We start from the raw sequence: 57,671 nt of genomic DNA on the forward strand, positions 1-57,671 counted from the left end.
AGCTCCAAGGCACGCCTTCGAACGGCGAAGCGGGACTCCAGCGTCTCGAGCTTGGTCCGTTGAGCCTCGTCCAACCCGAGCCCGTCGTGGAGCAAGCTGTGAAGCTCCACGCCCGGGCTCGGTGGCGATGGGAACATCTCGCGTCCAGCCCACACGCCTGCGACCGCCGCCACGAACGCGATCAGCATCGTTCGCCGGGCGCCGCTCGTCACTGGAACGCAAGCAAGGTCGAAGGCGCCAACGGCGTGGCAGGCCCGAAGGGTGTTAGCGTCGGCACCTGCGCAGTCGCCGCTGCGGACGACAATCCGCCGCCCATTACTCCCAAGGCGACCGCGCCTACCGCCGCCAGCATGCCGGACCGCAGCGTCACCCCGCCGCCCGCGCGCTGCTCCGCCGCGATCAACCGCATGACATCGCCTTCCAGTTCAGCGAGCCGGGGATGAAGCGGCTGCTCGGCAAGGCGGCGCAACGCGCTGTCTAAATCCATATCCATGTTCATTCCTCCGTCGTGCTCACATCCAATACGCACGGTCGGCGAACACCCCTCGAATCCGACGTGAACGAATGTCACGAAGCGGCCCCTCCCCCCGGGCGCGGCGGCGCACTCTTCCATTGCGTCCAATCGTTCACAGCTCGCACGCAGGCCGGCAATCCACGCGTCCCGCTGTTTCAAAATTCCCTGTTTCACCTTTGTTGGCAGGCAGAGCGCAGCTACGGCGGCAACCATGGTGTTCGCCAGGTCATGGCGAGGCGGCTACTATTATGTTATGTGCGTGGCGGCTGCGGGCAACGGCATGGCCGTGCATATGTCGATATTTGTCGCGACCAGATAGCGCGATTGGCAACAAGCCGTCGATATTGCTCGTGAGCCGGGCAGCGGCACATGACCATTCCGCTGTCCGCAGGAGTTGGGCGACGGCCAGCGGAATGGTCCAAGAACGGGTAGCGGCTCAGTAGATGGACCGACATTATCGGCTTCTGGAGGAAATGGAGGGGCCATGTCTGTGTATGCTCCCACCGAGGAGGCGGTTTAGCGCATGCTGAACCACTGTGGTGAAAGCATCCAGCACCATCGGGAAAAGCCCTTGTCTAAAAGCTCATTCTAATCGTCGCTCGCGCCGTCGTCGGCGCCCCGGGCATGATGTTGTTGTCGTTGTAAGCGGACGAGAAATAGTTGCTGTCGAGAAGGTTCTCGACGTTGATTTGCGCCTCGATGTTGGGGGTGAGCTTGAAGAACGCGGCGGCATCGACGCGGGTGAACGCAGGCAGGACGGCGGTATTGCTGATGGAGGTGAAGCTTTTTGACTGGTGGTAGACGCCGACCCCGGCCCCGAAGCGAGGGGTGAAGTCGTAGCGGGTCCAGAGCGAGGCCTGCTGCTTAGGAACCAGCGGAACCTCGCGCCCGGCAGGAGCCGCACTCGTCGACTTGCGAATCTTCGCGTCCTGCAGCGCATAGCCCGCGCTGACCTGCCATTGGGGTGTGATCGCGCCGCTGAGGCCGATCTCAAGCCCTTTGCTACGCTGCGCGCCCGTAAGCACCGTGCGCGTGGCGTCGTTGGGGTCGGTCGCGCGGGTGTTGGTGCGGTCGAGCCGGTAGACGGCAGCGGTCAGGTTAAGCGTTGGAAGAATATCCCATTTGAGGCCAAGTTCGTAATTGTCGAATTTCTCTGGCTCTAGCGCGGCGCTTGTTATGTCGAGCGATGAAAACTGATCACCGGACTGGGGCAGGAAGGACCGGCTATAGCTGGCGTAGATCGATACGGGTTGCGCCGGCTTCAGCACCACGCCTAGACGGGGAGACCAGAGCGTGTCCGTCCGGCTATAGCTCTGCCCGGCGACCAGGTCGTCGACTCTGAGCTTGAAGCGGTCGCGGCGAACGCCGCCGATAACATCGACATGTTCGCCGATCGAGATTTGGTCCTGCACATAGAAGGCAGTGGCGTCGGTATTTGCCCGGATCGACCGGTAGCCGGTATTGGCAGTGGTGCGCAGCGTGACCGGCGGCACCGTGATCCGGTCGGCTAATCCCACAAAGACGCGCCGGCCCCCGTTCACGATATCGCCGCTTTCGAAAAAGCCATTGATCCGCTGGTTGCGCGTGCGCTGATCGCCGAACTCGAAGCCGGCGAGCAGCACATGGCGAACGGGTCCGGTCGTAACCGTCCAGACGAGATCGTTCTGGTTGAGCAGGTTTTTGCGCGTCGTGGGATCGCTATAGGCTTCAAGGCCGACGCTCTGGACGCCCCCGCGCAGGGTGACCGGGGTTACCGCGAAGGCATTTCGATAGAGCTTGTCATAGTCGCCATACAGGACCCGACTTGTCAGAATCAGGTTGTCGCCGAACCGATGCTCGATGCGCCCGCTCAGAACCTTGGCCTCGAAATCGCTGACGTTGAACCCCGGCACACCGAAGAAGGTGTCGCGGAAGCCGGTGAGGGGGCGGGAGGGGCTCGTCAGAGAGCCTTGCGTAGCTGAGGGGACGCCCCGATCGATCGTGCGCTTGTCATTATTGTATTCGAAGCCCAGGTCTATCCGGGTGGTGGCGCCAAGTGAGAGCGCGACGGTGGGATTGATCGCAAACCGGCGTCCGTCGTAGAAGTCGCGGTTGCTGCTGAACTCCTCGTAAACGGCGTTCAGCCGAGCGGAGGCGGACCCACTGATCGGCTGATTGATGTCGGTATCGACATACCATGCGCCATATGTGTCCGCCGAGCCGCTGCTGCTGATGAAGGCGTTGGCACCCGGGCGCTTGGTGACGCGGTTGACGATCCCGCCCCCACCGCCGCGCCCGAAGATCATCGCGTTGGGGCCTTTCAGAACCTCGATCCGCTCTGCGTTGTAGAGGCCGCGGTAATATTGCACGTCGTCACGCAGGCCATCGACGAAGAAATCCGCGGTGCTGTTGTTACCGCGCAGGATGATCTGATCGCGGTGGCCTTCGCCTTGAGAGATCACCGCGCCGGGTACATAGCGAAGCACGTCGGCGATCGAGCGCATCGCCTGATCGTCAATCTGCGCTTCCGTGATAACGGAGACTGATTGGGGGACGTCGTTGAGCTCCGTCGGCGTGCGGGTGGCGGTGCTGGTCGTATCAGCCTGGTAGCCGTCCCGAACGCCGGTCACGATGATCGTCTGCGAGGGACTTCCCTGCGCCAAGGCAAGCTGATCCTGAGCCTGAGCCGCTGCTGGGACGGCAATCACCCCAAAGCTGAACATAGCTGCAAAACCAGATTTTTTCACCACACCGCCCCTTTGCGAACTATTCTCAACTGAGTAGAGAAGTTGGTAATGCATCGCAATAGACAATCCGGGAGGCATTGCGTCGATTTCGAGTAATCTCCCGCGAACGGTCGTTCGCGCGAGAGCCGCGCCGATCGCGGCCGAGGTCGCTAAAACGGCCCTTCCCGCCTCTTGAAACCGTCCCTTGTTTCTATCTCCGAAATGCGACTAGGTTGTGTCGAGTTCTCGGAGAAAGTCCTTGCTCGTCGGTTACGCCCGCGTGTCCACCCGCGATCAGTCCCCTGCCCTACAGATCGAGGCGCTCCGGCACGCCGGATGCGAGCGAGTGTTCATGGAGAAGGCGTCGGGTGCGCAGCGCGATCGACCGGAGCTGAAAGCCGCGCTTGATTATCTCCGCGCCGGCGACACGTTGGCGGTGTGGAAGCTCGACCGGTTGGCGCGCTCCGTCCGGCAGCTCGTCGAGACGGCCGAAGATCTCGCCAAGCGCGAGATCGGCCTTCGCGTGCTCACCCAGGCGATCGACACCACCAGTTCGGGCGGGCGGCTCGTCTTCCACGTCTTCGCGGCCGTCGCCGAGTTCGAGCGCGAGCTGACCTTGGAGCGCACCCACGCCGGGCTTGCCCAGGCCAAGGCTCTAGGTCGGCGTGGCGGGCGCAAGCCGGCGATGGGACCGGCCGAGATCAAACGCGCCAAGGCGATGCTCACCGATCGGACCATTACGGTCGAGGAGGTCGCGCAGCAGTTCGGTGTGCAGCCATCGACGCTCTATCGGCACATACCGGGCGGGCGCAGCTCGTTGAGCCAGCCAACTTAGCAGGAGGCCGTCGATCGACGGCCGCGTCTTTGTCCCACCCACCCAACCCTGTGGCCGGCCTACGGCCCGGCAGGTTCAGGCGAACAGGTCGCCGATTGCGCGCACCCTAAAGGCATTGAGCCACCGGCGCCGACGATGCTCGGGGGCGTCATGGACCATATGGCAACGCTGGCAGAGCGCGGCCAGGTTACGCGGCCGGTTGTCGCCGGGATCATGGTTCAAGTGTGCGCTGGCAAGGACCACGCGCGTGATGCGCAGATGGGCGGGCGGGTCGATGCCCGCGAGGCCGGGTTGCGCGCGCGCCAGATCGTCTGGCGTAGGCAGGCGGCGAACCCCCCTGCCCTGCCCGTCGCGCCAGCGTGTCGCATCTTCGTCCCACCAGATGCCATCGCCGAGGTGCAGCACATCGCGGCCGTGCGGGCGACGGCAATGCTCGCAACGTCCGTTGGCGCGGCGAAACCGGATGAGGTTAGACAGCTCGCGCCAGTCGATCGGATAGAGCCAACGATGTTCGTGCGCGATCGGCATGACGATTCTATGAGTCAGCCGAGGGTAGAACGAAAGCGGAAACTTCGCTTAGGGTATACGCGTATACAAGGTTTCTGCGGCCATGCGATGCCCGCTCACGCCGCACGCACTTCCAGCGTCACGCCGGATGCGCGTTGCAGCGTGCTGATAACCGAAAACAGGTTGTCGGCGGCCGGATTGCCTGCCGGGCTGAACATCCGCATCAGGCTCTTGGACGGCCGCCCGGTCCGTTCTGCCAGTTCCTCGAATCCGACCGTCGCCTTGATGTAATCGCGCAGGACCGCCTTGCCGGTGGCGATATCGTCAGTGAGGAAGGCATTCACGGCTTCGGTGAGGAGCGCCGAGCGAAACGCCGGGTCCGCCTGGACGCGAGCGCGCACGGTGTCCTTGAAGTTGCGGGTGAGAGCCATCACGATTTTCCTTTCTTCCGCGCCTTGTAGTCCGTCCACAGCGACTTGGCGGTGTCGATGTCGCGTTGCTGACGTTTCTTCGTCCCGCCGATCAGGAGAATGACGAGGGCTTGGCCGTCCATCCCGAAATAGATGCGGTAGCCAGGCCCGAAGTCGATCTTGTATTCCGAGACGCCCTCCCCGACCGGCTTGACGTTGGAGATCGCGCCGCGTTCGACCTTGTTCAGTGCCACCGCCACCTTCGCGGCCGCGACCGCATCCAGTGAGGCGAACCAGAGTCCGAAGAGGCTTCGCCCGTCTTCGTCCTCATACTCCTTCAGCACCATTGGTTTCGTATATGTTACCATGTGGCGGTTCGTCAAGGCATCGAGCACGCCCGTACGGGCCGCGCTCTATCTCCGCTGCGCTCCGATCGAGCCGCCGTGCCGGCGTCTCGCCCCATGCGGGTGACATGGGGTAACAGCGACCGCCCGCCTGACGCATGATCGTCATGGTGGCGCGCCGCCACTCTCAGTGACGGAGGACACCCCTATGACGAGCTATGTCGGTTTCGACGTCTCATTGGCGGAGACGAGCGTGTGCGTGCTGGACGCCGGTGGCGAGGTCCGGTTCGAGGGTAAGGTGAAGAGCCGGCCCGGAGATTTGATCGCTTGTGTCCGCGAGCACGCGGGCGACGCGGAGCGGATCGGGCTGGAGACGGGCCAGACCGCGGCGCTGCTCTTTCGCGCGATGGAGGTAGCCGAGCTGCCCGTAGTCTGCATCGAGACCCGTCATGCGCACAAGCTGCTCTCCGCCAGGTCGAACAAGACCGACCGCAACGACGCGCGCGGCCTGGCCGAGCTCGTCCGCGTCGGCTGGTATCGGGAAGCCTGGGTCCGGGGCGCATCGGCGCACGCGACCCGGAGCCTGCTGCTCGGCCGCCGGATGCTGCTGGCGACCAAGCGCACACTCGAGAACACGCTGAGAGGCGCTGTGAAGCGCTTCGGCTTGATCATCACCAAGACGGCCGGGCGCACGTTTACGCACCGGGCCGCGGCGGCAGTCGATCGCGACCCGGCCTATGCCGCTTTCGCGATGCCGATCCTTGCCGTGCTCCGCACCGTGCTCGATCAGATCAGGTCGTATGACCGCCAGCTTCGCGCTATTGCGCGCGGGAACGAGACCGTCAGCCGGCTGATGACGGTGCCCGGCATTGGCCACCTCACCGCACTCGCGTTCTACTCCACCATCGAGGATCCGGCACGGTTCAAGCGCTCGGAGGACGTCGGCGCATATCTGGGGCTTACACCGCGCGTGCATCAGTCAGGCAAGATGGACAGGACCGGCCGCATAACCAAGACCGGCGACGGCATGACGCGCAGCTACCTGTTCGAGGCGGCCAACGTCATCCTCACCCGCGTGACCAAGCCGACGCCGCTGCGGTCGTGGGGCTTGCGGCTGACCGAGCGCACCGGACCCAAGAAGGCCCAGGTGGCGGTAGCGCGCAAGCTCGCGGTCATGATGCACGCCATCTGGTCCGACGGGACCGAGTTCGAGTGGAGGGCGGCCGCATAACCGCGTTCCTCTTCACGCCCAGACTCCCCTCGGGGAGGCGTCCTTGCCGAGACGCGAGCCGGCGCCGACCTCGGAGCGATCGTAGCGGCATCGACCCGCGCGGCTGTGACATTGAGGCGGCACCAGCCACGGACACCCATCGTGAGGCGGCTCGGCCGACCTCGGAACGAACCTTGTGCCCGGCAGCGACACCGCCAACCCAGAGCGGAAAGCGATCAGGAGAGGCAGAATAGGGCTTGACCAAAGGCGCTGTTAACGAACGATCGCTCGCGCGGGCGGAGCGCGCCCCGCCCAGGAGGACGCCGGCGATGCCGGCGGAGATCCTTTGTCAGAAGGGGAAAGGGAGCGCCGCCCCCTCTCCCCAGCAACGGCAATCAGCCGGGCCGTGGCTCGCTGCGCTGCGCCCGCACCTCCCCGGCAGATTCCCATTGCCCCCCTCTCCCCCGCTGTTCGCCACGAGGCAGGGCCGATGGCCGAGGCCATCGCCCCGAAGGCGATTTGAAAGGAGAAGATCATGGAGCAGGACAATCGCGAGAGCTGGCTGAACCGGGTGGCGGTGGGCATGGCCCCGCTGTTCGAGGCGCTGGACACCCCCCTGCCCGACCGCGTGCGGGTCGCGATCGGCTTCACCAGCGCCGGGCGCAAGGGCAAGGCAATCGGCGAGTGCTGGGATAACCGTCGCAGCGCAGACGGCCATTTTGAAATCTTCATCCGCCCGGACCTCGCGCACGAACTCGTCCACGCCGCAGTCGGCATCGCGGCCGGACACGGGAAGCCGTTTAAACGTATTGCGCTGGGCTTGGGGCTGGTCGAGCCGATGCGCGCGACGACCCCCGGCGATGCGTTCCTTGGCGCAGTCACGCCGATCCTTGCCGCCGCAGGCCCCCTTCCCCACGCCCGGCTCGATACCGGCGGACAGACCACCGCGCCGAAGAAGCAGGCAGCGCGGATGCTCAAATGCGAGTGCGAGGTGTGCGGCTATACGGTGAGGACCACGCGCAAGTGGCTAGAAACGGCGGGCGCGCCGCTATGCCCGATCGAGGGGCATGGACCGATGCACCATGACCCGCTGGAAAGTGACGGCGACGATTCAGAGCCGTGATGCTCCCCTTCTCGCGCAGTGTATATTAGTATACAAGTATAAAGCCGTACCCGTAGGAGTGAAGCATGAAGGTTCTCGCCATCCTGTCGCAGAAAGGCGGCGTCGGCAAAACGACGCTGGCAACGTGCCTTGCCGTAGCGGCCGAGCAGGCAGGCAAGGAAACCGCGATCATCGACCTGGACCCGCAGGCCACGGCCTCGTTCTGGAAAGACGTGCGCCAGCTCGACACGCCCGCCGTCGCGTCGATCCAGCCGGTGCGGCTCGCGGCGATGCTCAAAGCCTGTGCCGACGCCGGCACGGACCTTGTGGTGATCGACGGCGCGGCCGTCGCGCGTGATGTTGCCTATGAGGCGGCGCGGCACGCCGACTTCATTCTCGTGCCGACCAAGACAGCGGTGTTCGACACAATGAGCATGACGCACACGCTGGACGTGGTGCGGCAGCTCGATCGCGCTTTCGCTGTCGTGCTGACATTCGTTCCGCCCCAAGGACAGGAGACGGGCGATGCGATGAAGGCGGTCGAGGAGCTGGGCGCGGCGGTCTGTCCGGTGACGATCGGCAACCGCAAGGCGTTCTTCCGCGCGCAGGCCGCAGGCCAGGCAGTGCAGGAGTTTGAGCCGAACGGCCCGGCCGCAGCGGAAATCAATCGTCTATACGAGTATACAGCTATACGCCTATACGACAAGATGGAGGCGGCGTAATGGCGAAGGGCAACACGCTTCAGGCGATGCTCGACCGTGCCAAAGTCGGCGGTGACACACCGGCAACGCCTGCCCCGATCGTTACGCCACCTGTTGCGAAGCCCGCGCAGGCCGGGCGGCAGGGGACCAAGCTGATCGGCGGACATTTCGCCCCCGAAGTCAGCACGCAGCTCCGCATCCTTGCGGCCGAGGAAGGGACGACGGTGCAGAACCTGTTGGGTGAGGCACTGGACGACCTGTTCGTGAAGAAGGGCAGGGGACGCGTTACACGTGGCGGATAGGAGTATACAAATATACTGCTATACTAGAATCTGCTAAAAGTGTGTAGGGCGGTGACAAACCCGGCCACGGGAGCGCCGGCATAGGTGCCGGTGCGGCGGAGAGAAATCCTGCCAGTGGTAAGCTGCTCGTTTTGGGGCGGCGGGGATGTTTGCCTTGGAGAGTTACGCGGCCGTTCGGCGTTTTGTGTTCGTGGAAGGTCACAGCCGCCGGGAGGCGGCGAAGGCGTTCGGTCTGAGCCGGGACACGGTGGCGAAGATGTGCGCGTTCTCGCTGCCGCCGGGCTACCGGCGCACGAAGCCGCCGGAGAAGCCGAAGCTAGGTCCGCTGTTGCCGGTCATCGACGCTATCCTGCGCGAGGATCGCCTGTCGCCGGCCAAGCAGCAGCACACCGCCAAGCGGATCTTCGAGCGGCTGCGCGACGAGCATGGCTATGGCGGCGGCTACACGGTGGTGAAGGACTATGTCCGGCAGAGCCGCGCACGCAGCCGCGAGACGTTCGTGCCGCTGGCACACCCGCCGGGCCATGCCCAGGTCGACTTCGGCGAGGCGTGGGCAGAGATCGGCGGCATGCGGCAGAAGGTCCATTATTTCTGCATGGACCTGCCGCACTCAGATGCGTGTTTCGTGAAGGCCTATCCGCGCGAGACGACCGAGGCGTTCCTCGACGGTCATGTTTCGGCCTTCGCCTTTTTCGGCGGCGTGCCGCTGTCCATCCTCTACGACAATCTGAAGATCGCGGTGGCGAGGATCTGCGGCGACGGCAAGCGCGAGCGCACGCGGGCCTTCACCGAGCTGGTCAGCCACTATTTGTTTGCCGACCGCTTCGGTCGTCCCGGCAAGGGCAACGACAAGGGGAAGGTCGAAGCGCTGGTGAAGCACGCCCGCGCGATGTTCATGGTGCCCATTCCGGTAGCGCGCAGCTTCGACGAGTTGAACGAGCGCCTGGCGAAGGATTGCCTGGCTCGACAGAACGGGCATGCCGGGCGCCATGCCGACACCATCGCCGAGCGCCTCGTCGCCGACCGGCAGGCCTTCCGGGCCTTGCCGGCGGTGCCGTTGGAGCCGTGCGAGAAGCGGTCGGCGCGCGTATCGTCGACCGCGCTGGTGCGCTATCGGACCAACGACTATTCGGTGCCAACCGTCTATGGCTTCCGCGACGTCCTGGTGAAGGGGTTCGTCGACGAGGTGGTCATCAGCATCGCCGGCGAGGAGATCGCCCGGCATCCGCGCAGCTATGGCGAGGGCGCATTCGTCGCCAACCCGCTGCATTATCTCGCGCTCATCGAGCAGAAGCCCGGCGCGCTCGACCAGGCGGCCGCCTTGCAGGGCTGGGATCTGCCCGAGATCTTCCAGCATCTGCGCCACCTTCTGGAAGCTCGTATGGGCACCAAGGGGAAGCGCGAGTTCATCCAGGTGCTGCGGCTGCTCGAAGCCCTGCCGCTCGCCGTCGTCACCGACGCGGTGACGCAGGCCGTGCAGCTCGGCGCCATCGGCTTCGACGCGGTGAAGCTCATCGCGCTGGCGCGTATCGAACGGCGACCGCCCCGTCTCGATCTGGCCGCCTATCCGCACCTGCCCCGGACGGACGTGAAGACGACACGGGCGGCGGACTATGGGGTGCTGGCGGCATGACCGGCGACAAGATGCCGACCGGCACGACCGGCGGGACACCCCAGGTGCTGCTCGCCCACCACCTCAAGCAGCTCAAGCTGCCGACCGTGCTGCGCGAATATGAGAAGGTCGCGCGCGAATGCGCTCGCGACGGTGTCGACCACCCACGCTACCTGCTGCGCCTCATCGAGCTTGAGCTCATCGACAGGGAGCGGCGCACGGTCGAGCGGCGGATCCGCGCCGCCCGCTTCCCGGCGGTGAAGAGTCTCGACACCTTCGACTTCACAGCCATCCCCAGCCTCAACAAGATGCTGGTGCTCGAGCTCGCTCGCTCGGAGTATATCCTTCGGCGGGAGAACGTCATTGCGCTGGGCAACAGCGGCACGGGCAAGACGCACGTCGCTCTCGCGCTCGGCCTGGCTGCTTGCCAGAAGGGATTCACCGTCGCCTTCGCGACCGCCGCTTCGCTGGTCAACCAGCTGATGGAGGCGCGCGACGAGCGGCGCCTGCTCAAGCTCCAGCGGGAACTGGCGGCCGTGAAGCTGCTCATCGTCGACGAGCTCGGCTATGTGCCGCTGTCGGCGACTGGCGCCGAACTTCTCTTCGAGGTGCTGTCGCAGCGCTACGAGCGCGGCTCGACCATCATCACGTCGAACTTGCCGTTCGAGGACTGGACCCAGGTCCTCGCCTCAGAACGGCTTACCGGCGCGCTGCTCGACCGGCTCACCCACCACGTCTCCATCCTCACCATGAACGGCGACAGCTACCGCCTCAAACAGTCCGCCGGCCGGCGATCAGCCAGAAGGGCGGAGCAAAACCAGGCCACCGTGTCGGCCGACCCGAACACCGGCGAGATCCCGTCGCCATAGCCGGGAGAAAACGGTCGCGACGATATGGAAAGGGCCCCGATCGGGGCCCTTTCCATATCGTCATCACGCCTCGACCGCTGGCCTGCTTTTACTCCGCCCCGCTGGCCGGGTTTTGCTCCGCCGTTGACACTCCCGTCATCATCATCGCGTTTTGGCAGCAAGCACGCGCTGACCGTAATCCCGGAGTTCCCCGTTGGGACCGACATAGCGGTAGAGAGTGACGCGCTCGATCCCGAGTTCCTTGCAGAGGTCGGAAACGGACGTGTCGCGTTGGGCCATAGCAGCCTGAGCGAGCCGCACCTGGGCCTTGGAGAGGGCGAACTTGCGGCCACCCTTGCGTCCCCGCGCGCGGGCAGCGGCCAGGCCAGCCATGGTGCGCTCGCGGATCATATCCCGCTCAAACTCCGCCAGTGTGGCAAAAATGCCGAACACCATCCGGCCCGATGGCGTCGTGGTGTCGATCTGCGCGCCCTTGCCGGTGAGCACCCGCAGACCGATACCGCGATCCGACAGATTCTGCACCGTGCTGACCAGGTGGGTGAGCGTTCGGCCGAGCCGGTCGAGCTTCCAAACGATGAGGACATCGCCGTCGCGCAACGATTTCAGGCAGGCGGCAAGACCGGGGCGATCATCACGGCTACCGGATGCACGATCATCATAGATATTGCCTGGCTCGACACCGGCAGCGCGAAGGGCATCGTGCTGCAGGTCGAGCGACTGCGAGCCGTCGGCTTTGGACACGCGGGCGTAGCCGATCAGCATGGATCACAAACGAAGGTTTGAGGCGGTGACGAACATGAGCACATAAGATTGGGCTATTGTGTATCTTAACCAGCATCTCAATCAAGCTATCTCAAACCGTAGCTCGGAAAGAATAAGGAGCATGTATGCCGCGTCGCGTGACCCTGACCGATCGACAGCGCGAGGCGCTGCTTCACTTGCCGGTCGATCAAGGTGAGCTGCTGCGGCACTATACCCTCAGCGATGAGGATCTCGGGCATATCCGCCAGCGCCGGCGCGCCCACAATCGTTTTGGCTTCGCGCTGCAACTGTGCGTCCTGCGCTACCCGGGCCGGGTGCTCGCTCCTGGCGAGTTGATCCCGGCGCAGGTATCGGATTTCATCGCGGCCCAGCTCGGCCTGACCAGCGACGATCTACTCCTCTATGCCGCGCGCGAGGAGACCCGGCACGAGCATCTGGCGGACCTTCGCCGAATCTACGGCTATCGCTCCTTTTCGGGGCGGGGCGCACGGGATTTGCGCGAATGGATCGCTCGGGAAGCCGAGGCGGCGACATCGAATGAGGATCTTGCCCGTCGCTTCGTTGCGGAGTGTCGCCGCACCCGCACGATCCTTCCCGGCTCCTCGACGATCGAGCGCCTTTGCGCCGATGCGCTGGTTGAGGCCGAGCGCCGGATCGAGGATCTTATCGCCCATCGCATCACGCCAACCCTGAGCGAGAATTTGGCTCACCTGTTGGAGGATACGGTGGATGGTCGCGTCACGCGCTTCGTATGGCTGCGACAGTTCGAGGTTGGCGCAAATTCAGCAGCCGCTAACCGGCTGATGGATCGACTGGAATATCTTCAAAGGTTCGATCTTCCGGCGGATTTGCTGGACGGCGTGCCGGCGCATCGTGTGACCCGGCTTCGCCGGCAGGGCGAGCGCTATTACGCCGACGGCATGCGTGATCTGCCCGAAGACAGGCGGCTTGCGATCCTCGCTGTCTGCACCCTGGAATGGCGGTCATCGCTGGCCGATGTCATCGTGGAGACCCACGATCGCATCGTAGGCCGTCTCTATCGGGCCTCCGAACGCCTTTGCAACACCAGGATCGCCGACGAAAAGGCGGCCGTTCGGGACACGCTGAAGTCCTTTGCCGAAATCGGTGGTGCTTTGCTTGGAGCGCAGGACGATGGCACGGCCCTGGACGGGATAATCGCCACCGGGCCTGGCTGGGAACGGTTCAGAACCCTTGTCGCCACGGCCTCCGCGCTGACCAACGTGCTCGCGGCCGACCCGCTCAGCCGTGTGCTGGACGGCTATCACCGTTTCCGCCTCTACGCGCCCAGGATGCTGCGCCTGCTCGACATGCAGGCGGCGCCGATCGCCACGCCTCTTCTGGCGGCCGTTGCGATGCTGCGTAACGGGATCAAGGTCGATCCGCCGGTGGATTTTCTACGTCCCAACTCGAAATGGCATCGTCATCTTCGCGCTGAGCCCAGCGGCGACCACCGGCTTTGGGAAATCGCGGTGCTGTTCCACATCCGCGACGCCTTCCGGTCCGGTGACATATGGTTGGCGGGATCGCGCCGCTATGGCGACCTCAAGCAGCTTCTGGTCCCGCCACAGGCGATAGAGCAGACCGCGCGGCTCGCCGTGCCGCTGCGACCCGGCGAATGGCTGGCCGAGCGCAGGGCTCGACTGGATACACGGCTGAAGGAGTTTGGCCGCGCGGCGCGAACCGGCACGATCCCAGGCGGCATCATCGAGAACGGCAAGCTGCACATCGACAAGCTGAGGGCCGACACGCCCGAAGGGGCCGAGGATCTCGTGCTCGATCTCTATCAACAGCTCCCGCCCGCGAGGATCACCGATCTGTTGCTGGAAGTCGATGAGCGAACCGGATTTTCCGAGGCGTTCACGCATCTGCGCACCGGCGCGCCCTGCAGCGACCGGATCGGCCTGATGAACGTGTTGCTGGCGGAAGGCGTCAATCTCGGTTTGCGCAAGATGGCGGCGGCGACCAACACGCACAGCTTCTGGGAATTGCTGCGGATCGCGCGCTGGCATGTCGAAGGCAGCGCCTATGATCGGGCGCTCGCCATGATCGTGGAGGCCCACGCCGCCCTGCCCATGGCCGCCTTCTGGGGACAAGGGCAATCGGCATCCAGCGACGGGCAGTTCTTCCTTGCTACCGAGCAGGGCGAGGCGATGAATCTGATCAACGCGAAATATGGCAACGTCCCGGGCCTCAAGGGATACAGCCATGTGTCCGATCAATATGCGCCGTTCGCAACCCAGGTGATCCCGGCAACGGTCAGCGAGGCTCCCTATATCCTGGACGGGCTGCTCATGAATGACGCGGGCCGCCGCGTTCGCCAGCATTTTGCCGACACGGGCGGCTTCACCGATCATGTGTTCGCCGCCTGCGCCTTGCTCGGCTACAGGTTCGCCCCCCGTATCCGCGATCTCCCTCAGAAAAGACTCTATGCCTTCACGCCCAACGCGACGCCGGCCAATGTGCGAGCGCTGGTCGGAGGTAAGATCAATGAACCGCTCATCGAGCGCAACTGGCCCGACATCCTGCGCATCATGGCGACGATCGCAGCGGGGATCGTCGCCCCCAGCCAGATTCTTCGCAAGCTCGCCTCTTACCCGCGCCAGAATGAGCTGGCCCTCGCATTGCGAGAGGTGGGCCGCATCGAGCGAACCCTGTTCATGATCGACTGGATTCTTGATGCCGGCCTCCAGCGCCAGGCTCAGATCGGCCTCAACAAGGGTGAGGCCCACCACGCCCTAAAGCGCGCCATCAGCTTCCACCGCCGAGGTGAAATCCGGGATCGATCCGGCGAAGGCCAGCACTATCGCATCGCCGGAATGAACCTGCTCGCCGCCATCATCATATTCTGGAACACCATGAAGCTCGGCGAGGTCGTCAATACCCGGGCCGCCAGCGGTACCCATATCGCGCCTGATCTACTCGCCCACGTCTCGCCGTTGGGATGGGAACACATCAATCTAACCGGGGAATATCGCTGGCCCAAATCCTTAGACCCAATGACCGTCATTCGCCTCGCGCTTCGAGGCAGGTGGGGCGTAAGCTCAGCTTGTCAGGAAGGAGAAGGACAATGTCGATCAGCAAGTTTGTCGGTCTCGATGTCCATAAAGAGACGATTGCAGTTGCGCTCGCCGATGACGGTCGGACTGGAGAAATCCGGTTCTACGGGACCATACCCAACACGCAGGATTCGATCCGGCGTCTGGTGGCCCGACTGAGCAGCCCGGATGTCGCGCTGCATTTCTGTTATGAAGCAGGCGGCTGTGGCTACGGAATTCATCGTCAGTTAGTCGATCTGGGGGCGGAATGTAGCGTGATTGCGCCATCGGTCATGCCGCGCAAACCTGCGGACCGGATAAAGACCGACCGACGTGACGCGATGACGCTCGCCCGATTGCTACGGTCTGGTGAATTGACGGCGATCTGGGTCCCGGACGAGGCACACGAGGCTATCCGTGATCTGATTCGTGGGCGACGCCAGGCGAAACACGATTTGGTTGCTGGCCGGCAGATGTTGTTGAGCTTCCTTCTGCGCCATGGGCGCAAGTTCGCCGGTCGATCCAATTGGACCAAGGCGCACTGGCGCTGGCTCGGTGAGCAGGCGTTTGATGCACCTCACCAGCAATTCGTATTCGGCGAGAGCATCCGCCGGATCGAGGAAGCACAGCAGCGCTGCGACCGACTGGATGCAATGCTGGTGGAGGCATTGCCCTATTGGTCGCTGGCGCCGTTGGTTCAGGCTCTGCAGGCCTTGCGGGGTGTCGGCTTGATTGTCGCCGCCACCTTAGTTGCAGAAATAGGCGACCTTGGTCGGTTCGATACCCCAAAACAGCTCATGGGTTGGCTGGGGCTGGTCCCGTCTGAAGCGTCGAGTGGTGCCCGGACGCGCCGAGGCGCAATAACGAAGACCGGCAACCGCGAAGCGCGAGCAATGTTGGTGGAGGCGGCCTGGTCCTATCGACTGCCAGCGCGGGAAGAACGCCGCTATCGAGCCCGGGTCGAGGGACTGCCGGATGAAGTCAAAGCCATCGCCTGGAAAGCACAAGTCCGACTGTGCCAGCGCTACCGGATGTTGGCTGCGTCCGGGAAGCCCTTGCCGAAGGTCATCACGGCGATCGCTCGCGAATTGGTGGGATTTGTCTGGGACATCGGGCGACGTATGCAGCCCGCATGACGACGGCATCTCAAGTTATTGGACCTGATGGGCGTGCCGCGAAGACCAGGCAAGATGGGTAACCCTCGGCGTACGTTGGGGCAGGTTTCGACCGATGCCCGTGCTTAGAGAGAGGAAGGCCCACGACGGAAATGGGAAATGCGGTAGTCAATCCGCGGATGAGAGCATGATCAATCGTCGTCGATCGGCTCGCGGCACACCCATCAGGTGCATCATCAGTTTCAATTACACCGGACCTCAGTTTTGGTGTAGGTTCTGTGCGGCTCCGCTTCCAAAATGACGGTCATGAGAGCGTAGGATTCCGCCCCCTCCCGCAAACGCCCCCTACGATTGAGAAGCGCGGCGGAATCTCTTAGATTGATCGCTGGAGGCTTTGTTCGCGGAGACGCGCACATTGCCTTCTTTTCGTTTTAGGAAGCGCTGCCCTAAGCGACAGAAGCCAGAGCTTTGACAATGCGGCATTCCGCGATGGAGCCGACCATGTATCTTGATCCTATCGGTGCAGACACGCGATGATGGCGGTCACGACGGCGGTGGTTTCCGCGACGTCGCGCACCCTCACTGTGTCGAGGCCGATTTCAGCAGCGGGATAGTCATTCCCACCGGGGAATATCGCATCCCCAATGAACAGCATCCCGTCGAGCGGGACACCGCTCTCGGCACTCAGGCGCTTCAGGCCATAGCCCTTGTCGATCCCTGCTCTGGTCACGTCGATCGATGTCGTGCCACCGAGATTGATCGAGAGCTCCGGCAGCTTCGCGCGCAACGTGGCCTGCAACGCGGTCCTCTTCTTTCGGTCAGGATCCCACGCTTCCTTTTCCTTCAGCGGCGCTGCCTGCCCCAGGCCCGAAAAGGTGATCTGGCTGCCCCGGTCCTCGATCCGTTCGCCCCAGATACGTTCGTCGGCGAGACCGGCATCGGTCAGCGCCTGATCGAAGGCCGTGCGGATCTTCGCCTTCTCCGCGTCGTCGAACAGTTCGGCATAGACCGCGCGCCAAGCGCCATTGATGAACCGATAGAGTTTCGTGCCTGTGGTCGGCATCAACCAGAGACGGTCGAGCGCGACGCCGGCAGGAAGGCGCGAGGCGATCTGCTTTTCGAACTGCGGCCAGTCCCCGCCCGAGATCACCGCCACATCCGTGATGGCGAGCAATCGGGCGAGGATTGCGGCCATATCCTCCGATAACGGCCGCTTGCTCTCGGCAAGCGTGCCGTCGAGGTCGAAGGCGATCAGCCACTTCATGCCGCCTTCCCTGCCGGATCGCGGTAGGCGAGCAGCCTGAGCGCATTGATGACGACGAGCAGCGTCGATCCCTCATGAACCGCCACCGCTGGCCCAATGCCGAGGCCGAGGATGGTAGCAGGCACCAGGAAGGCGACGACACCCAGGCTGACGAAGACGTTCTGCCGGATGATTCCACGGGTATGGCGGCTAAGACCGACTGCGAATGGCAGGTGCGCCAGATCGTCGGCCATCAGCGCCACGTCGGCTGTCTCCAGCGCAACGTCCGACCCCGCCGCGCCCATCGCGATGCCGACCGTGGCGCTTGCCATCGCCGGCGCATCGTTCACGCCGTCGCCCACCATCGCGACCTTGTCTTCGCCGGCGAGCTTCTTGATCGCGGCAACCTTGTCTTCGGGCATGAGGTCGCCCCACGCTTCGTCGATCCCGACTTCGTCGGCGATCGCTTCGGCGACTTTCTGGTGATCGCCGGAGATCATTATCATCCGCGACACGCCCATCTCGTGCAGCCGACGCAACGCGGTCTTGGCAGCTTCGCGAGGCGTGTCCATCAGGCCGATCGCGCCCAGGTCGCGGTCCCCCTTGCGGACCACCATTGTCGTGCGGCCGTTCTCGCGCAGCTTCGCGATTGCGTCCTGCGCGCCCTGCCCCAGCGCCGGAATGCCCTCACTTCCGAACATCTCGGCCTTGCCGATCCACACCGTCTCGCCATCCACGCTCGCGGTGACGCCCCGACCGGTCAGGCTCTTGAGGTCGCCGGCAGTCGGCACGGCACGATCGTTCAGACGTTCGCGGCCGTCCTTGACGATCGCTTGGGCCAGGGGATGGTCGCTCAACGCTTCGACGGCGACAGCCAGCGCCAGCAACTCGCCTTCATCGGCGCCATCGACGGGCACGACATCAGTGATGCGCGGACGACCTTCGGTCAGCGTGCCCGTCTTGTCGAAAGCGATCGCTTTGAGCGACCCGAGGTTTTCGAGCGGTGCACCGCCCTTCACGAGCACGCCGCCCCGCGCTGCACGGGCAACGCCCGACAGGACCGCGCTCGGCGTTGCGATCGCGAGCGCGCACGGGCTTGCCGCCACCAGCACCGCCATCGCGCGATAGAAGCTGTCGCGGAACGGCTCGTCGACGACCACCCATGCGAACAGCAGGAGCACTGACAGGACCAGGACGGCGGGCACGAAGATCCGTTCGAACCGGTCGGTGAAGCGCTGCGTCGGCGACTTCTGCGTCTCCGCTTCGCTCACCATCTTCACGACCTTGGCAAGCGCGCTTTCATTGGAACGCCGTGTCACCTCGATCTCGATCGCGCCGCCGCCGTTGATCGTACCAGCAAAAACCCGGCTTTCCGCGTCGACTGCATCGGGCTTGGCGCGTGCCGCTGCGGCATCTGCGACCGGCACCTTGTCGACCGGGATGCTTTCACCCGTGACCGGGGCCTGGTTGATCGCGCTGGTGCCCTTGATGACGAAGCCGTCGGCAGGCAGGCGCTCGTTCGGGCGGACGATGGCAATGTCCCCGACGACCATCTGCTCGACCGGGATTTCGCTGGTCTGCCCGCCGCGTCGCACGGTCGCGGTTTCGGGCGCGAGCTTCGCCAGCGCCTCGATCGCCTTCTTGGCGCGGCCCATTGCATAATGCTCAAGCGCATGGCCGAGGCTGAACAGGAACAGCAGCAGCGCACCTTCGGCCCATGCGCCCAGCGCAGCGGCGCCGGCCGCAGCGACCAACATCAGCGTGTCGATCTCGAACTTCTTCATCCGGAGGTTGTCGATCGCCTCGCGCAGCGTGAAGAATCCGCCGAAGAAATAGGCTGCGATATAGCAGGCGGTCGGCAGCCATTCGGGCGCGCCAGCGACCAGCCTCTCGATCGCGTAGCCGATCCCCAGCAGCGCGCCACAGGCGAGCGCGAAGATCAGCTCGGTATTGGGGCCGAGAAATTCGGCGTGGCTATGGTCGTGGCCATCGCCGGGGCCGTGCTTCTCTTCGCCCGCGCCGTGGCCCCCGGGGCCGTGGTCGTGGCCGGCATGTTCATCGGCAGCGACCCGCTTGCCCACCCTCACCTTCAGCTTGCGAAGCGCAGCGCGCACCTCCTCTTCGGTGGTTTCGCGGCGATCATATTCGACCCGGACAGACCCGCTGGTGCTGGCGCTTGCCTGGACCACGCCGGGCAAGGCGCACAGCGCATCGCTGACCGTGCGCGCCCGACGTTCGTGGTTGATCCCCGTCACCTGCCAGATCGCATGGCCGTAGCGCTCGGTGATTTCGGCACCTGCGGCGCGCACCATTTCGCGCAACCGTGGCAGCGGCAGCTTGGCGGCATCGAAATGGATGCACAGCGCCGCTGGCGTGTTGCCGTCGAGACAGATCACATGCGCCCGCTCGACACCTTCGCGCTTTGACAGGGTTGATACGAGACGGTCCAGGCAGGCATCGGCCGCGTCAGGAAGGTCCGGCAACAACACTGGAATGTCGAGTTCGAGCTTGTCGTTCATGACGACCTCCTTTCGCTTTTCTTGGTTTCGGCGCGCGCGTCGCGCAGGATTTCGACACCGCCCTTGATGGCGATGATGGCGGTGGCGAAGCCGACCAGCAGGTCCGGCCAATTGGTACCCAACCACAGCACCAGCACGCCGGCGATCAGGATGCCGCCGTTGGAAATGAAGTCGTTGAAGCTGAAGGTGGTTGCGGCCCGGAGATTGACGTCCGGATCCTTGAGGCGCTGGAGCAGCCGCAGGCAGAGGTAATTCACGACGCCGGCGATCGCGGACATGACCATCATGGTAGGTCCGATGGGCTCGCTGCCCTGCACGTAGCGCCGTCCGACATCGATCAAGATGCCGCCCGCGAAGATCAGCAGCATGACGCCCGAAGCGACCGCGGCGCGTGTCTTCCATGTCTGGCCCCGGGTGAGCGCCACAAGGCTCAGCGCATACACAGCCGTATCGGACAGGTTGTCGACGCCGTTGGCGATCAGCGCGCTCGAGTCCGCGAAGAAGCCGGAAACGAAGAAGCCCGCAGCGATCGCCGCGTTCAGCAGCAGGACGATCCACAGTGTGCGGCGCTCCTGCCCGCCATTGTTGTCGTTGCCCGGGATCATCCCATCATCTCCTCAAGTGTCAGCAGGGCCAGGAAGCCGACGAAAAACATCGAGCTGATGAGCGGGGTGTCGGGTTTCTCGTGCGCCTCGACCAGCAACTCCTCCGTGACGAGGTAGAGCAGCGCCATCAGCCCGAAGCTGAGGAAGCCGGCGATCATCACCGGCGACAGCGCGGCGACCGGCACGGCAGCGAGCGCGCCGATCGGCAGCAGCAGGGCCAATGCCGAGACGATCACGATGATGCGCAAGCGCGAGCGATAGGTTTCCGCCAGCTCGTCGGTCAGCGTCAGTCCCAGAAATAACACTTCCAGAGTGAGCGCGATCGTCAGCAGGAGACCTGCCTTCTCGCCCGCCACGAAAGCGAGGCCGAGCACCAGGCCGTCGACCAGAATGTCGATGCCGATCGCGGCGAGTAGCGCCATCGGCCCCTTGAAGCGGGCCTCAAGAGCCTTGAGCCCCAGCATGGTCGCGACGCCCGCCGCCCCGCCGATCAACGTCGCGCTGGGCGATGCCTCATGCTTGACCTGCGGCAGGATTTCGGTCGCTGCCGCCGCGAACACGACGCCGGCAGCGAGATGCTGTAGGCCCGCCACGAGGCCAGGTTTCAACTTGGTGCGGCTCGCGACAATCGCGCCGAGCACGACCGCCAGCACAGGCGCAAGCGTATAGAGCAGTGCCTGCATTTCCTAGGACTCCTCCGGGGTTCGGTGGCAGACGCGGATCTTCCCGCGTCGCGTGAACGCGATCGATCCGCCCGCCACGACAGCCCGCGAATGGTCGCCGCGAAACTCGTCACCGGTTCGCTGCGCGCGCAGGATCTCGGTCCTGCCCTTCGGCAGCCAGGTGACGGCCATTTTCAAGCCGTCATCGATGAAGTCGACATCGGCGCGTGTGCCGTCGTCGCAGTACATGATGCGCTGCGCGATTAGTTTCGACGTCAGATGCTTTTCATGCGCCGGCTCGGTAGGCTGGGTCGGCGCTGGATTACACGCCCCTATAACCGCCCCGGAGACGAGAACGACGCCGAGGCGCGCGATCGCCAGACCGGCCCGATTCAGGCCGCACAAGGTTGTCACATTTGAAATCGACGTGTCAGACATCGGTCTCTTCCGACGAAGCGCCCTGTGGCGTTCGAAGGCAGGGCAGTTCATCGCGTGCCTTCCCGCTCGCAGATCCGGGTACGGCCATCGCCTTCCACGATGGTGAGCTGCGACCCCTTGAAGGTCGCGGTGGCTGTTTCGCCGACATATTGCAGGCCCTGCGCTGGCGCGGTCAGCATCATCGGCGGTCCCCCGTTGGAGCGCCGCAAATCGATCTGCAGGCCGTTGTCCTTGTAATCGACGAACAGCGGTTCCCCGTCGGAACAGCGATATCTATGCCGCCCCATTTCCCCGGTCGCCACGGCGCTGTCGGACGAATGGATCTGCTGCTCCGTTGGCGGGGCTGGCGGCTTTCTTTCCGAGCACGCCGCGAGCCCGACAACGAGGATGACGGCGGGCAGCACCCGCTTACAGTGCATCATCATCGCGCCTTCCTCCTGTAGCGGAAGGGGACGCGCTGACGATTGATAGCCCGGGCAGGCTGAGCTACCCGCCAGCGGAGATAGGTTGCGAGGCGATCGTCAGATTCGACCATCAGGGATCGCAGGCGGCGCAACATCATCGCCGCGAACGGCAGGGAGAGCGCCCCGCGCAGCGTGCAGCTATGCGTTAGCCTGGTGCCGCCATCGTCCCCCGCCAGCTCGTACCGCTCTTCGAGCGTGAACAGATAGGGGATGCCGCAGGACCAAGCGAAGGCGTGCGGTTTATCGAATCGATCAATCCGTGCTGGCGTCCGAATTGGCCGGGTGATGCCCTGGATCGCAAAGGTGCATTCTGTGTCGCCGAGCCGGGACGGATCATCGAGAAATACGAGCGGACTCCACGCCCGGCGATGATCCGGATCGGTGAGTGCCGACCAGATGCGCAGTGGCCCGCCGTGAAGCATCGAGCTGGTTATGGTGCGAGGCATATCCCCATCTCCCAGAGATGGGCGGGGCGATCGCGGATCGCCCCGCCCATCCATCAGGCCAAGTTGTTCACGAAGGTCTGACCGTGGTCGTCCCCTTCATGCTCCTCATTGTAGTGCTCGGGTTTCTCGATCACTTTCTGCCCGAACCGGGCATAGAGTGTCGGCAGCACGAACAGCGTAAGAAGCGTCGCCGAGATCAGACCGCCGATGACGACCGTCGCCAAAGGCTTTTGAACCTCTGCGCCGGCGCCTTCGCCCAGCGCCATCGGCACGAAGCCGAGGCTGGCGACTAGCGCGGTCATGATGACGGGTCGCAGACGCTGCATCGCGCCAACATGCGCGGCTTCCTCGCGGCTCATCCCTGATCGGATCAGATCTTGGATCGAGCTGACCATGACGAGGCCGTTGAGGACCGCGATGCCCGAGAGGGCGATGAAGCCCACTGCCGCCGAGATCGAGAAGTCCATGCCCCGCAGGAACAGCAACAGGACGCCGCCCACCAGCGCGAAAGGCACGCCGGTGAACACGATCGCGGCGTCGCGGACCGATCCCAACGCCCCGTAGAGGAGCAGCAGGATCAAGATGAAGCAAGCCGGAATGACCAGCTTCAGCCGTTCGCTTGCCGATTGGAGGTTCTCGAACTGGCCGCCCCATTCGAGATAGGTGCCGGCAGGCAGCCGGAGTTGGCTGCCGATCGCCGCCTGCGCATCCGCCACGACGGATCCGACGTCGCGGCCACGCACGTTGGCTTGCACCACCACGCGCCGCTTGCCGTTCTCGCGGCTGATCTGGTTCGGACCATCGACCACCTTGATCTCGGCGACGCTGGACAGCGGTACATAGCCGCCGCCTGCCACCGGCACCTGCACCTGTTGGAGCAGGCCGATGTCGGCACGCTGCGCCTCCGACAGGCGGATCACCACGGGGAAGCGACGGTCGCCCTCGAAGATCTGGCCCGATGTTCGCCCGCCGATCGTCGCAGTCACGGTGTCCTGCACATCCTGAGCCGTAACGCCCAACCGCGCCATCGCGTCGCGGTTGACGCGAATGTCGAGCATGGGAAGACCGGTCGTCTGCTCCACCTTCACGTCCGCTGCGCCTTGCGTTCTGCGCAGCACCGCCGCGATTTGCTCGGCCGTCCGGTTCATCTGGTTGAAGTCGTCCCCGAACACCTTCACCGCGATGTCGCCGCGCACGCCGGCGATCAGCTCGTTGAAGCGCATCTGGATGGGCTGGGTGATCTCGTAGGCATTTCCCGGAATCTTCGCGAGATTACCCTCGATCCGGCTGACCAGCTCCTCCTTGGGAAGCTCAGGATCCGGCCAATCCTTGCGCGGCTTCAGGATGACGAACATGTCGGTCGCGTTCGGCGGCATCGGGTCGGCCGCCAGCTCGGCGGTGCCCGTCTTGGAATAGACGAATTGCACCTCCGGCTGCTTCGACATCATCCGCTCGATCGGCACCTGCATCGCCTGGCTCTGCTGGACCGACGTTGCCGGAATGCGGAGCGACTGGATCAGCAAATCGCCTTCGTCGAGCTGCGGCAGGAACACCGAGCCGAGCGTAGTGAAAGCAAGCGCCGCCACCACAAGGCTTCCCACACCCGCACCGATCGTCAGCGTCGGGCGCTTCATGGCCCGGTCGAGACCGGGTTCGTAGCGCTTCTTCAGCCACGTGATGATGCGGCCGTCCTTCTCCTCGACCTTCTTCGACAGCCAGATCGCAATCATCGCCGGCACGAAGGTGAGAGAGAGGATGAAGGCGAAGGCGAGCGCGATGATGACGGTCAGCGCCATCGGTCCGAACGTTTTACCCTCCACGCCGGTCAGCGTGAGCAGCGGTACGTAGACGAGGATGATGATTGCCTGCCCGTACACAGAGGGACGGATCATCTCACGCGCAGCGGCTGCCACGGTCGCGAGCCGTTCCTTGACGCTGAGCAATCGGCCTTCATGATGCTGTTGCTCGGCAAGCCGGCGCAGCGCGTTTTCGACAATGATGACGGCGCCGTCGACGATCAGACCGAAGTCCAAAGCCCCAAGGCTCATCAGATTGGCCGAGACCCCAGCGCGCAGCATACCAAAGCCTGTCAGCATCATGGTGATCGGGATGACCAACGCCGCGATCAGGGCCGCACGGAAGTTGCCGAGCAGCAGGAAGAGCACGACGATGACCAGCACCGCGCCTTCGGACAGGTTTTTCGCGACCGTCTTGATCGTCGAATTGACCAGCTCGGTGCGGTTCAGCACCGGCTGAATTACGACGTCAGGAGGCAGCGAAGCGTTGATCGTCTTCAGTTTCTCAGCGACCGCGGTCGACACGATGCGGCTGTTCTCGCCGATCCGCATGATCGCCGTGCCGACGACGACTTCGGTACCGTTCTCCGATGCCGAACCCATGCGGATCGCCTGACCCGTCTTCACAGTCGCAACTTGTTCGACCGTGATCGGCACGCCGTTACGTGTCGCGATCACGGTCCTGGCCAACTCGCTGGCATTGCGAACGAGCGCATCCGAGCGAACAGCCAGACCTTCGCCATTGCGATTGACGAAGCCACCGCCGACGCTGGTGTTATTGCGCTCCAGCGCATTTCCCAGGTCCGTCAGCGTGATGCCGAGCGAGGCCAGCTTCTGCACGTCGGGCACGACGAGGAACTGCTTGGCGTAACCGCCAATCGAGTCGACACCGGCGAGGCCCGGTGTGGTCTTCAGAAGCGGCGTCACGATCCAGTCCTGCGCGGTGCGCAGGTAGGTCGCCTTGTCCTCTTCGGTCGTCAGTCGCTCGCCCTCTGGCGTGATGTAGCTGCCATCGGGCTGTTGGCCCGGTTCACCGGGCTTGTGCTTGTCGTCCTCGCGATGATCGAGACGAACGGTGTACATGTACACCTCGCCCAGGCCTGTCGCGATCGGACCCATTTCAGGGTTCACGCCGTCGGGCAGATTCTCTTGCACGCCCCGCAGACGCTCGCCCACCTGCTGGCGGGCGAAATAGATGTCCGTCGCGTCCGAAAAGACCGCCGTGATCTGCGCGAAGCCGTTGCGGCTCAACGAGCGCGTATATTCCAGGCCGGGGGTGCCGGCGAGCGCGGTTTCGATTGGAAACGACACCTGCTTCTCGACCAGCTCGGGCGAGAGGGCAGGCGCGCGGACGTTGATCTGGACCTGATTGTTGGTGATGTCCGGCACCGCGTCGATCGGTAGCCGGTAGAGGGAAAAGGCGCCGATGGCGGCGACGATGACGGTGAGGAGCAGGACTAGCCAGCGCTTCTCGACCGCCCAGGTTACGATACGGGCGATCATGGCTTAATCCTCGTGGCTCGCTTCGCCCTTGCCGATCTCGGCCTTGAGCGTGAAACTTCCGGTGGTGGCGATCTGTTCGTTGCCGGTCAGGCCCGACCGGACGATCACCGTGTCGCCCGACGCATCGCCGAGCTGGACCGGGGTCGCCTTGAAGCCGGTGGGCGTGCGCACGAACACGACCGACTTGCCCTCGAAACTCTGGACCGCCGTCGTCGGCACGCGGACCGCCCCGCTCCCGCCGCTGCCCGTGAGCTGCACGGCTGCCGTCACAGGCTCGCCGACCCGCCATTCGCCACCGCGATTGTCGAGGGTGGCGAGCGCAGGCACGAGCCGCGTCTGCGGATCAAGCGCCGGCGACACGAAGGTCACGCGGGCGGTCGCCTGACGGCCTGCCGCCTTCACCAGCACCGTATTGCCGGGACGCACCCGGCCCGCATCCTCGGGCTTGAGATTAAGCGCGATCGACACCTGGCTCAGGTTGGCGATGCGATAGAGTTCGGCATCCGCCGCGACCGTTTGTCCCAGCGTCACGGGGCGCGCAATGATCTGGCCCGAGATCGGCGCGGCAATGCCGAGCCGGTTGAGCCCGCCGCCGCCGACACCCGCCGCCGAAACCATGCTCTGCGCCTGCGTCAGGGCGATCCGCGCCTCCGTCGCCGCTGTGCGGGCGGCGATCAGATCCTGTTCAGGGGAGACTCTCTGCGCGAACAGCCGCTGTTCGCGCGCGAGGTTCGAATTAGCGAGCTGAAGCCGCGCCCGCGCCGCCTCGACCTCGCCCTTGATCTGCGCCGCCTCGCGGCTTTCGATGACCGCAATGGTCTGGCCGCGTCCGACCGATTGGCCGAGGTTACGGGTGAGCGCGACCACGCGTCCCGCAATTGCGGCCGAGACGACCTGCGTTCCCTGTGGGTCGCCCTCGATGATCGCGGGCAGCTCGATCGTCCCGGCCCCGCCGATGATCGGCCGTCCGACCTGGACGCCCGCTGTGGCGATCTGGTCGGCACCCAATGTGACGACGCCTTCACCGGCATGACCGCCTTCAGCACCGCCCTTTTCCGTGCCCGCTGCCGTCTCATTGGCAGCTGCGCCTTCGGCAGTTGCCTCGTTTCCGCCATCCTTGCCGCCGCAGGCAGCCAAGAGCAGGGCGAGCGACGCCGCGCCCGCGAGATAAAAGCTCTTCATCACTGATTCCCCCCATTGGGCGCACGAGCGGTCAGTCGCTCCACTTGCGCGCGGGCATTCTGGTAATTGGCAAGCGCGTCGATCGCGGCGACCCGCGTTTCGGCGAGAGTGCGTTCAGCATCGAGCAATTCGAGCTGGCCGAACTTGCCCTCGCGATAGCCGATCCGCGCGATGCGGGCGGCCTCCTGTGCAGCCGCCAGCGCCGGCCCCGACGCCGCACGAGCCGTCGTTGCGGCATTGGCCGCCTGCGCCTGCGCGTCCGTGATCGCCTGTTCGATGTCGAGCGCGGTCACGCGGCGCTGCGCATCCGCCTGGGTCCGCTGCGCGGTCGCCTGCGCAATCGCGGCGCGACCATTGTTGAACACCGGGATCGGGATCGACACGCTGAACACCGCCGCCATGTCGTTGGTCGCTTCCAGGCGGCGGATCGACGGCCCGACGTTCAGGTCAGGCACGCGATTGGCGCGCGCGAGCCGCACGCCGGCTTCGGCAATGGAGAAATCCGCGTTGGCTGCCGCCAGCGCGAGTGTGCCGGTCGTGTTGACCGGTGCCAACGGCCCATAGACGTTCACACCGGGAAGGCGATCGAGCAGCGTGTCATCGAGCAGGCCGTCGATCGGCCGTCCGATCCGACGCGCCAGATTGGCGCGGGCCGCCTCGGCCAAGCGAAGCTGCCGCTCCACATTGGCGTCGGCATTGATACGCGCGACATCCGCGCGCTGTTGCTCGAGTGGCGATGCCCGCCCTGCCTGCACGCGAACGCTCGCGGCCCGCAGCGCATCGCTGGCGATCCGGGCCTGATCGCGGGCTGTCATTACCCGGCGATCGGCCGCGACCGCTTCGACATAGAGCTGCGTTACCTGAAGCCGGACATCCGCCGCGATGATCGCGGCCTGGATCTCGGCCCGGGACAATTGCGCATTGGCGACCGCGACGCGGGCGCCGCGCTTGCCGCCTAGCTCGATCGGGATCGCAAAGCCGACCGTGGTTTCCGCGCTGCGGACCCCCCGATACGGCCCGGAGCCGATGACATTCTCGACTTGGCCTTGAACCACCGGATTGGGCCGCAAGCCGGCGACTGTGCGACCTGCACGGGCCGCGTCGATTCCAGCTGTCGCCGCTTCCGCAGCAGGGGCCGAACCGCCCGCTGCACTGACCGCTTGGTCAAGCGTGTAGACCGGCGCATCCTGCGCAACAGGCGCGGACGGTCCGACCTGCGCCTGCGCCATCGTGGCGCAAGACGCTGCGGCCAGCATGGCCGCGAGGATACGATTCATGAAAATAGGACTCCTGACGATGATCGACAGGGGCGCGCCAACGCACGCCCAAATCGGACGTCAGGCTTGGGGGGGCCTCAAATGGACCATGCCGGTGCGGCCGTCGAGCGACGCAGAGGCGGAGATTGTCGGCTTGGGCACTGTGAGGACGGGGGTATATTCCATCGTCGTGCGCGCAGGCGCGCCGACGTCGTGTCCGTGACAATAATTGTGATGATGCGGGACATTCTTGTCCGAGTCCGATGGCACCTGATCGATGTCACCGGCGGTATGGACCGTGAACTCAACGCCCGCGATGCTTCCCCCCGCCAGATCGGCGGCATGGGCCATGCCGGAGAAGCTGGTCAGGACCAGCATCAGGCATGTCAGGAAAGGCAAAAAGGCTCGCACTAGCTTGCCTCTATCACGGAAGGGTTTTCATGTCATTGCACTAATTCGAACCAAGGGTCACTGAGCCGGAACCCGAGCGGGATCGGTCGCGCCCGTTCCAGGCGAACCCGACCGCAATGGCGACCGCCATCAGGAGTTGCGCCAGCACCGATTGCCAAGTGGGAAACACGCCGAGCATCGACAGCCGTGGCACGTCCGCGAGCGGTGCGATGTTGATAAGGCCGGCTTCCTGGAGCGCGGCGACGCCTTTACCCGCCAGCACGACGGTCAGGACCGCCATGAGCCAGGAGCTATAGCGGAAGAACTGCGCGATCGGCAGCTTGCGACTGTAGCGAAGCATGGCCCAAGCGATCAGGCTGAGCAGTCCAATCGCCGACCCGGCCCCCGCGAGAAGCATCCCGTTGTCACCTTGCGCCGAAAGCGCGGCATAGAACAGGATCGTCTCGAAGACCTCGCGATAAACTACGACGAACGCCAGCCCGAACAGGAACCAGCCCGACCCGCCCGAGAGCGCCCGCGACATCTTCTCGCGAATATAGCGCTGCCACTGATCGGCCTGCGCCTTGCCGTGCATCCAAATCCCGACCGAGAGCAGCACGACCGCGGCGAACAGCGAGCCAAACCCTTCCGTCAGCTCCCGGCTCGCACCGCTGATCCCGATCGCATAGGTGGCGACCGCCCAGGTGATCCCGCCCGCGATGATCGCGCTGACCCAGCCGCCATGCACGTACCGCAGCGCCTCGCCGCGCTCGGCTTTACGCAGGAACGCGATCATGGCGACAACGATGAGCAGGGCTTCGAGCCCTTCACGCAGCAGGATCGTGAACGCGCCCAGGAACGTGGACGCTTCGGTGGCGGCATCAGGCGCGAGCGCCGCTTCCGCATCGTCGAAAAGGCCGCCCAGTACTGCGACCTTCTCCGCGAGATCATCGGGCGACGCGCCCCGGTCGATCGAGGCGCGGAACTCCCCCATCGCGCCCTCGATTCGACCCATCAGCGTCGCGTCGCGCGCGGTGAGTGTTGGCTCGATCGGCTCGAACCCATCGAGATAGGCCGACAGCGCCAGCTCTTTCGCCATGCGCGCATCGCCGCGCCGCGCAGCCGCCACGCTTTCGGCGAGTTTGGCGCGGGCGACCGCGAGCGAGCCGGGAGCCTGTTGTACCACCTGTTCGGGATGACGACGCAGGAACGCGAGCACTGGGTCAGCCTTGGCGTCGCCGATCGCCGCGCCGAGCGCGGCCGGGGTGAGCGCGACCAGGGTTTTCAGGTCCGGAATGCGCCGGCGAAGGGTCGGGTCGGATTTCCAAAGCCGCTCGCCTTCGCGCGCCTGCGCATCCGTGAAGGCGAAGCTCCCGGCTCGGAATGCTAACGCCCAGCGCTGATCGTTGGGCAGATCGGCGAAGCTCTGCATCGCGGTCCCGTCGATGCCTTGCGTCACCACCTGATAGAGCGCGAACACGCTGCGCTGGCGCGCGCGCTCGGCATCGGTGAAAGCAATCGGGGGCGTAGCGAGCTTGGCGGCGTCAGGGCCACGGCCGTTGCCCGTCATCCCGTGGCAGGACGCGCAGGATTGTCGGAACAGGGCATCGCTGGAGACGAGGTTCGGAGCCTTATCGGGCGCGAGCGGCACCGGGTAGGCGCGCAACAGATCGGCCGCGAGCCCGTGCGCCAATGTTGCCACCTGTTCAGTCGGTCCCTTTTCCGCGATCACCGCCTGGAGGTTGGCAGCCCGCTGGATGAGGGCTTGACGCTCCGGCTTCGCCGGCAGGCCCTGAAGCCGTGTCGAGACCGACGCGGCGAACTCCGTCATCTCGGCATATTCCGACGTGCTCTTGATCCGACCGTTGGCGACCGCGCCGCCATAATCGACGGCCATATAGTCGAGCAGCCGCCATGCGGTTTGCACGTCGCCGGGTTCGGCGATTGCCGCAGCAGGGATCAGCAGCGCCGCGAGCGCGGAGAGCAGCCGCAACGAGAGCATTGCCCGGATCAACGCGAGCAGACGCACTACCGCTCTCCCAATTCGCGCCGAGCGCCAGTGACGATTTCATAAGCGGAGTGGAGGAACAGGAGGGCGATGAGGCCGGCGACGGCGAGGTCCGGCCAGGCGCTTCCTGTCCACGCCACCAGACCGGCCGCGGCGATCACCGCCACGTTGGCGAGCGCGTCGTTGCGGCTGAACAGCCAGATCGCGCGAACATTGGCGTCCCCTTCCCGGAAACGCGCAAGCACCAAGGCGGACACGACATTGATCGCGAGCGCGACAACGCCGATTGTGCCCATCAGTTCGGCATCGGGCGCGGTTGCGTTCAGGGCGCGCCAAATCGCGAAACCGATTACGCCCACGCCAAGCGCACCGAGAAACAACCCCTGCGTCAGCGCGACCTTTGCCCTCGCCCGTGCGGACCAGGCAAGCGCGAGAAGACCGATAAGGCTGATCGACCCGTCCCCGAGAAAATCGAGGGAATCCGCTTTCAGCGCTTGGCTATCGGCGATGAACCCGCCGAACAGCTCGGCGACTCCGAAGCCGAGGTTGAGCACCACGACGGTCAGCAGCGCACGGCGATAGGCCGGATCGGTTTGCGCGCGCGCGGGCTCCCCGTGGCACCCGCAGCTTTCGGTAGAAGCATTCATGCGGCCTTCCTTACCACCTCCAGTCGCTGTAGAAGCAAGCGAAATGTGCGACACGTTCGCATAAGCAAGGATGGCATGATGAAGCCGGTGATGATTGGGCAGCTCGCCAGCGAGACCTCGACGAAGGTGACGACGATCCGCTTTTATGAGTCGATCGGGTTGCTCCGATCCGCCCCTCGCACGGCGTCGGGTCGCAGAACCTACGATGCCAGTGACATTGAGCGTTTGCACTTCATCCGCAACGGTCGCCGGCTTGGCTTCTCCGTCGACGAGATCCGTTCGTTGATGGGGCTGGCGCAGAACCCGGACCAGGATTGTGGTGCCGCCTCAGCTATCGCTGCTCAGCACCTCAAGGATGTGGAGGAGAGACTGGCGCAACTCGCGGTGTTGCGGGATGAGTTGGCAATGCTCAGCCAGAGCTGCACCAAGGCGCGCATGGCCGATTGTCGGATCATGAAGGCGATCGGCAAAGGCCACCCTCAAGCCGATCAATAATAATCGGCCAGCCTGAGCTCGCGCACATCACCCGAGGCCATCGTCAGCTTTACGAGGGTGCCAGCAGGCCGGGAGCGCACTTGCCAGAGCTCCCCACGCGTATAGTTCGCATCGATCGAATGGCCGTTCACCGCCACGATCCGGTCGCCGACCGCCCAGCCAGCCTTTTCCGCGGGACTGTTCGCCGCCACATGAACAACGGTGAGCGCCGTTGGTGAGGCTGCGAGGCCAAGGCCGCTACGGTCCTTCAGCATCGGCAGGCGACGACGAGGACCGAGTGGCCGGAGCCACACGAATCCGGCGGTCACGTCGAACACCACGTCGAATTGAGCGATCAGCGGTAGGCCGACATTGCCAACCGTGCTGGTGGAGAGCCAAGCTCTCATCCCGAGTGTGGGGACGTTCGAGACGCCAAGCCCTTCGATGTTGATGTTCTGGATCGTGAAAGCATCGTTGATACGCACACCATCGACGCCGCCGATCGCCGCGGTCGAGACGAGCTTCCCGTTCAACAGCCCTTGATCGCGGGCATAGGCCGACGAGAGCATCAGCGCGGCCGAGCTGCCAAGATCGATCATCAAGGGCACGGGAGGCAAACCCGAGACGGAAGCTCGAATGAACAGCTCCTGCTTGGCACCGCGCCCGAGCGCGACAGCGCGCCAGTCGGGACCGGCGAGAAACGTGCCTGACTTGACGACCGCCATACGCCTTTTCGCGAAATCGAGCGCGATGCAGCTACCCGTGAACATATCGGCACCGAGGAGGATATCGATCGGTCGTCCGAAGGCCGCCGACACTGAACTCAGATCACCAACGACGGCAAAGGGTAAGCGACGGGTTTCGCGGGCGAGCTGTACGTCGATGTCGCGGACCAGCAGCACCGGGGCCTTGGCGCTCAGCCCGCTAATCATGCGCCGCTCACCATCGTTCAAGCCGAGCTTCGCCGCGAGCGCCGTGCTCATGATCGACGCGCCGCTGCCACTGTCGAGCACCGCCCGCACCGGCACTCCGCGCACTTGTGCCGAAACAAGGAGGGTATCACCCGTGCCGACTTCCAGCGGCTCCCATTCGAGGTGAGCCGCACCGAAGTTCCACGAGCCCGCAGACCGGGAAGTCTGTCGCGCGAGCGTTGGAGAACCGAGCACCAAGCCGGTTCCACAGGCCACCAGCCGCGCCACTAATGAGCGTCGAGACATACCGATTGCTTCAACACGGGCCGTCAAAAAGCCACCTCCAGCCCCCCGTCCGCAGGAGAGCAAATTGCGGTTACATGCTCCAGCCACTGGAGGAGCAAGTGCTTTTGGTGCGCCCGAAAATCCTCAGAAGCGCTTGGAGAACTTTAGATGAAGGATGGTGCAGACCGCTTAGATGCCTTCCCGATAACGAACGGTTCCGGGGGACGCTGGGCCGATCGGGACCGCGAACGGTGTAAACGCTCGCGCTAAGTGGCGGCATTCTGATCGCGCTATTTGTCGGCGAGCGTCGCTACGCGGCTACCGGCTTGGTCTCGGCCGATCGCACATAGGCGTAGAGTTTTGGCTTGGAGATGCCGAGCATCGAGCAAATCTTGGCGATCGGCATCGTGTTCTCGTGGTAGAGCCTGACGGGCAGGTCGCGCTTTTCCTTGCCGAGTGCGGCCGGCCGGCCACCCTTCTTGCCGCGAGCGCGGGCTGCGGTGAGACCGGCCTGGGTCCGCTCGCGGATCAGGTTGCGCTCGAACTCCGCCAATGCCCCGAACAGGTGGAAGGTAAGCTTGCCCGACGTGGTGGTCGTGTCGATCGCCTCGTGCAGGCTCAGCAGCCCGACCTTTTCCTCGTCGAGGTAGGTCATCCATCCGATCAGATCACGGAGCGAGCGGCCGAGCCTGTCGAGGCGCCAGACCACCAGTGTGTCGCCGGCGCGAAGCAGCTCCTTCACCTTTTCCAATCCAGGGCGAGCGGCAGTCGCCCCGGAGGCCTTGTCGGTGATGACCTTCTCGCAGCCGGCAGCCTTCAGCGCATCACGCTGGAGGTCCAGGTTCTGCTCGGCGGTCGATACGCGGGCGTAACCGATTTTCATGCGTAGGGCCGGTGGCGCCCCGATCGGGCGCGGTTTGGGAAGAAAGTCGTCATCGGCAGGTCTATGTTGCCCTAGTTTTCTTTACCGGGTAGATTTACGTCGAACAGGCCGGTTTGGCAACGCGAGCGGACTCGCATGGCGATGGGCAGGCAAATCTCCGTTTTCCTTACCTGCGACACGGACCGTCGGCGGTGACGCATCCGGCGCTTGTCCCGCCGCTGGCGATCGAGCGCTACCGCGTCCTTGAACCGCACCTCGCCGATGGCATCCCGCTCGCGGACCTCGCCCGCACCGGCACGCTGAGCGAGCGGACGTTGCAGCGCTGGCTCGGGCGCTACCGTGCCGAAGGACTTGCCGGTCTCGCGCGTCTGCCGCGCAACGATCGGGGCAGGCTGCACCTGCCGGAACATCTGGTCGAACTGACCCGCACTCTCGCCACCAAGCGCCCGCGACCCCCGGTCGCCGCCATTCACCGAAAGGTGCAGGAACTCGCCATCGCGCATGGACACCGAACCCCCAGCTATGCGGCCGTCGCGCGTGTCGTCAGGGCGATACCGGCAAGCCAGATCGCCGCAGCCTCCGATCCGGCCGTCTACCGCGACCAGCACGAGCTAGTGCATCGGCGCGAAGCCGCGACCTCGAACGAGATGTGGCAGGCCGATCATACCGTTCTCGACATTCTCGTGCTCGATGATGCCGGAACCCCGGTGCGTCCTTGGCTGACCGTCATCGTTGACGATCACAGCCGAGCCATCGCCGGTTACTTCCTCAGCCTCGATGCCCCCAGTGCCCTCAACACGGCGCTCGCCTTGCGGCAGGCGATCTGGCGCAAGCCCAATCCCGAATGGATCGTCAGCGGCATTCCCGAACAGCTTTACGTCGACAACGGCTCGGATTTCATCTCCGAGCATATCGAGCAGGCGTGCATCGCCCTCAAAATCCGCCTCATCCATTCGCTGCCGGGGCGTCCTCGCGGGCGCGGCAAGATCGAGCGGCTGTTCCGCACCATCAACGACATGTTCCTGCCCGACCTGCCCGGCCACCTGATCGCGGGCAAGCCGCTGTCGGCGCCAGTGCTCACGCTCGACGAGCTGCGCGCCCGCTTCGAGGCGTTCGTGTGCGGCGTCTATCATCGTCGCCCGCATGGCAGCACCGGCGAACCGCCGATCACGCGCTGGCAGAAGGGCGGGTTCCTGCCCGCAATGCCCGACAGCCTTGAACAGCTCGACATGCTGCTCGTGCACGTGCCCAAGCCCCGTAAAGTGCTGCGCGACGGCATCCGTCTGATGGGCAGGCGCTATGTCGAACCCACGCTCGCGGCCTTCGTCGGCGAGCAGGTCGAGGCGGTCTATGACCCCCGCGACCTGACCGAGATCAACGTCTACCACCAGGGCCGGTTCGTCTGCCGTGCGCTCAGCTCCGAGCACGCTGGGCACCCGTCGTTGCGCGCGATCCAGCGCGCCCGGCGCGGCGCGAAGGAGCGCGACAAGCAGGTGCCTGCCCCCACGGAGACCTTCGACGGCGACCAAGAGGATACGGCTTCCCGGCCCACCACCTACCGAGGGCTCCGGCTCTACGCCGCTGACGATTGAGTTCCTGGTCGAGCAGCCGTTCCTGGCGACCCGCGAACATGCCCGGTTCGTCGAGTTTGCCGAAGCCTGCGCGCACTACCGCTATATCGGCGTGTGTCATGGCCGGCCGGGCGTCGGAAAGACGCGATCGGCGCGCGAGTTTTCCAGCTTCCCCGACCTGGGGGAATATGCCGCGCTCCGTCCCATTGCCGCGCTCCTTGGCGAAAAGGTCGCTCGCTGCCGCGCCGTCTTCTACACCGTGTCGGTCAGCAACACGCCCAAGACGATCGACGCGGTGTTGGGCCTCAACCTCATTAAGCTGGGCTATGCCCGGCTGACGGTCGCGGGCGGCTCGCAGGACGAAATCACCCATGACGCCGCCCGCATCGCCTGCCCCCTCGTCATCGTCGACGAGGCCGACCGCCTGACCATAAAGTCGCTCGAACATCTCCGCGACATGGCCGATCGCCACGGCTTCGGGCTGATCCTGATGGGTATGCCGGGCTTGGAGAAGCGCCTCGCCCGCTATGCCCAGCTCTACTCGCGGATCGGCTTCGTCCACGAGTTCAAACCGCTTACCGAGACCGAAATGCGGCTGCTGCTCGCGACCCACGCCGGCGATTTCGGGATCAGCTTCGACCCGGCCCAACTCGACGCGATCGAAGCGCAGGCAGCCGTGATCCGCATCACGCGCGGCAACTTCCGGCTCATGGAGCGCCTGTTCGCGCAGATGCGGCGGATCATGACCCTCAACCGCGTCGAGGAGGTCACCGCTGACATCGTTCAGGCCGCGCGCGATTGCCTCGTCATCGGACCCGGCAACTGACAAATAGCGCGATCAGAACGCCGCCATTTAGCGCGAGCGTTTACACAGGATAAGATCCATACCGTTTCCGGAACCACTTTCTTGTTTCCTCTTCGAAATTGGACTGTGCTGATGAGTTTGAGCGATGGTGGCTTCGCTCATACACTACGCGCTACCAGGCCCCTGCCCGTTTCTTAGGCTTAACGTTGTAGCTCAAGACCCCGGGGGCTCAGCCTCCCTTCTCCGGTTCTTGCCGCTGCGCAAATCCCTCGATCTACCTGCCGCCGTCGTGTGGTCGCACGGCATCATCCAAAGACCTATTTAGGCCGTCATGACTAGCCAATCTTCGCCATAAGGCGCCCCGCCGCCCCCTGCTCTGCCGCGAGATTGCGATTATAAGCGAGCGGCATCCGCGGCGACTTCCACCGCAGCGCGTCCATGATGCCGGCCAAATCCTCCCCGCTGGCGAACAGGTCCTGATTGAGCCCGATCCGCGTCGAGTGCGCACTGATCCCCTTCAGCAACCGCGCCAGATCGTCCGCCGTCAAATCGGGCAGCGCGCCACGGTCGAACGCGCGGCCGATGATCGACCGAAAGATTGGTCCGATCGAGCCCGGGTGCAGCGCCACGGTGCCGATGTCATATTCGACGCGCGCCTTCACCGCCGGCTTGGACAGCGTCTTGCGCAGATCCCACGTCTCCCGGCCCGAGATGCTGTCGATCGGCCGACCGCGCACGGCTGCCCGCGCCTTGTAGCGCCGCACCTGCACCCGCCGGAACAGCGGCCCTGTCGTGATCCCCGCCGCTTCGGTCCACGCCGCGATCGCCGCGACGGTGCGCGGGCTGAGGTAGGCGGTCGCCCCCTCCCCGTCTTGATCGCCCTTATGACGCAGAATCTGCAGCAGCCGCGCTTCGGGATCGATCGCCTCCTCAATATGCTCAATGGCGACCGCCACCAGTTCGGAGGCGCGCAGCCCGGTGTCATAAGCGGCCGATAGCAGCGCCCGATCACGCAGCCCCGGCAGATCCTCGCCACAACTCTCGAGCAGCGCGCGGATGTTGAGCCCCCGCGCCTTGTCGCGCTCGACGTCGCGCACCGGGCCCTTGAACCGCAGCGGCCGCGCCTGCTTCTGCGCAGCCCCCTTCTCGCGGCGCACCGTCTGGAGCCGCAGCTTCACCAGCGGCGCCGGCGTCGGATCCTTGAGCTCGAGCAGCTGGTGGATCTTGGCGATCGACGCCTTGTAGCGGGATAGCGAGGCCGGCCGGCTCCCCTTCCCGGCCCGCGCGTCGAGATAATCGGCCACGGTCTCGGCCGTCGCCGGCAGCGCGATCCGGTTGGTGCGCCGACACCAGGCGTCGAACGCTTCGACGTCGGATTTGAGCGCGCGGATGCTGTGGGGCGACGAGGCGCCCTGATAGGCGGCGATCAGCGCCTCGTTGACGGTGATGCGCTCGCCGGCGCGCATCTGCACGATCGTCCACGCAATGTCGGCCGAAGCCCCGACGACCGGCAGGGTCGCCTCAGGCGCCGCCACAACGGTTTTCTGCCCTTCCTGGGCGGTTTCGATAGCCATGACACGCCTAGCTGCTCGGCGGCGCTTGTACCGCACGTTATAAAGGGGTGTCAAATCTGCTTATGTGATAACTGCAATTATCACATGTCGATTGCACATCGCTCTGGAAGAGCGAAACGAACTGCTGACTTTGGTTTCCCCTCGTGGCATAGTCACCGCAAACCATGACCCGCACCGAAACCCTCCGTGTTGACGACAGCCTGCTTCTGCTGGGGCGTCTCGACGGTCGACTCCACGCCAGCACGTGCGGGGATATCTTTCTCGCGCGCTCGCGCCTCGAGGGTGCGGCCGCCTTGGCAGGCCTTGCCGGCGTGCCCATCGCAGCGCAGGATCTGCAGGATTGGATCGCGGGTCGCAGATCCCCTCCCCGCGCCTCCGAGGGTCTCAACGACCCCATCTCGGTGGCCGCCATCTTTCACATCGCTCTCAGCCGTGACGAGGATCTCAAGAACCCTATCGCCCGGGCGACGCTGAACACGCTGCGTCAAGTCCTAGACGACCGCACCGCGGCGGAAACCTATGCGGCTTCAGACCTGGCTCATTTCGGTCCGCTTTGGCGCCAGGTGCATAGCATCGCCGATGCGCCCTTTCCCGCAGGCGATCTCCTTTCGGTCGCGTCCCGCGTGATTGAGCTCGCTGCGCTTACCGAGCCAGCGACCGCCAGCAGTTGCATGGTGACGACCGTCGATGGCCGCGCGCTGGAGCTTCAACCGCGGGGGCGTGATCGAACCTGGCTGATCGCGGTCGCGATGCCACGGATGCTTTACCGCGCCGGGTTCACGACGCAGGTTATACCCTCGCTCATCCTGCTGCCGAGATACCTACCCCCCTCCCCCGCCGACCTGGTCAAGACCTTGGAGTTGGCGATCGGCCGTACGTCGCGGGCCGGTCTGCGAGAGCTGGATACCATCGAGCGTGCGGCAGCGCGCATCCGATCCGACCTGCAGGTAACGAGGAGGAGCAAGGCCCCCCTTCTCGCGCGACTTCAGCTGTCCTATCCGGGCCTGCAGCCCGCGGCGGTGGCCCGACTGCTGAACATCACGCCGCAAGGCGCGCGAAAGCTGCTGGCGTCAATGACGCCACCGTCACGGCCAGTGCCGATCTAGCACCGCCCGGACCGCCTCCTCCGCGTCCTTGCGAGACGCGCCGCCCCTGCTCAGCAGCGTCAGACGAATGCCCTTACGGTCCGCGCCCTCAATCCGGAGCACGGGCTTGCCGCCTGCGTTCGACACGGTCTCCGGCTTACCTGACCTTTTGGGGGATCCTGACCTTTTGGGGGGGTCAACGGCCAAGGAAAGCGCCTTGATCACGTCAAGCACAGGCATCGCCTCGCCACTTGCGGCCTGGGCCTCTGCAAGCCGATCCGCTTCGTTGAAGGCCCTTGCCTTCCGGTCACCTGGCTTCAACAATGCCTTTAGTGCAATCGCGTTGCGGATGCCGAGTTCTTGCGGGTTGACGAAGGCCCGGATCAGCTCCGCGGGCAAGCGGGCGAGGTCGAGGTAGCGGGTCAGCCAGCTCTCGGACACCTTGAGCCGCTCGGCCATCGTCTTCTGACGGCCATCGTAATAGGCGTCGAGAGCGCGTAGATAGTCCCTCGCCCGTTCCAGGTCGGTAAGGTCGTCACGCGCCCGATTCTCTATGTCGGCAAGCCGGAAAGCTTCCTCATCCCCGATTTCACGAACATCAACGAGAAACTTGAAGTCGGGATAGTTGTGGGCCCGCAGCCAGCTTATCGACCAGTGCCGCCGCGCACCGCAGATCACCTCGAAATCGTGCGCCGGATCGCCAGACACGCGCCGAACGATCGCCGGCATCTCCTGGCGTCCTTGCGCCTTGATGCTCTCGATCAGGTCGGCACATCGCTCCTCGGTGAGCAACGCATAGTCGCGATTGTGCCCGGCCCACATCCGGCAGCGGGCGGGATCGACGAACTCATGAGTGCGATTTACGATCGCTCCGGAGGCGAGGTCGGCCAGCCGGTTTGACCGGCCGGTCAGGACATTTGACGCCAATCCTGAGCGTCGCTGCGGAGCGGCCTCCTCGGACAGGTCGATGCCGGCCGCCAGATCGGCTGCAAAGCCGGTGTTCTTCCCGCTCATTCGAGCCTCCTTCCAGCAAATTGCACGCGTGCAATCGCCCGTTGTTCCGGCAAAATTGCACGCGTGCAATTTTGCCCCTTCACGCCAGCGCCGCCTTGCGCAGCGCCGCTTGATGGCTCGGCCACATCGACCGAATATCGACCTCAATTTCCGAATTTACGCCATCGAGATATCCCAGACAGCGATTGCGGACCGCCGAACTCGTGGCAGGACCGTCCAGCTCGTAGACGGTCATCAACCGCGCCGTCGCGTTGTCGATCTCGGCCGAATCCTTGAGCGGGGTCCGTATCATCGCGTGGCCGAATAGGGTGCGCATCAGATGCAGCAGCTCCTTCTGCATCGACTTGTTCTCGTCGACTTTCGAGGCCACGAATCGCAGAAACTGGAGTTCTGGAGCAAGCCCGCGTTCGGCTAATTGCTCGATCGTCTCATCGAGCATCGAAAGGAATGCGGCGGTCGACGAAAAATCCATAACCGTCGGCGGTACCGGCACCACCAGCGCGTTCGCGGCACGCAGCACCGACAGTGAGATGGCGCCCAGGGCCGGTGGCGGGTCCATGACGACCACATCGAAGCGGTCTGAGATACTCTCGATTCCATCCTTGAGCCGGTCGAGCAAGCTGTCACTGCCGCGCGCCATCCGGGCCGCAAGCTCATACTCCGAATTGAAGAGCCGCAGGTTGGCCGGGATGAGTTCCAGACCGTCGAAATGGGTCTTCCGCAACGCGTAGTCGAGGGAGGATCGTTCCCCCTCCCGCAGAAACGGATAGAGGGTATCATCCTCATCGAGATCAAGGTCGGGCACGTACCCAAACAGCGTTGTGGCCGAGGCCTGGCTATCGCAGTCAACCAGCGCCACGCGATAGCCCCGTATCGCGAGATATTGCGCGAGGTGGACCGCCACCGTCGACTTGCCTACGCCGCCCTTGAAGTTCTGTACCGCCACGACGCAGCACGGGTCGCCGGGTGCGCGATATGGCCGGGTTCCAAAGACACCGCGCATGTCGTTCAGCTGCGCCAGCGTGTAGCGCTCGCGTCGGTTCGTGTCCGTACGGGAAGGTTCAGGCAAGCGGCCGTCCTTTTCCGCGTCACGGATCGCGGCCGGGGTACGACCCACAAGTTCGGCGGCCTTGGTAATCGTGAACGTGGGCTCCCGCCGATCGTCTGCCCTGACGCTCCGAGCCGAATCGCGCAGCTTTTCGAGGACAGACGACGTTCGCTTCGCGAGCGTCGCGACCGAAACCACGCGATCGGCTTCCTCAATTTCGAGTCCGTTCGACACATGCCCGCCTTTCGCTATTCGGCATGTGGTACATCAGATTGCGCTTTTTGGTCAAGAAAGACCGAAATTTCGAAAGTGCGGCCCCGGTTTCGACGGGTTCTGCGTGCTACCGGCCCTATCCTGACTTCATGGGGGATGAAGAAAATTGCACGCGTGCAATTTTCGTCGATCAAGGCCTGCCGCGACGGCTCAGCCAGCTCTCACAAAAGCCTTTCCAGGAATCGATCAGCTTCTTGCCACGCAGCTTCTCGAGCCGGTTCCCCATATGCTGCCGGTACGCACCCGCCATCATATCGACCGACCACCCTCCACCGTGCCTCAGGCCAATCTCGTGAAGCTCGGGCGCCTCATAGGTCAGCGATCCCCGGGGGAATGTCTTTTCGGATTCGGTCGGTCCCGTCAGCGCCTTCGCGACCGTCGCGATCGTGTGTGCGACCGATACAGTTTCGGCGGTTCCGTCTCGCCGCGCTTTGCGACCGGAGGAGTGTCGATCCAGTTCATCGACCGTTTCAATGACCTCAGGTGCGCCCTTCGGTTCGAAACGAAATTCAACTTCGGTGACGGTCCGCCCCTGCCTGATCTCCCGCCACTCCACGCGGAAATGGGCGAGCTGATCGATCTCTGCCTTTGCCTTCGTGAGTACCTTCCGGCGCAGCTGGGCAAAATCAGCGTAGACCTCGGGCGGTATCCCCAACGCCGCCCGGAGGGCCTGCATGTCGCCCTTCCATGTTGCCTGCCGGCGATGCAGCCGTAGCGCACCGAGTTCGTACAGCTTAAGCGCATAGCTGGACCGAAAACCCAATACGGCCTGGCGGTTCAACACCGCATAGGTAGCCGAAGCCTGGATCAGCCTCCTTGCATCCGGAGTGAACTCCCATTCGATCCATCCAGCCTCGCCACCATCCTCTTCCGTCTCCTCTCGGGAGCGGGATATCAGCGAGAAACGCAGCGTTGCCTTCTTTCCACGCCATGACCTGTCGTCGACAGCGAAAAGCGTTCGGTGAAGCTCCTCGAGCATGTCGCTGATGCGTTCATTGCCCTTGTGTCCGCGCCGAATATCCGCCTTGCGCATCCTGTGCGGGCGATCTTCCCAGGCATCACCGCCTGCCGTCAGGATCATCAGCGCCAACAACCGCGACGCAGTCAGACTCAGCGATTCGCCTTTGACGAACTTGATCTCGATGATGCTGCCCGGTTTGGCAAATTCTTCGCCGCCCTTTGCTTTCAGCGCAGCAGCGACACGCATGGCACGACCTGGAGATGCATCTCCAGCTTCGCCCCCTTCTGCCTCAGCTATTTGGTCAGCGCCAGTTTCCATGCCATGGTACGATCAAGATTCAACCCAATGGTTTATCTTGCTGCCTGACCTGACCTGCTTCGTCAAGTCAGGTCAGGATAGATCGCGCTCGCTTATCCCCCAAATGGTCAGGATGGGATCGAGGAGGCCGCGGCGAAGATCGCGAGGAAAGACGCCGAGTCGCGTCCGCACGACGCGAGCCCCGGCAAACCGCCCGATCGAGCAAGATTTCCTGCCTAAACGGGAAGGAATACAGCGCTTCCGGCCGTCGCGACGTGCTGCCCCCAACCGGTCAGGTTGGCCCCACAAGGTCAGGCGAGTCCCCCCACCAAGACAGGCAGCGGCCCCCATCAGGTCAGCTAACCACCCCCAATCGGTCAGGCTGGTTCGTACAACATACTGAAATTGCTGCCGTTTTCTGAGACCGAATCTGAATCTACTGAATCACGAATCCTTCCGCTGCGAGCAGCGGCGTGTTTAAAAATGATTCTTTAACGGACTTACCCGAGTCGCATACGTCGACGTATCCTTAACCTCTGACTAGGGGAGGGGGGTCCTTCCGACGAGGTCGAGCTATCCCGGTGCCGCTTGCAGCCAAACGACCGATGCAATTCCCCGCATACCTCTTTGGCCTAGACGATTTATGTCCTTAGCAAAGCCGAGGCACCTTGGCGCCGGCGTTCCAAGCCAGGCCTGTTGATCGTGAAAATGGCGAAACCAAACTGCGTTGATTGGAACAATGACCATCCCCTCTTCGGTCCGCTCAGCTCCATTCCGCCCATCAAACCACATCGTGTCCCGGGAAGTGATGTAGCTTTGCTACCGACGAGCCACACCCCCACCCGGGACACGATCGGGCGGGCCGCTGCGATGGTTGGACCTGGCCGGAGCCGGCTCGGTCACTGTCGCCTGCCCGTTAGAGCTACTGCGTTCGACAACACTGCCATGAATGGATAGTGGTCGCAGCCCGGTCGCGCCACTTGAGGTGCGATCGATGATCGTTCGGTGCGCAGCAATGATCGACATCCCCGCTCCCCCGACCGATGCGCGTGCCGCGCGTCTGGCGATCAGCCTGTCGGGTACCAATCTGGAGCGGGCAGGGGACTACAACCAGCGCGTCGTGCTGCAGGCGATCCGCGGGCGCGACTTCATCACTCGCACCGAACTTGCCACGCTGACCGGGTTGACCGGCCCGACCATCGCCAACATCACACGCCGGCTGGAAGAGGATGGGCTGATCCGCAAGGTCGGCAAGATCCAGCTTGGCCGCGGGCAGCCCGCGCTGCGCATCGCGATCGATCCCGACGGCGCCTTCGCGATCGGCCTCAACATCGATCGCGATCATCTGAGTCTCGCGTGCCTCGACCTCGCCGGCACCGTGCGCGCCAGCGTGTCGCAAGAGATTCTCTATCCTTCGCCGGCGGCGGTGCGCGCGCTCGCCTCGCGTGGGCTTGCCGAAATGTTCGCGACCGCAGCCATCCCGCGCGACCGGGTCATCGGGGTGGGGCTGGCGATGCCCGATCGGATGGCGGAACGCGATCTGCGTGGCCGCCCTGCGGACTTTTCGATCTGGACCGATGTCGATCCCGCGGCGCTGCTTGCCGATCTGCTGCCCTGGCCGATGCATCGCGACAATGATGCCGCCGCTGCGGCGCTGTGCGAGCTGCAATTCGGCGCGGGCCGGCACTCTGCGAGCTTCTTCTATCTGCTGATCAGCATTGGCCTAGGCGGCGGCCTCGTCCTCGACGGCAGCTTCTATCGCGGCGCGACCGGCCGCAGCGGCGAACTGGGGTTCATTATCGGCCGAACCGGCCAGGCGGCGGGGCGTTCGATCGAGACGCGCGTGTCGCTGTCGGCGCTTTATGAACGGCTCATCGAGGCCGGCTGCGCGTCTGACGCGCTTTCGGCGTTGCAAAGCGACGATCCCATCGCGCGCTCGACGATCGACGACTGGCTTGACGAGGCCGCGAGCCTGCTCGTCGATCCGATGATTGCAGTGAGCTGCCTGATCGATCCCCAGGCCGTGCTGATCGGCGGCCGCCTGCCGACCGATCTCATCGATGCGCTGGCCGCCCGGCTGACCGCCGCGCTCGCGCCCTATGGGGCGGAGCTTCCCTCGATGCCGCTGGTCGCACGCGCGGCCACCCCGTCGATCGCACCGGCGGTGGGTGCGGCGCTGCTGCCCTTCGCCGATCGGCTGCTGCCGTCCGACGCGATCCTCATGAACGTCGCGCGCTAGGACGCGACGCTCAGGCAGCGGGTCGCCCGGTTTTGCCCAGCCGGGAGTGGCGGCTGAGGCTTTCCTGCATATGCGCGCGCGCCGCATCGCGCGCCCGTGCCGGTTCCATGCGGATGATCGCGTCGAGGATCGCGTCATGCTCGTCATGGATCAGCGCGGCATAGGCACGCTGCGTCGACACCGGCCGGTCGCGCAGGTAGAGCGTGCGCGGCGGCACGAGGCGCTGGCCGAGAAACGCGATGATCCGCACATAATGCTCGTTCTGGGTCGCCTGCGCGATGGCGAGATGAAAGGCGGTATCGGCGCGCGCGGATTCGGCCGCATCGTCGCCGGCCCCGGCCATGCAGTCGAGCGCGTCGCGCAGCGCGCCGATATCGGCGAAGCTGCGGCGCGCGGCGGCGAGCGCTGCCATCTCGCTCTCGATCGCGAGGCGGATCTCGATCAGCTTGATCACATCGGCCATGTTGCTGAGTTCGTCCGCCCTCACCTGGAATGCCTGCAACGGCACCTGGCGCGCCACGAACACGCCCGAGCCTTGGCGAGACGTCGTCAAGCCATGCGCTGCGAGGCGCGCGAACGCCTCGCGTACGACGGTGCGGCTTACCTTTTCGCGCGCGCAAATCTCGCGCTGGGTCGGGAGGCGCGATCCGGGGCGCAGCTCGCCTCCCCTGATCCGCGCTTCGAGCGTGGTGAACAGGCGATCGGTCAATGATGTCGGCATGCATGTTGATCCTGCGATCCGTGGCGTGCGTCGACCTGCGAGCCGCCGGCGATACGGGTTGACGGCAGCCAGGCATGCGCGACCCGGCGGGTGATGGATTGAAGGCGCGGCCGACGATCGCGGGTCATTCGGAAGACGGGCCCGATCCAGCCTGCCGCTAATCTATCGATCCAGCAGCTATACGACAAGTGTGCGGCTCTATGCAGACCCTCCCATCACGTGCCGCGCAGATAGGAAAAACTCATACAAATAAGCGTTATGCACGGATATCCGCGCTTCTCGGCAGACCGCTCATTCCTTCAGATCAATTAAATAAAATAAATTTGTAATACCGATTGCCAGCCCAGTTACGCTGCGTTAGTCAGCATCACGAAGGCGCTTCGTCCTGCGATCGCGGGGCGGAAAAATGGTCAGTGCGTGGGAGGGATGCTGGGACAAGGCGGTCGCGACGCGCGCGGCTCCTGGCTGGCATCGCCAAAAAGGAGGGGAGCGTGAAAATGCGCAACAGCTTTGCAGCTTCGGTATCAGCATGGGCGATGATCTGCGGGATCGGCGCCGCGCCGGCTTTCGGCCAGACGCAGATGCCGCCAGACGATGCCGCGGCGGCATCCTCGCCGGCGGACGAGATGGAGGCGATCGTCGTCACCGGCTTCCGCAGCAGCCTTGCGGAATCGCTGCGCCTCAAGCGTGAGCAGAGCGGTGTCACCGACACGATCGTCGCCGAGGATATCGGCAAATTCCCCGATGCCAACCTCGCCGAATCGATGCAGCGCGTGCCGGGCGTCGCGCTCCAGCGCGGCGATGGCGGCGAAGGGCGCGCGATCACGGTGCGTGGTCTCGGCCCGATCTTCACCCGCACCCGCGTCAACGGCATGGAGGCGAACAGCGGCGTCGGCGGCAGCGACGTGCAGGGTACCAGCGGCCGCAGCCGCGGGTTCGACTTCAACGTGTTCGCGTCCGAGATTTTCCAGAATCTCACCGTCCGCAAGACCTATTCGGCGGACACGCAGGAAGGGTCGCTGGGCGCGACGGTCGATCTCAACGCGCCGCATCCGCTCGACTATAAGGATGACTTCGTCCTCGTCGGCTCCGCCAAGGTCAGCTACAACGATCTCAACGAGGATGCCGGGCCGCGGCTCGCCGGCCTTGTGTCCACCAAGCTGGCCGACGGCACGATCGGTATCCTGTTTTCCGCCGCCTACACGCAGCGCCGCACGCGCGAGGAAGGCTATTCGCCCGCCAATGTGCTGAACGCCGCATCCGATGGCGGCTTCTGCAGCCCGATCGGCTATGCGCCGCGCAATCCGGTGGACAATGCGTTGAAGGGCACCGACGCGCTCAATTGCGCCACCGGCATTCCGCGCACCTCCGATCCGGAGGCCTATGCCACCGTCGTCGGCGCCGACGCGCATATGCCGCGCCTGCCGCGCTATTTCCGCAGCGACCAGAATTACAAGCGGCTTGGCCTCACCGGATCGCTGCAATGGCAGCCGACCGACCGTACCCTGATCTCGCTTGACGGCCTCTATGCCCGCTACAAGGTCAACCGCGTCGACGATTTCTTCATGGGGCTATCGTTCGGCCGCGGCGTCGGCAACAATGGCAAGCCGCACACGTCGATCCTCGATGCCGAGGTCTCCGATGACGGCACCGTGCAATATGGCCTGTTCAACGGCGTCGATGTCGCCTCGGTGACCACGCAGGACATCTATACCACCACGTTCAAGCAGGCGACGCTCACTGCCAAGCACGAGTTCAGCGACTGGTTCGAGGCGGATGCGCTGGTCGGTTTCGGCCGTACCGACTTCAAGGAGCCGACGCGCAACGACGTTCGCATGGACGCCAACAACGTCAATGGCTTCTCGTTCGATTTCCGCAATCGCGGGAGCATCCCGCTGATCGATTATGGCATCGACATCACCGATCCGGGCAATTTCGCGTTCGGCCCGGCGCTGGCCGATGGCACGGTCCGGGGGTCGTTCAGTGGCCGCAAGGTTTTCACCCAGTTCGACAACCGCCAGTTCGGGCTGAACCTGCTGTTCAAGCCGCTTGAGTCACTTCATATCCGGGTGGGCGGCGAATATCGCCGCAGCGCGTTCGACAGCGCCGAACTGGGACGCGCCGGGCCGATCTCCGCCTTCGTGCCGGCTCTGCCTGTCGGCACGACGCTCGCCGGCCTCACCACGATGGTCGGCGGTTTCGGCAAGGGGCTGCCGGGGGATCTGCCCAATGGCTGGGTGAAGCCCGATTACGACAAATTCAACGATCTGTTCGATTTCGACAGCAACACCGGCGGCTTCACCTTCAGCGGCGCGGACACCGGCACCTCGCTGGGCGGCAATTATGCGATCCGCGAGGAGGTGAAGGGCGCTTATGCGCAGGCCGAATTTGATACCGAGGCGCTGCCGTTTCGCGTGCGCGGCAATATCGGCCTGCGCTATGTCCATACCCAGCAGCGATCGTTCGGCTATGTGACGTTGGCGAGCCCGATCAACGGCCAGGGTTTTACCCCGGTGGCGGTGGAGCGCAGCTATGACGACTGGCTGCCCTCGCTGAACCTCACCGCCGACGTCACCGACAAGCTGCTGCTGCGCGTGTCGGCGGCCAAGGTGATGGCGCGTCCGGATCTCGGCCAGCTTTCCCCCAGCGGCGGTTTCAACCCCACGATCCGCACGATCTCGGTCGGCAATGCGCTGCTCGATCCGATCCGCGCCAACACGCTCGATCTCTCGGCCGAATGGTATTTCGGCTCGGGCAGCCTGTTGTCGGTCGGCTATTTCTACAAGGATATCAAAACCTACATCCAGAGCCTGCAGCGGATCATTCCGTTCACCGAAACCGGGCTGCCGGTCGAACTCTTGGCCGGATCGCAGGCGACGCCGCAGGATCTGTTCACCGTCACCAACCTGTCCAACACCAAGGGCGGGCCGATCAAGGGTGTCGAGGTCAATTTCCAGCAGCAGTTCCGCTTCCTGCCGAGCGTCCTCGCCAACACCGGGGTGCTGCTGAACTATACCCACGTCACCTCGGAGATCGAATATATCCTCAACGCGACGACGGGGGTGACGACGCGCGAGCCACTGGTCGGCATGTCCAAGAACCAGGTCAACGCAACGCTCTATTATGAGGATGACAAGTTCAGCATCCGCGGCTCCGCAAACTACCGCTCCAAATTCGTCCGCGCGGTGCCTTCGATCGGCACGGGCAGCGACATCGATCTCGGCAAATCGACGCTCTATGTCGATTTCTCCGCCTCCTATGCGATCAACGACCGCTTTCGCGTCTCGCTGGAGGCGACCAACCTGACCGACGAGCATCAGGTGCTCTATGTCGACTCGGTCCGGCGCGACACGCTCTATGACTCGCATTTCGGGCGGACCTACACGCTCGGCGTGGCCTATCGTTACTGAGTGACAGGACAGAACGGGACGGGGGGCGAGGATGCGGATGGTGCGAATAGCGGGACTGGTGTTGATGCTGGCGCTGGCGGGGCAGGGGGTCGCGCAGGAGCCCCCCGCCGCCGCCGATCCGGTTGCTGCGGTCGATGTCTTCGTCGGCAGCGACGATGGCGGCAATACCGTGCCGGGTGCGGCGGTGCCGTTCGGCTTCGTCAATGTCAGCCCGGACACCACTGGCGGCTCGACCAACGGCTATGATGGCAAGACGCCGGTCACCGGCTTCAGCTTCACCCATGTCAGCGGCACCGGAGGCAACAGCAAATATGGCAATTTCCGCGTCACGCCCACGGTCGGTGCGGTCGATCCGCGCAACCTCGTCTTCGCGCGATCGAACGAGAAGGGTAGCGCCGGCTTCTACGCCGTCGATCTCAAGGGGCAGGCGGGGCCGATCCGCACCGAACTCACCGCCACACGCCGCGCGGCGCTGGCACGCTTCACCTTCCCGGCGGCGCGCGACGCCAATCTGTTGATCGATGTCACCTCGGCGGTGCAATTGATGGGCAATGGCCCGCGCGCCACCGGGGCGGAGGCTTGGTTCGACGACGACCGCACCTTGCTTGGCCGCGCCAGCTTCACCGGCGGCTGGAACGAGGCGCCGCTGACGCTCTATTTCGCTGCCGCCTTCAATCGTGCGCCAATCGGTTTTGGCACCTGGAAAGCGACGCGCGGCACGCTGGCGCTCCAGCCCGGCTCTGCGCGCGCAGCGGGCGGCGACCAGCGCACCGACGCTTCCGTCCAGCTCGGCGGCTACGCGACGTTTGACACGCGCGGGCAGCGCGCGGTGCAGGTGAAGCTCGCCGTCTCCTTCATCAGCGCCGAGCAGGCACGGCGCACGCTGGCGGAGGAACTGCCGGACTGGGATTTCGCCGCGGCGCGCGGTCGGGCGGAGGCGGCGTGGCGCGATGTGCTGGCGAAGATCCAGGTGACCGGCGGCAGTGCAGACGAACGGCGCAATTTCTACAGCGCGCTCTATCGCAGCCACACCATGCCGCACGATGTCAGCGGCGAAAATGCCTGGTGGCGATCACCCGCGCCACATTATGAGGACTATTACACGCTGTGGGATACGTTCCGGACGCTGCATCCACTGATGACCCTGATCCAGCCGGAGCGGCAGCGCGACATGATCGTCTCGCTGCTCGAAACCTACCGTCACACCGGTTGGCTGCCCGATGCGCGCATCGCCGGCGCCAACGGAATGACGCAGGGCGGCAGCAATTCCGATGTGCTGATCGCCGATGCGGTGGTCAAGAAACTGGGCGGCTTCGACGATGCGCTCGCCTTCGAAGCGCTGCTCAAGAATGGCGATGTCGAATCCGACGATCCGATCAACCAGGGCCGTGCGCTCAGGGACTATCTCGCGCTCGGCTATATGTCGCTCAATGAGACGCGCTCTGCCTCCCGGACATTGGAATACGCCTATAATGACTTCGCGATTGCCGAGGTCGCTTCGGCCCTCGGCCGCAAGCCCGAGGCCGCACGCTACCTGAAGCGCTCGCGCAACTGGCGCAACCTCTGGGACGATAGGCTGAAATGCATCCGCCCGCGCTATGCCGATGGCGGCTGGATCGCCAATTTTGATTGCGACCATCTCTATCCGGACAACCGCACCGCCTGGTGGGATGCGCCCTTCTACGAGGGATCGAGCGCGCAATATTCCACTTATGTGCCGCATGACGTCGCCGGGCTGATCGGCAAGCTGGGCGGGGAGGCGGGGTTCGTCGCCTGGCTCGATCGGCTGTTCGACGGTGGCGGTTACGAACAGGGCAATGAGCCCGATTTCCTCGCCGCCTATCTCTATATCCACGCCGGCCGGCCCGACCGCGCAGCGGAACGCGTGCGCCACATCATGGCCAACCACTACAGGCCCGCGCGCGATGGGCTGCCGGGCAATGACGATGCCGGCGCGATGTCGTCCTGGTATGTCTGGAGCGCGATCGGGCTGTTCCCCAACGCCGGCCAGCCCTTCTATTATATCGGCGCGCCGATCTTCTCCGTCAGTAGTCTCCACCTCGAGAAAGGTCGCCGTTTCGAGGTCCGCGCGCCCGCCGCCAGCGCCGCTGCGCGCTACGTCGTCGGCGCGACGCTCAACGGCAGGCCGATCAACCGCGCCTGGCTGACGCATGACGAGGTCGCAGCGGGCGGGCTGCTCGAACTGCGCATGGCCGAAACACCGGGCGACTGGGCGACGCGCTTCACGGCGCCGCCGAACCCCTATCTCGCCGCGATCGACGCGCGGCCGGGCAAATGATCGTTGAAATGCGAAAGGGAGATGCGATGACATCGAGGTGGCTGCGGTTCGGAAGCTTGGCGTTGGCGATCATCGCGGGATCGGCGGCGCTCCCTGCGCCGGTGCCGGCGCAGGCACACGCCGAACGCCTCGTCGCCACGCCCGGCCGTGCCGAGATCCTCGCGATCGGCGAACGCGTTGCCGACTATCACGTCGCGCAGCTCGCCGGCGGCAGCGCCTATCCAAAGGTGCCGACCGGCAACCGCAACCCGATCGATCCGAAGGGATGGGAACAGGGCGCCTTCCTGATCGGCCTCACGACCTTCGCCGACGCCTCGGGCGCGCCCCGCTATCGCCAGATGATCTTCGAGCGCGGTGCCGCCAATGGCTGGACGCTGGGCGACCGGCTCTATCATGCCGACGACCATATGATCGGCCAGACCTATTTCTGGGCGCGCAGCCACGGCATCGGCGATGCCGCTATCGCCGATATGCGCGCCCGCTTCGATCGCATCCTCGCCAACCCCTCGCGCATCGACCTCAAATTCGATCGCGAGGCGCCGCGCTGTGTCGATCGCTGGTGCTGGTGCGACGCGCTGTTCATGGCCCCGGCCGCCTGGCTGGAAATGAGCCGGGTGACCGGCGACCGCCGCTATCGGGACTTCGCGATGAAGGAATTCTGGGCGGTGACCGCCTACCTGTTTGACGAGAGCGAAGGCCTCTATTTCCGCGATAGCTCCTTCTTCGCTGAGCGCAACGCCGCCGGCCGCAAGCTGTTCTGGAGCCGCGGAAATGGCTGGGTGTTTGCCGGCCTCACCCGGATGATCCCGCTGCTCGACGAGCGCGATCCCGATCGCGCCAGGCTGATCGCGCTCTACACGCGGATGGCGGCGCGACTGCAAGGGCTGCAGAAGCTTGACGGCTATTGGTCTCCGTCCCTGCTCGACGAACCCGGTGCGTCGGTCGCGGAATCGAGCGGCACCGCCTTCTACGTCTATGGCCTCACCTGGGGCGTGAACCATGGCCTGCTCGATCGTGCCGCCTATGAACCCAATATCCGTCGCGGCTGGGCGGCGCTGGTGCGCTCGGTCCATCCCGATGGGCGGCTGGGCTGGGTGCAGTCGATCAGCGATCGGCCCGCCGCGGTCACCTATGACGATACGCATGATTATGGCGTTGGCGGCTTCCTGCTCGCGAGTTCCGAACTGCTGAAGCTGGCCGATCATTGAGGTGAGCGATGTCGATGGCGCACTGCCGCTGGCCGGGGTCGAGCTTGGCGGCACCAAATGCATCTGCACGCTCGGCCATGGCCCCGATGCAATCCTCGCGCAGGAGATGGTCGCCACGACCACTCCCGATGGGACGCTGGCGGCGATCGCCGCAATCCTCGCGCGATGGTGGCAGGCGCAGCGCTTCGCCGCGCTCGGCATCGCAAGCTTCGGTCCGCTCGACCTAGATCCCGCATCGCCTGCCTACGGCCATATCCTGGCGACGACCAAGCCCGGCTGGGCGATGGCCGACGTTGCCGGCCGGCTGGCGGCACAATGGCCGGTCAAGGTCGTTTTCGACACCGACGTCAACGGCGCTGCGCTCGCCGAATGCGCTTGGGGTGTGGGTCGCGGCCTCGACGATTTCGCCTATGTTACCGTCGGCACCGGCGTCGGCGTCGGGCTGATCGTCCATGGGCGGCCGACGCGCGGGCTCGGCCATAGCGAACTGGGTCATTTGCGGGTGCCCCGTCTCGTGACCGACACGGCTCCCAGCGGCTGCCCGTTTCATCCGGATTGCGTCGAGGGGCTTGCCGCGGGCATCGGCATTGCCGCTGCGCTCGGCGGCCGGGAGATCGGCGAAGTCCCCGCGGGGGATCCGCTCTGGGATCGGGTGACGCACGCGCTCGCCATGCTCTGCCATGCGCTCGTCTGCGGTACCGCGCCGCGCCGCATCGCGATCGGCGGAGGCGTGATCGAGCGCCAGCCGCACCTGCTGCCGCGCATTGCCGAGGCGTTGGCGGCCAGCCTCAACGCCTATGTCGCGATCCCGCAAACCAACTTTCTGGTCAGGCCGGCGCTGGGTGATCAGGCAGGGCCGCTCGGCGCCATCGCCCTTGCGCGTCGATCGTTGACTTAAGCGGGTAGAGGCTTGCTGCTCGGCTAGCCCGCCCAAATTGTTTCGCGCCCGCAGCACTTCTCTGGACTATGGTGATCGCTGGGACAAACCCGTCGTTCCAATGCCGCAGGTTGAGCGTCAGCTCTCTTCAGGAGCTGACTTTCAGCGCTTGACCGTCAGCGAGAGCCCGCGCTAGGCTAGCTCTTGTCGCCATCGAAATAGGGCGCCAAGAGATCGGCCATCGTGTCAAGTGGATCCGGACCTATCCTCAACGGCACGCCGCCAACCGCGTAATCATCGTGAGGGCGAACGCCGCCCGCCGTCAGCGCACCAGCGCCGCGCTTTACCAGGTCGATCAGGAAGGGGTCGCGTTTATCGCTGTCAGATGTATGGGCGAACTTGGCGCCCAGACCTGCAAGTAAGTCCGCAAACTGGATCGCCGGCGACGTCTCTGAGTTAACCGCAGTCGTCGATCGAACGCGCAGAGGCAGTTCAACGATCGTACCGTTAGCCTGCCGAAAGGGCGGCGAGGCAAAATCGGCCCGCGTGATCGTCGACCAGAGTTGCTGCTGGCTATCGAAACTCGTGGATTCGTCATGAACAATGTCGAAGTCCTTACTCTCTCGCTGCCGCCAATGCGTGATTGATGACAGGATCGAGGTAACCTGGATCTCATTCGAGTCCGTGAAATCAGAGAGATCCGAGTTGCTAGCCTCGAAAAAGCTGGCTCCCTTACTGAGCATCCCGAAGATCGTCGAGATTGGATGCGCCGACGTCTGTGCGACCTCGCCGAGATAGTTTTGCAACGCTTTCAAATTTGTTGTGGACGGAGCGCGTGCGAATGCGTTCCAACGGGCGGTTGCTTCTTCGTAAACATTCGCTCCGCCGGCGCGCAGCACATCGCGGTGGACAGTGTTCATGTACCGCATGGCGTAGCCGTCGCGGTAGAAATCGTAACCGGTCGCGCGAAACATCGGCTCGGCTAGGTAGTCGAACATCTTTCCAAGTAGTGCGAACCGTTTGTCCACGATGAACAGGAAGGCGCGATCCGCTACCGCTGGCAATTCGGCGGCCAACGCGCGAAGTCCGTCGCGGTGCACTTCACGTCGGCGCCAGAGCACCTTGAACTTGAACTCGGGCCCCTGAAAGCGGGGAAAGCACCGTCGCATGATCGCTTCCGCCTCCTGGTCCCCGATGAGCGACGAGGCGAGAACGAAGTGCGGCTGCTGATCGTGAAGCAGATCGTCGCCAGTAAAGCCTGATTCATCCAGATAGATTGTCGTCATTACGTCAATATGGACGACATTCGACGGCCGCCACAAGTCACGGTCAATCCGCTGCCGTTAATCGGCAGCCGTTCGCTTAGGTCAAGGCGTCGAGAACCTGCGTGAACCGTCCGAGAAGATCGCGCATCGAGAAAGACGTCGGTCGCTGATAAACGTCGGAGTGGCGAGCGATGTTGTAGTGGTGCCCCAGTTGCGATGCGCCGAGTCCGAAGCCGCTGGCACGCACTATTGCAAACTGGCCGGCGGCGAAAAATGGGCGATACTGTGGAACCCGGCCGCCCCAGCCCGCTACGCCGGCCTCGTCGAAAATCCGATGCGGCGCGCCGTCCCAGCTCTGCTGAATGCAAGCTAGATCAAACAACCGCGCGAGCGTCTGCCGCATCTCGTCCGGCGGAGCGTCCGACGTCTTGTCTTTGCACTCGATGGCGACGATGGGCAGCCCGCGAGGATAACCGCCTCCTGTTGTCCCCCGAATTGCGATGCCGACGTCCGCCGGAAGAAGGGAGATGTCGCACTCGTGCCGGGCTCCGCTGCGGCCTCGCCACTGGACACCGCCATGCAGTTCGAACGTATCACTTGCTGACGCCGTCGCTCCCGTTGGGGAAGACGTGGGCGTTATCGTCGGGGCCGTCAAGGCAATGTAGCCGACCGCCGCAATGCTGGCCTCCTTGATGGGCCCTGGCTGGGTGCGGAACAGGAAGTCCGCGCCCGACGGCAGCGGATTGCCGTCACCGCCGTGTAGACGGACGGTCCACCCGTGAGCCGATGCCGCACCGGCCATCCGCATCATGACCCACGCTTCTAGCGCCTTGCCGGTGCCGGACGGCAGCACCGACCATGTATGGGCCGCGCGGTATTGTCGAAGCAGGTTCCTGAGCTCCCTTCGCTCCTGCGTTCCGAGCGGCATCAGCCAACTTCCATCGGCGGCTCGTCGCTCAGAATGCGGCTGAGCAGATCATTGAGTTTGACGGCGAAACGATCGTCCCCTGGGGCGACCAAGTCGCTTCTGGCGCTGATCACCTCGTCGTCCTCAACTAGCACGAAGCGCATTGGCTCGCCGATCGTAAGATCGCCCGCGAGCCGCTCCGCCTCCGCGAGCCTGCGTGCGGGCTCCACCAAGCGGAGCCGCAAAATTCTGATGGCTTCCGCCAGCTGCTCGTCCAGTGGGATAGGTTGGCGACGACACGGTCGGTCTTCGCTTCTTCCGTCGGGAATGGTGTCGGTGTCGAAGCCCGCTTCCAGCGGAACATCGTCCCCGGAGTCATCCGAGGGCACCAAGCGCCCGCTATCCACCTCGCTCAGGATTTCGCCCGCGAGAAAGCCGTAGCCTTCCGCTTCAAGAATGAGGACTAGGCGTCGAACGTCTCGGCTAATCATCTCTTGGCTTCCACCGCAATATCCCCTGCCCTTTGTTGGCTGGACGCCCACGATAGTGGATCGTGATCCCGGCGCAAATCAGCCGCGCTGTATCCATCAGCGCGGCCCGGCTTACCGCGCGGAAACTCTATAAGTCAGCCGTTTCGGGTGCCCCGATTGACGAGATGAACGAATGTGAGCTTTCGCTGTTAACTACCGACTTGGCGAATGACTCGATTTGGGGCGCGGTTCGGCCCGGCAAATGTTGGGCCGAAAGCCGGCCGTCAGCTCATGGAGCCTAAAACGCGAATAGCCGACACGAAGACGTCTCTGCCGAAGACGCGCCGGTCGCGCTTTGCTACAAGTGCGCTTGGGGGGATCGCCATGCCAGAAAGACGCAGCTTCAGGACTTTGCTTAACCAAGAGCGAGACAACCTCGCCCTAGTGATCGGCAACGGCATCAACATCCACGGCGCAGACAATCGCAACTCCTGGGAACGGTTGCTCGTCCAGATCGCGCATCACTGCGCTGTCGACGTGCCCAACGTCCCCAAGGGCACTGCGCTAACCGAGTTCTACGATGTGCTTGAAATGAAACGCAGTAGCCCGACCACCGACGACGATGACCAAACCGCAACTCTCAACCTCCAAGCCGAATTTTGCCGTTTGATGGAACGCTGGGAACCGCTCCGGCACCATCATACCATCATGAACTGGGCAGTGCGCCATGACGTGCCGGTCCTGACCACCAATTTTGAAGAGGTCCTAAGCGACGCCGCCGGTTGCGACTTCATCAAGCCGCCCGAGCTGCCTTTCACCGATTTCTATCCGTGGAGCTGTCGCTTCGCCAACCAGCTGTTCGATGATCCATGCGATGGCTTCGGCATCTGGCACATCAACGGCATGCGCCGCTACCGGCGCAGCATCCGCCTCGGCCTCAGCCACTATATGGGCTCGGTCCAACGCGCCCGTACTTGGCTCCACCGCGGCGAGGCCAACCTATTCAACGCTAAGAATCGGCCAGACTGGGACGGGGCCCGCACCTGGGTCCATCTCATCTTCAACAAGCCGCTGCTGATCTTCGGCCTTGGCCTCACCGAAACAGAAGTCTTCCTGCGCTGGCTGCTAATCGAGCGCGCACGCTATTACCGCAAATTCCCCGAGCGCGCCCATCCCGCCTGGTATGTCTATACCCACACGGACGACGACACGTCCGAGGCCGGCAAGCTCTTCTTCCTTGAAGGCGTCGGAATCAACTGCGTGGAAGCCGACTATGCCGAAATCTATGAGAGCCCTTCCTGGGCGGCCTGACCACTTGCGTCAGGCTTGGCGCCCGAGCCGGGAAGATAGGGGGAAGCCTTTCTTTGAGGATCAGCTTCGGGTCTCGCTTTACCTCTCTGCGGGGGCGATGAGCACCCCGCAACGCCCCGCTTGCGGGCTGATGGCACACGATCAGGCTCTGTCTGCGCGGTGATGGCCTCGTCCCGTCACTCAAACGAACGGCGATTCTCACCGCTCGCTGGTGACCCTCCCAGCTTCGGCTTCTCTGGCCGCCACTTCCAACTTCAGCTCAAGATCACGCGCCTCGGCGAGGCCCATGCCGGCCAGCGATCGAAGTGCCCGGTCGACGCGGTCGCGGTAGCGGTGCGTAGGCCCAAGTAGGCTTGGCTCCTCGCTGGCCGCCCTTCATGCTGCGGTCAAGGCGCGGGCCGAACGCCCCACAACGACGGTGGAACCGAGCGCTTGGCCTTGATGATCCTCGGCCGCGATGCGCCGGTAGCGCCCACCCATTGATCGTTTGGCTAGCTTTGCAGCCTGGTCGGTGCCCCGTCCGGCCATCTTCGCCGACTGCCGGCGGCGCTACCCGATGCCTCGCTGGCCGCGGCACAGG

Annotated in this window: 48 protein-coding genes and 1 pseudogene (1 of these 49 running past the window's edge); 19 read left to right on the plus strand and 30 right to left on the minus strand. The window is 64.4% G+C overall.

Translation table 11 applies throughout. The features are described from left to right. From NX02_RS30035 to NX02_RS30045, 3 genes are all read right to left on the minus strand, one after another. Window positions 1-188: the start of a periplasmic heavy metal sensor gene (locus NX02_RS30035; protein WP_047100384.1), read on the minus strand. 223 nt of this gene lie to the left of the window's left edge; the window shows 188 of its 411 coding nt (coding positions 1-188); it begins with the start codon at window positions 186-188; the stop codon falls past the left edge of the window. A gap of 20 nt (window positions 189-208) precedes the next feature. Continuing rightward, on the minus strand, window positions 209-727 hold the full coding sequence (locus NX02_RS33840) for a hypothetical protein (RefSeq protein ID WP_245648922.1): 519 nt from the start codon (window positions 725-727) through the stop codon (window positions 209-211). 362 nt (window positions 728-1,089) lie between these two features. Next, entirely contained in the window at window positions 1,090-3,240 is a 2,151-nt protein-coding gene (locus NX02_RS30045; RefSeq protein WP_245648923.1) for a TonB-dependent receptor, read from the minus strand. A gap of 238 nt (window positions 3,241-3,478) precedes the next feature. Here NX02_RS30045 and NX02_RS30050 point away from each other — a divergent pair, with 238 nt between their 5' ends. Continuing rightward, a complete protein-coding gene (locus NX02_RS30050; RefSeq protein ID WP_047100386.1) occupies window positions 3,479-4,054 on the plus strand; it encodes a recombinase family protein in 576 nt (191 codons plus the stop codon). Between the two features lie 75 nt (window positions 4,055-4,129). Here NX02_RS30050 and NX02_RS30055 read toward each other — a convergent pair whose 3' ends face one another. From NX02_RS30055 to NX02_RS30065, 3 genes are all read right to left on the minus strand, one after another. After that, complete coding sequence (locus tag NX02_RS30055) at window positions 4,130-4,582, minus strand: hypothetical protein (protein WP_047100387.1); 453 nt, start codon at window positions 4,580-4,582, stop codon at window positions 4,130-4,132. Between the two features lie 95 nt (window positions 4,583-4,677). Continuing rightward, complete coding sequence (locus NX02_RS30060) at window positions 4,678-4,992, minus strand: helix-turn-helix domain-containing transcriptional regulator (protein ID WP_047100388.1); 315 nt, start codon at window positions 4,990-4,992, stop codon at window positions 4,678-4,680. Then, window positions 4,992-5,318 (minus strand): type II toxin-antitoxin system RelE/ParE family toxin, encoded by a 327-nt coding sequence (locus tag NX02_RS30065; protein WP_047100389.1) that lies wholly within the window; start codon window positions 5,316-5,318, stop codon window positions 4,992-4,994. The genes NX02_RS30060 and NX02_RS30065 overlap by 1 nt, the downstream gene beginning before the upstream one ends. A gap of 205 nt (window positions 5,319-5,523) precedes the next feature. Here NX02_RS30065 and NX02_RS30070 point away from each other — a divergent pair, with 205 nt between their 5' ends. From NX02_RS30070 to istB, 6 genes are all read left to right on the plus strand, one after another. Continuing rightward, a complete protein-coding gene (locus NX02_RS30070; protein ID WP_047100483.1) occupies window positions 5,524-6,546 on the plus strand; it encodes an IS110 family RNA-guided transposase in 1,023 nt (340 codons plus the stop codon). A 514-nt stretch (window positions 6,547-7,060) separates the two neighbouring features. Continuing rightward, window positions 7,061-7,648: a transcription elongation protein SprT gene (locus tag NX02_RS30075; protein WP_047100390.1), complete on the plus strand. Its 588-nt coding sequence runs from the start codon at window positions 7,061-7,063 to the stop codon at window positions 7,646-7,648. Window positions 7,649-7,713: 65 nt separating this feature from the next. Further along, window positions 7,714-8,349 carry a ParA family protein gene (locus NX02_RS30080; protein WP_047100391.1) on the plus strand — a complete coding sequence of 212 codons (636 nt, stop codon included), beginning with the start codon at window positions 7,714-7,716 and terminating at the stop codon, window positions 8,347-8,349. Continuing rightward, a complete protein-coding gene (locus tag NX02_RS30085; RefSeq protein ID WP_047100392.1) occupies window positions 8,349-8,630 on the plus strand; it encodes a ribbon-helix-helix domain-containing protein in 282 nt (93 codons plus the stop codon). Before NX02_RS30080 ends, NX02_RS30085 begins: the two co-directional genes overlap by 1 nt. A gap of 145 nt (window positions 8,631-8,775) precedes the next feature. Next, complete coding sequence (istA, locus tag NX02_RS30090; RefSeq protein WP_039996352.1) at window positions 8,776-10,263, plus strand: IS21 family transposase; 1,488 nt, start codon at window positions 8,776-8,778, stop codon at window positions 10,261-10,263. Continuing rightward, complete coding sequence (gene istB, locus NX02_RS30095; protein ID WP_425424012.1) at window positions 10,260-11,111, plus strand: IS21-like element helper ATPase IstB; 852 nt, start codon at window positions 10,260-10,262, stop codon at window positions 11,109-11,111. The genes istA and istB overlap by 4 nt, the downstream gene beginning before the upstream one ends. A 141-nt stretch (window positions 11,112-11,252) precedes the next feature. On the opposite strand, the gene NX02_RS30100 is transcribed toward istB, so the two are convergent. Further along, window positions 11,253-11,873, minus strand: coding sequence for a recombinase family protein (locus NX02_RS30100; RefSeq protein ID WP_008832583.1), 621 nt, complete (start codon window positions 11,871-11,873; stop codon window positions 11,253-11,255). A gap of 125 nt (window positions 11,874-11,998) precedes the next feature. On the opposite strand from NX02_RS30100, the pseudogene NX02_RS30105 reads away from it, so the two are divergent. Continuing rightward, window positions 11,999-14,878 (plus strand): annotated as a pseudogene (locus NX02_RS30105) (Tn3 family transposase); the annotation flags it as partial. Window positions 14,879-14,961: 83 nt separating this feature from the next. Beyond that, window positions 14,962-16,065 (plus strand): IS110 family RNA-guided transposase, encoded by a 1,104-nt coding sequence (locus NX02_RS30110; protein ID WP_015063481.1) that lies wholly within the window; start codon window positions 14,962-14,964, stop codon window positions 16,063-16,065. Between the two features lie 493 nt (window positions 16,066-16,558). On the opposite strand, the gene NX02_RS30115 is transcribed toward NX02_RS30110, so the two are convergent. The 13 genes from NX02_RS30115 to NX02_RS30175 all read right to left on the minus strand — a co-directional run bounded on the left by NX02_RS30115 (window position 16,559) and on the right by NX02_RS30175 (window position 31,203). Then, window positions 16,559-17,308: an HAD-IIB family hydrolase gene (locus NX02_RS30115; protein WP_004212890.1), complete on the minus strand. Its 750-nt coding sequence runs from the start codon at window positions 17,306-17,308 to the stop codon at window positions 16,559-16,561. After that, window positions 17,305-19,806 carry a heavy metal translocating P-type ATPase gene (locus NX02_RS30120; protein WP_004212886.1) on the minus strand — a complete coding sequence of 834 codons (2,502 nt, stop codon included), beginning with the start codon at window positions 19,804-19,806 and terminating at the stop codon, window positions 17,305-17,307. The genes NX02_RS30115 and NX02_RS30120 overlap by 4 nt, the downstream gene beginning before the upstream one ends. Next, complete coding sequence (locus tag NX02_RS30125) at window positions 19,803-20,411, minus strand: cation efflux transmembrane domain-containing protein (protein WP_004212885.1); 609 nt, start codon at window positions 20,409-20,411, stop codon at window positions 19,803-19,805. The genes NX02_RS30120 and NX02_RS30125 overlap by 4 nt, the downstream gene beginning before the upstream one ends. Then, window positions 20,408-21,094, minus strand: coding sequence for a ZIP family metal transporter (locus tag NX02_RS30130; RefSeq protein WP_004212882.1), 687 nt, complete (start codon window positions 21,092-21,094; stop codon window positions 20,408-20,410). The genes NX02_RS30125 and NX02_RS30130 overlap by 4 nt, the downstream gene beginning before the upstream one ends. 3 nt (window positions 21,095-21,097) lie before the next feature. Continuing rightward, on the minus strand, window positions 21,098-21,511 hold the full coding sequence (locus NX02_RS30135) for a hypothetical protein (protein WP_004212881.1): 414 nt from the start codon (window positions 21,509-21,511) through the stop codon (window positions 21,098-21,100). 47 nt (window positions 21,512-21,558) lie between these two features. After that, window positions 21,559-21,936, minus strand: a complete 378-nt coding sequence (locus tag NX02_RS30140) for a hypothetical protein (RefSeq protein ID WP_004212880.1) — start codon at window positions 21,934-21,936, stop codon at window positions 21,559-21,561. Beyond that, window positions 21,933-22,421, minus strand: coding sequence for an SRPBCC domain-containing protein (locus NX02_RS30145; protein ID WP_047100393.1), 489 nt, complete (start codon window positions 22,419-22,421; stop codon window positions 21,933-21,935). The genes NX02_RS30140 and NX02_RS30145 overlap by 4 nt, the downstream gene beginning before the upstream one ends. Before the next feature lie 53 nt (window positions 22,422-22,474). Next, the gene (locus NX02_RS30150) at window positions 22,475-25,720 is read right to left on the minus strand and encodes an efflux RND transporter permease subunit (RefSeq protein WP_004212878.1); all 3,246 of its coding nucleotides are present in this window, start codon (window positions 25,718-25,720) and stop codon (window positions 22,475-22,477) included. 3 nt (window positions 25,721-25,723) lie between these two features. Beyond that, window positions 25,724-26,902 carry an efflux RND transporter periplasmic adaptor subunit gene (locus tag NX02_RS30155; protein ID WP_004212877.1) on the minus strand — a complete coding sequence of 393 codons (1,179 nt, stop codon included), beginning with the start codon at window positions 26,900-26,902 and terminating at the stop codon, window positions 25,724-25,726. Continuing rightward, complete coding sequence (locus tag NX02_RS30160; protein WP_004212875.1) at window positions 26,902-28,179, minus strand: TolC family protein; 1,278 nt, start codon at window positions 28,177-28,179, stop codon at window positions 26,902-26,904. The genes NX02_RS30155 and NX02_RS30160 overlap by 1 nt, the downstream gene beginning before the upstream one ends. Window positions 28,180-28,239: 60 nt before the next feature. Further along, on the minus strand, window positions 28,240-28,536 hold the full coding sequence (locus NX02_RS30165; RefSeq protein WP_007406840.1) for a hypothetical protein: 297 nt from the start codon (window positions 28,534-28,536) through the stop codon (window positions 28,240-28,242). Between the two features lie 73 nt (window positions 28,537-28,609). Further along, window positions 28,610-30,577, minus strand: coding sequence for a cytochrome c/FTR1 family iron permease (locus NX02_RS30170; protein ID WP_047100394.1), 1,968 nt, complete (start codon window positions 30,575-30,577; stop codon window positions 28,610-28,612). Continuing rightward, the gene (locus NX02_RS30175) at window positions 30,577-31,203 is read right to left on the minus strand and encodes a cation efflux transmembrane domain-containing protein (RefSeq protein ID WP_004212870.1); all 627 of its coding nucleotides are present in this window, start codon (window positions 31,201-31,203) and stop codon (window positions 30,577-30,579) included. The genes NX02_RS30170 and NX02_RS30175 overlap by 1 nt, the downstream gene beginning before the upstream one ends. A gap of 75 nt (window positions 31,204-31,278) precedes the next feature. Here NX02_RS30175 and NX02_RS30180 point away from each other — a divergent pair, with 75 nt between their 5' ends. Next, window positions 31,279-31,698 carry a MerR family transcriptional regulator gene (locus tag NX02_RS30180; RefSeq protein ID WP_007406847.1) on the plus strand — a complete coding sequence of 140 codons (420 nt, stop codon included), beginning with the start codon at window positions 31,279-31,281 and terminating at the stop codon, window positions 31,696-31,698. Here NX02_RS30180 and NX02_RS30185 read toward each other — a convergent pair. Continuing rightward, window positions 31,692-32,894, minus strand: coding sequence for an aspartyl protease family protein (locus NX02_RS30185; RefSeq protein WP_013039112.1), 1,203 nt, complete (start codon window positions 32,892-32,894; stop codon window positions 31,692-31,694). The two genes, NX02_RS30180 and NX02_RS30185, sit on opposite strands and share 7 nt — an antisense overlap. Before the next feature lie 289 nt (window positions 32,895-33,183). Beyond that, window positions 33,184-33,756, minus strand: a complete 573-nt coding sequence (locus NX02_RS30190; protein ID WP_021224432.1) for a recombinase family protein — start codon at window positions 33,754-33,756, stop codon at window positions 33,184-33,186. Window positions 33,757-33,947: 191 nt separating this feature from the next. On the opposite strand from NX02_RS30190, the gene NX02_RS30195 reads away from it, so the two are divergent. Beyond that, on the plus strand, window positions 33,948-35,348 hold the full coding sequence (locus NX02_RS30195) for a Mu transposase C-terminal domain-containing protein (protein ID WP_047100395.1): 1,401 nt from the start codon (window positions 33,948-33,950) through the stop codon (window positions 35,346-35,348). Then, the gene (locus tag NX02_RS30200; RefSeq protein WP_281178386.1) at window positions 35,290-36,153 is read left to right on the plus strand and encodes an AAA family ATPase; all 864 of its coding nucleotides are present in this window, start codon (window positions 35,290-35,292) and stop codon (window positions 36,151-36,153) included. The genes NX02_RS30195 and NX02_RS30200 overlap by 59 nt, the downstream gene beginning before the upstream one ends. A 314-nt stretch (window positions 36,154-36,467) precedes the next feature. Here NX02_RS30200 and NX02_RS30205 read toward each other — a convergent pair whose 3' ends face one another. Beyond that, window positions 36,468-37,706, minus strand: a complete 1,239-nt coding sequence (locus tag NX02_RS30205) for a site-specific integrase (protein ID WP_047100396.1) — start codon at window positions 37,704-37,706, stop codon at window positions 36,468-36,470. Window positions 37,707-37,870: 164 nt separating this feature from the next. Here NX02_RS30205 and NX02_RS30210 point away from each other — a divergent pair, with 164 nt between their 5' ends. Continuing rightward, the gene (locus NX02_RS30210) at window positions 37,871-38,812 is read left to right on the plus strand and encodes a hypothetical protein (protein ID WP_047100397.1); all 942 of its coding nucleotides are present in this window, start codon (window positions 37,871-37,873) and stop codon (window positions 38,810-38,812) included. Here the strand turns inward: NX02_RS30210 and NX02_RS30215 are convergent. The 3 genes from NX02_RS30215 to NX02_RS30225 form a co-directional block, all read right to left on the minus strand. Then, complete coding sequence (locus NX02_RS30215) at window positions 38,792-39,805, minus strand: ParB/RepB/Spo0J family partition protein (RefSeq protein ID WP_047100398.1); 1,014 nt, start codon at window positions 39,803-39,805, stop codon at window positions 38,792-38,794. The two genes, NX02_RS30210 and NX02_RS30215, sit on opposite strands and share 21 nt — an antisense overlap. 79 nt (window positions 39,806-39,884) lie before the next feature. Then, window positions 39,885-41,087, minus strand: a complete 1,203-nt coding sequence (locus NX02_RS30220; protein WP_047100399.1) for an AAA family ATPase — start codon at window positions 41,085-41,087, stop codon at window positions 39,885-39,887. 169 nt (window positions 41,088-41,256) lie between these two features. Beyond that, on the minus strand, window positions 41,257-42,333 hold the full coding sequence (locus tag NX02_RS30225; RefSeq protein WP_047100400.1) for a replication initiation protein: 1,077 nt from the start codon (window positions 42,331-42,333) through the stop codon (window positions 41,257-41,259). A 1,066-nt stretch (window positions 42,334-43,399) separates the two neighbouring features. Here NX02_RS30225 and NX02_RS30230 point away from each other — a divergent pair. Further along, window positions 43,400-44,623, plus strand: a complete 1,224-nt coding sequence (locus NX02_RS30230; protein ID WP_047100401.1) for an ROK family transcriptional regulator — start codon at window positions 43,400-43,402, stop codon at window positions 44,621-44,623. A 10-nt stretch (window positions 44,624-44,633) separates the two neighbouring features. Here NX02_RS30230 and NX02_RS30235 read toward each other — a convergent pair whose 3' ends face one another. Continuing rightward, window positions 44,634-45,344, minus strand: coding sequence for a FadR/GntR family transcriptional regulator (locus tag NX02_RS30235; RefSeq protein ID WP_047100402.1), 711 nt, complete (start codon window positions 45,342-45,344; stop codon window positions 44,634-44,636). Window positions 45,345-45,841: 497 nt separating this feature from the next. Between NX02_RS30235 and NX02_RS30240 the strand changes: the two genes are divergently transcribed. From NX02_RS30240 to NX02_RS30255, 4 genes are read left to right on the plus strand one after another with little or no spacing between them, the layout of a single operon-like run. After that, window positions 45,842-48,754 (plus strand): TonB-dependent receptor, encoded by a 2,913-nt coding sequence (locus tag NX02_RS30240; RefSeq protein ID WP_047100403.1) that lies wholly within the window; start codon window positions 45,842-45,844, stop codon window positions 48,752-48,754. A 37-nt stretch (window positions 48,755-48,791) separates the two neighbouring features. Further along, window positions 48,792-51,053: a GH92 family glycosyl hydrolase gene (locus NX02_RS30245; RefSeq protein WP_158014301.1), complete on the plus strand. Its 2,262-nt coding sequence runs from the start codon at window positions 48,792-48,794 to the stop codon at window positions 51,051-51,053. Window positions 51,054-51,079: 26 nt separating this feature from the next. After that, a complete protein-coding gene (locus NX02_RS30250; RefSeq protein WP_053000816.1) occupies window positions 51,080-52,261 on the plus strand; it encodes a glycoside hydrolase family 88/105 protein in 1,182 nt (393 codons plus the stop codon). 1 nt (window position 52,262) lies between these two features. Then, window positions 52,263-53,159 carry an ROK family protein gene (locus NX02_RS30255; protein WP_047100405.1) on the plus strand — a complete coding sequence of 299 codons (897 nt, stop codon included), beginning with the start codon at window positions 52,263-52,265 and terminating at the stop codon, window positions 53,157-53,159. Between the two features lie 176 nt (window positions 53,160-53,335). Here the strand turns inward: NX02_RS30255 and NX02_RS30260 are convergent, their stop codons facing one another. The 3 genes from NX02_RS30260 to NX02_RS30270 all read right to left on the minus strand — a co-directional run bounded on the left by NX02_RS30260 (window position 53,336) and on the right by NX02_RS30270 (window position 55,801). Continuing rightward, complete coding sequence (locus NX02_RS30260) at window positions 53,336-54,424, minus strand: DUF3800 domain-containing protein (protein ID WP_047100406.1); 1,089 nt, start codon at window positions 54,422-54,424, stop codon at window positions 53,336-53,338. Between the two features lie 76 nt (window positions 54,425-54,500). Further along, window positions 54,501-55,331, minus strand: coding sequence for a hypothetical protein (locus tag NX02_RS30265; protein ID WP_047100407.1), 831 nt, complete (start codon window positions 55,329-55,331; stop codon window positions 54,501-54,503). Then, entirely contained in the window at window positions 55,331-55,801 is a 471-nt protein-coding gene (locus NX02_RS30270) for a hypothetical protein (protein ID WP_047100408.1), read from the minus strand. Before NX02_RS30270 ends, NX02_RS30265 begins: the two co-directional genes overlap by 1 nt. A gap of 363 nt (window positions 55,802-56,164) precedes the next feature. On the opposite strand from NX02_RS30270, the gene NX02_RS30275 reads away from it, so the two are divergent. Continuing rightward, on the plus strand, window positions 56,165-57,091 hold the full coding sequence (locus NX02_RS30275) for a hypothetical protein (protein ID WP_047100409.1): 927 nt from the start codon (window positions 56,165-56,167) through the stop codon (window positions 57,089-57,091). Window positions 57,092-57,671: the final 580 nt, after the last annotated feature.

Origin of the sequence: Sphingomonas sanxanigenens DSM 19645 = NX02 (assembly GCF_000512205.2) — a bacterium.
GTDB lineage: Bacteria > Pseudomonadota > Alphaproteobacteria > Sphingomonadales > Sphingomonadaceae > Sphingomonas_D > Sphingomonas_D sanxanigenens.

Bases quoted from the DNA above. Each gene is read 5' to 3' on its own strand.
- NX02_RS30140 (WP_004212880.1), bottom strand. From the start codon at position 21,936: ATGATGATGCACTGTAAGCGGGTGCTGCCCGCCGTCATCCTCGTTGTC.
- NX02_RS30250 (WP_053000816.1), top strand. From the start codon at position 51,080: ATGACATCGAGGTGGCTGCGGTTCGGAAGCTTGGCGTTGGCGATCATC.
- NX02_RS30080 (WP_047100391.1), top strand. From the start codon at position 7,714: ATGAAGGTTCTCGCCATCCTGTCGCAGAAAGGCGGCGTCGGCAAAACG.
- NX02_RS30130 (WP_004212882.1), bottom strand. From the start codon at position 21,094: ATGCAGGCACTGCTCTATACGCTTGCGCCTGTGCTGGCGGTCGTGCTC.
- NX02_RS30260 (WP_047100406.1), bottom strand. From the start codon at position 54,424: ATGACGACAATCTATCTGGATGAATCAGGCTTTACTGGCGACGATCTG.
- NX02_RS30135 (WP_004212881.1), bottom strand. From the start codon at position 21,511: ATGTCTGACACGTCGATTTCAAATGTGACAACCTTGTGCGGCCTGAAT.
- NX02_RS30190 (WP_021224432.1), bottom strand. From the start codon at position 33,756: ATGAAAATCGGTTACGCCCGCGTATCGACCGCCGAGCAGAACCTGGAC.
- istB (WP_425424012.1), top strand. From the start codon at position 10,260: ATGACCGGCGACAAGATGCCGACCGGCACGACCGGCGGGACACCCCAG.
- NX02_RS30060 (WP_047100388.1), bottom strand. From the start codon at position 4,992: ATGGCTCTCACCCGCAACTTCAAGGACACCGTGCGCGCTCGCGTCCAG.
- NX02_RS30240 (WP_047100403.1), top strand. From the start codon at position 45,842: ATGCGCAACAGCTTTGCAGCTTCGGTATCAGCATGGGCGATGATCTGC.
- istA (WP_039996352.1), top strand. From the start codon at position 8,776: ATGTTTGCCTTGGAGAGTTACGCGGCCGTTCGGCGTTTTGTGTTCGTG.
- NX02_RS30215 (WP_047100398.1), bottom strand. From the start codon at position 39,805: ATGAGCGGGAAGAACACCGGCTTTGCAGCCGATCTGGCGGCCGGCATC.
- NX02_RS30175 (WP_004212870.1), bottom strand. From the start codon at position 31,203: ATGAATGCTTCTACCGAAAGCTGCGGGTGCCACGGGGAGCCCGCGCGC.
- NX02_RS30225 (WP_047100400.1), bottom strand. From the start codon at position 42,333: ATGCGTGTCGCTGCTGCGCTGAAAGCAAAGGGCGGCGAAGAATTTGCC.
- NX02_RS30065 (WP_047100389.1), bottom strand. From the start codon at position 5,318: ATGGTGCTGAAGGAGTATGAGGACGAAGACGGGCGAAGCCTCTTCGGA.
- NX02_RS30270 (WP_047100408.1), bottom strand. From the start codon at position 55,801: ATGATTAGCCGAGACGTTCGACGCCTAGTCCTCATTCTTGAAGCGGAA.
- NX02_RS30120 (WP_004212886.1), bottom strand. From the start codon at position 19,806: ATGAACGACAAGCTCGAACTCGACATTCCAGTGTTGTTGCCGGACCTT.
- NX02_RS30165 (WP_007406840.1), bottom strand. From the start codon at position 28,536: ATGCTGGTCCTGACCAGCTTCTCCGGCATGGCCCATGCCGCCGATCTG.
- NX02_RS30055 (WP_047100387.1), bottom strand. From the start codon at position 4,582: ATGCCGATCGCGCACGAACATCGTTGGCTCTATCCGATCGACTGGCGC.
- NX02_RS30185 (WP_013039112.1), bottom strand. From the start codon at position 32,894: ATGTCTCGACGCTCATTAGTGGCGCGGCTGGTGGCCTGTGGAACCGGC.
- NX02_RS30110 (WP_015063481.1), top strand. From the start codon at position 14,962: ATGTCGATCAGCAAGTTTGTCGGTCTCGATGTCCATAAAGAGACGATT.
- NX02_RS30205 (WP_047100396.1), bottom strand. From the start codon at position 37,706: ATGGCTATCGAAACCGCCCAGGAAGGGCAGAAAACCGTTGTGGCGGCG.
- NX02_RS30115 (WP_004212890.1), bottom strand. From the start codon at position 17,308: ATGAAGTGGCTGATCGCCTTCGACCTCGACGGCACGCTTGCCGAGAGC.
- NX02_RS30155 (WP_004212877.1), bottom strand. From the start codon at position 26,902: ATGAAGAGCTTTTATCTCGCGGGCGCGGCGTCGCTCGCCCTGCTCTTG.
- NX02_RS30150 (WP_004212878.1), bottom strand. From the start codon at position 25,720: ATGATCGCCCGTATCGTAACCTGGGCGGTCGAGAAGCGCTGGCTAGTC.
- NX02_RS30075 (WP_047100390.1), top strand. From the start codon at position 7,061: ATGGAGCAGGACAATCGCGAGAGCTGGCTGAACCGGGTGGCGGTGGGC.
- NX02_RS30160 (WP_004212875.1), bottom strand. From the start codon at position 28,179: ATGAATCGTATCCTCGCGGCCATGCTGGCCGCAGCGTCTTGCGCCACG.
- NX02_RS30230 (WP_047100401.1), top strand. From the start codon at position 43,400: ATGATCGACATCCCCGCTCCCCCGACCGATGCGCGTGCCGCGCGTCTG.
- NX02_RS30145 (WP_047100393.1), bottom strand. From the start codon at position 22,421: ATGCCTCGCACCATAACCAGCTCGATGCTTCACGGCGGGCCACTGCGC.
- NX02_RS30245 (WP_158014301.1), top strand. From the start codon at position 48,792: ATGGTGCGAATAGCGGGACTGGTGTTGATGCTGGCGCTGGCGGGGCAG.
- NX02_RS33840 (WP_245648922.1), bottom strand. From the start codon at position 727: ATGGTTGCCGCCGTAGCTGCGCTCTGCCTGCCAACAAAGGTGAAACAG.
- NX02_RS30100 (WP_008832583.1), bottom strand. From the start codon at position 11,873: ATGCTGATCGGCTACGCCCGCGTGTCCAAAGCCGACGGCTCGCAGTCG.
- NX02_RS30125 (WP_004212885.1), bottom strand. From the start codon at position 20,411: ATGATCCCGGGCAACGACAACAATGGCGGGCAGGAGCGCCGCACACTG.
- NX02_RS30085 (WP_047100392.1), top strand. From the start codon at position 8,349: ATGGCGAAGGGCAACACGCTTCAGGCGATGCTCGACCGTGCCAAAGTC.
- NX02_RS30210 (WP_047100397.1), top strand. From the start codon at position 37,871: ATGACCCGCACCGAAACCCTCCGTGTTGACGACAGCCTGCTTCTGCTG.
- NX02_RS30180 (WP_007406847.1), top strand. From the start codon at position 31,279: ATGATGAAGCCGGTGATGATTGGGCAGCTCGCCAGCGAGACCTCGACG.
- NX02_RS30265 (WP_047100407.1), bottom strand. From the start codon at position 55,331: ATGCCGCTCGGAACGCAGGAGCGAAGGGAGCTCAGGAACCTGCTTCGA.
- NX02_RS30275 (WP_047100409.1), top strand. From the start codon at position 56,165: ATGCCAGAAAGACGCAGCTTCAGGACTTTGCTTAACCAAGAGCGAGAC.
- NX02_RS30070 (WP_047100483.1), top strand. From the start codon at position 5,524: ATGACGAGCTATGTCGGTTTCGACGTCTCATTGGCGGAGACGAGCGTG.
- NX02_RS30235 (WP_047100402.1), bottom strand. From the start codon at position 45,344: ATGCCGACATCATTGACCGATCGCCTGTTCACCACGCTCGAAGCGCGG.